This window comes from Pseudoalteromonas sp. CST2 (genome assembly GCF_028599385.1).
Lineage (GTDB): Bacteria > Pseudomonadota > Gammaproteobacteria > Enterobacterales > Alteromonadaceae > Pseudoalteromonas > Pseudoalteromonas atlantica.
The window spans coordinates 1-57,671 of the sequence record NZ_JAQREO010000008.1; the positions used below are offsets into that span (position 1 = coordinate 1).

At 40.7% G+C, this 57,671-nt stretch carries 46 protein-coding genes, 7 tRNA genes and 2 pseudogenes; 32 read left to right on the top strand and 23 right to left on the bottom strand.

Features of this window, described 5'->3' with window-relative positions:
* Positions 1–135 precede the first annotated feature (135 nt).
* From PSH41_RS11640 to PSH41_RS11655, 4 genes are all read left to right on the top strand, one after another.
* Positions 136–211: transfer RNA gene (locus PSH41_RS11640), tRNA-Glu, on the top strand.
* Positions 212–387: 176 nt separating this feature from the next.
* Positions 388–463: transfer RNA gene (locus tag PSH41_RS11645), tRNA-Glu, on the top strand.
* A gap of 174 nt (positions 464–637) precedes the next feature.
* Positions 638–713 (top strand) — tRNA-Glu (locus tag PSH41_RS11650).
* A 505-nt stretch (positions 714–1,218) separates the two neighbouring features.
* Positions 1,219–1,485, top strand: coding sequence for a DksA/TraR family C4-type zinc finger protein (locus PSH41_RS11655; protein WP_024034161.1), 267 nt, complete (start codon positions 1,219–1,221; stop codon positions 1,483–1,485).
* A 37-nt stretch (positions 1,486–1,522) separates the two neighbouring features.
* On the opposite strand, the gene gloA is transcribed toward PSH41_RS11655, so the two are convergent.
* Positions 1,523–1,921 carry a lactoylglutathione lyase gene (gene gloA / locus PSH41_RS11660; protein WP_273589143.1) on the bottom strand — a complete coding sequence of 133 codons (399 nt, stop codon included), beginning with the start codon at positions 1,919–1,921 and terminating at the stop codon, positions 1,523–1,525.
* 939 nt (positions 1,922–2,860) lie between these two features.
* On the opposite strand from gloA, the gene PSH41_RS11665 reads away from it, so the two are divergent.
* From PSH41_RS11665 to PSH41_RS11720, 12 genes are all read left to right on the top strand, one after another.
* Positions 2,861–3,739 carry an NAD(P)-dependent oxidoreductase gene (locus PSH41_RS11665; protein WP_024034160.1) on the top strand — a complete coding sequence of 293 codons (879 nt, stop codon included), beginning with the start codon at positions 2,861–2,863 and terminating at the stop codon, positions 3,737–3,739.
* A 146-nt stretch (positions 3,740–3,885) separates the two neighbouring features.
* The gene (locus PSH41_RS11670; RefSeq protein ID WP_273589142.1) at positions 3,886–6,144 is read left to right on the top strand and encodes a chondroitinase-B domain-containing protein; all 2,259 of its coding nucleotides are present in this window, start codon (positions 3,886–3,888) and stop codon (positions 6,142–6,144) included.
* Between the two features lie 2 nt (positions 6,145–6,146).
* Positions 6,147–8,366 carry a heparinase II/III domain-containing protein gene (locus PSH41_RS11675; RefSeq protein ID WP_443197745.1) on the top strand — a complete coding sequence of 740 codons (2,220 nt, stop codon included), beginning with the start codon at positions 6,147–6,149 and terminating at the stop codon, positions 8,364–8,366.
* Positions 8,367–8,371: 5 nt separating this feature from the next.
* Positions 8,372–8,716 (top strand): cupin domain-containing protein, encoded by a 345-nt coding sequence (locus tag PSH41_RS11680; RefSeq protein ID WP_004589273.1) that lies wholly within the window; start codon positions 8,372–8,374, stop codon positions 8,714–8,716.
* A gap of 3 nt (positions 8,717–8,719) precedes the next feature.
* A complete protein-coding gene (locus PSH41_RS11685) occupies positions 8,720–10,027 on the top strand; it encodes an MFS transporter (RefSeq protein ID WP_055020381.1) in 1,308 nt (435 codons plus the stop codon).
* Positions 10,028–10,085: 58 nt separating this feature from the next.
* The gene (locus tag PSH41_RS11690) at positions 10,086–11,018 is read left to right on the top strand and encodes a sugar kinase (protein WP_096739355.1); all 933 of its coding nucleotides are present in this window, start codon (positions 10,086–10,088) and stop codon (positions 11,016–11,018) included.
* A gap of 64 nt (positions 11,019–11,082) precedes the next feature.
* A complete protein-coding gene (eda, locus tag PSH41_RS11695) occupies positions 11,083–11,700 on the top strand; it encodes a bifunctional 4-hydroxy-2-oxoglutarate aldolase/2-dehydro-3-deoxy-phosphogluconate aldolase (protein WP_055020383.1) in 618 nt (205 codons plus the stop codon).
* 13 nt (positions 11,701–11,713) lie between these two features.
* Positions 11,714–12,796, top strand: a complete 1,083-nt coding sequence (fbaA, locus tag PSH41_RS11700) for a class II fructose-bisphosphate aldolase (RefSeq protein WP_024034154.1) — start codon at positions 11,714–11,716, stop codon at positions 12,794–12,796.
* Positions 12,793–13,755: a class 1 fructose-bisphosphatase gene (locus tag PSH41_RS11705; RefSeq protein WP_029772406.1), complete on the top strand. Its 963-nt coding sequence runs from the start codon at positions 12,793–12,795 to the stop codon at positions 13,753–13,755. Before fbaA ends, PSH41_RS11705 begins: the two co-directional genes overlap by 4 nt.
* A gap of 518 nt (positions 13,756–14,273) precedes the next feature.
* A complete protein-coding gene (locus PSH41_RS11710) occupies positions 14,274–17,009 on the top strand; it encodes a poly(beta-D-mannuronate) lyase (RefSeq protein ID WP_273589147.1) in 2,736 nt (911 codons plus the stop codon).
* A 78-nt stretch (positions 17,010–17,087) separates the two neighbouring features.
* Positions 17,088–20,135, top strand: a complete 3,048-nt coding sequence (locus tag PSH41_RS11715) for a TonB-dependent receptor (RefSeq protein ID WP_273589141.1) — start codon at positions 17,088–17,090, stop codon at positions 20,133–20,135.
* Positions 20,136–20,738: 603 nt separating this feature from the next.
* Complete coding sequence (locus PSH41_RS11720) at positions 20,739–23,696, top strand: TonB-dependent receptor (protein WP_055253067.1); 2,958 nt, start codon at positions 20,739–20,741, stop codon at positions 23,694–23,696.
* A 585-nt stretch (positions 23,697–24,281) separates the two neighbouring features.
* Here the strand turns inward: PSH41_RS11720 and PSH41_RS11725 are convergent.
* On the bottom strand, positions 24,282–24,914 hold the full coding sequence (locus PSH41_RS11725) for an alpha/beta fold hydrolase (protein ID WP_273589140.1): 633 nt from the start codon (positions 24,912–24,914) through the stop codon (positions 24,282–24,284).
* 35 nt (positions 24,915–24,949) lie between these two features.
* Complete coding sequence (locus PSH41_RS11730) at positions 24,950–25,900, bottom strand: SDR family oxidoreductase (RefSeq protein WP_248444025.1); 951 nt, start codon at positions 25,898–25,900, stop codon at positions 24,950–24,952.
* A gap of 209 nt (positions 25,901–26,109) precedes the next feature.
* On the opposite strand from PSH41_RS11730, the gene PSH41_RS11735 reads away from it, so the two are divergent.
* A complete protein-coding gene (locus PSH41_RS11735; protein ID WP_273589139.1) occupies positions 26,110–27,075 on the top strand; it encodes an AraC family transcriptional regulator in 966 nt (321 codons plus the stop codon).
* Between the two features lie 2 nt (positions 27,076–27,077).
* A complete protein-coding gene (locus PSH41_RS11740; RefSeq protein ID WP_024034145.1) occupies positions 27,078–27,443 on the top strand; it encodes a DUF4345 family protein in 366 nt (121 codons plus the stop codon).
* A gap of 87 nt (positions 27,444–27,530) precedes the next feature.
* Here the strand turns inward: PSH41_RS11740 and PSH41_RS11745 are convergent, their stop codons facing one another.
* Positions 27,531–28,034: a hypothetical protein gene (locus PSH41_RS11745; protein WP_273589138.1), complete on the bottom strand. Its 504-nt coding sequence runs from the start codon at positions 28,032–28,034 to the stop codon at positions 27,531–27,533.
* Positions 28,035–28,533: 499 nt separating this feature from the next.
* Between PSH41_RS11745 and PSH41_RS11750 the strand changes: the two genes are divergently transcribed.
* Together PSH41_RS11750 and PSH41_RS11755 are read left to right on the top strand one after the other, a co-directional pair.
* Positions 28,534–29,040, top strand: coding sequence for a sigma-70 family RNA polymerase sigma factor (locus PSH41_RS11750; RefSeq protein ID WP_096739362.1), 507 nt, complete (start codon positions 28,534–28,536; stop codon positions 29,038–29,040).
* A 1-nt stretch (position 29,041) separates the two neighbouring features.
* Positions 29,042–29,701, top strand: a complete 660-nt coding sequence (locus PSH41_RS11755; protein WP_096739363.1) for a hypothetical protein — start codon at positions 29,042–29,044, stop codon at positions 29,699–29,701.
* Positions 29,702–29,750: 49 nt separating this feature from the next.
* Here PSH41_RS11755 and PSH41_RS11760 read toward each other — a convergent pair.
* Positions 29,751–29,996, bottom strand: a pseudogene (locus tag PSH41_RS11760) (endonuclease III); the annotation flags it as partial.
* Positions 29,997–30,240: 244 nt separating this feature from the next.
* On the opposite strand from PSH41_RS11760, the gene PSH41_RS11765 reads away from it, so the two are divergent.
* Entirely contained in the window at positions 30,241–31,368 is a 1,128-nt protein-coding gene (locus tag PSH41_RS11765) for a helix-turn-helix domain-containing protein (protein ID WP_273589137.1), read from the top strand.
* 150 nt (positions 31,369–31,518) lie between these two features.
* Positions 31,519–32,601 (top strand): serine hydrolase domain-containing protein, encoded by a 1,083-nt coding sequence (locus tag PSH41_RS11770; protein WP_273589136.1) that lies wholly within the window; start codon positions 31,519–31,521, stop codon positions 32,599–32,601.
* 133 nt (positions 32,602–32,734) lie between these two features.
* Here PSH41_RS11770 and nth read toward each other — a convergent pair whose 3' ends face one another.
* From nth to PSH41_RS11830, 12 genes are all read right to left on the bottom strand, one after another.
* Complete coding sequence (gene nth, locus PSH41_RS11775; protein WP_273589135.1) at positions 32,735–33,367, bottom strand: endonuclease III; 633 nt, start codon at positions 33,365–33,367, stop codon at positions 32,735–32,737.
* A 44-nt stretch (positions 33,368–33,411) separates the two neighbouring features.
* Positions 33,412–34,110 carry an electron transport complex subunit E gene (locus PSH41_RS11780; RefSeq protein WP_004589483.1) on the bottom strand — a complete coding sequence of 233 codons (699 nt, stop codon included), beginning with the start codon at positions 34,108–34,110 and terminating at the stop codon, positions 33,412–33,414.
* Positions 34,107–34,745, bottom strand: coding sequence for an electron transport complex subunit RsxG (gene rsxG / locus PSH41_RS11785; protein WP_054983414.1), 639 nt, complete (start codon positions 34,743–34,745; stop codon positions 34,107–34,109). The genes PSH41_RS11780 and rsxG overlap by 4 nt, the downstream gene beginning before the upstream one ends.
* Positions 34,742–35,800 (bottom strand): electron transport complex subunit RsxD, encoded by a 1,059-nt coding sequence (gene rsxD / locus PSH41_RS11790; protein ID WP_154946024.1) that lies wholly within the window; start codon positions 35,798–35,800, stop codon positions 34,742–34,744. The genes rsxG and rsxD overlap by 4 nt, the downstream gene beginning before the upstream one ends.
* A complete protein-coding gene (gene rsxC / locus PSH41_RS11795; protein WP_273605097.1) occupies positions 35,797–38,349 on the bottom strand; it encodes an electron transport complex subunit RsxC in 2,553 nt (850 codons plus the stop codon). Before rsxC ends, rsxD begins: the two co-directional genes overlap by 4 nt.
* Positions 38,350–38,357: 8 nt before the next feature.
* Positions 38,358–38,912: an electron transport complex subunit RsxB gene (rsxB, locus tag PSH41_RS11800; protein ID WP_273589133.1), complete on the bottom strand. Its 555-nt coding sequence runs from the start codon at positions 38,910–38,912 to the stop codon at positions 38,358–38,360.
* Position 38,913: 1 nt separating this feature from the next.
* Positions 38,914–39,495 carry an electron transport complex subunit RsxA gene (gene rsxA / locus PSH41_RS11805; RefSeq protein WP_004589478.1) on the bottom strand — a complete coding sequence of 194 codons (582 nt, stop codon included), beginning with the start codon at positions 39,493–39,495 and terminating at the stop codon, positions 38,914–38,916.
* 218 nt (positions 39,496–39,713) lie between these two features.
* On the bottom strand, positions 39,714–41,657 hold the full coding sequence (locus PSH41_RS11810; protein ID WP_273589132.1) for an EAL domain-containing protein: 1,944 nt from the start codon (positions 41,655–41,657) through the stop codon (positions 39,714–39,716).
* 148 nt (positions 41,658–41,805) lie between these two features.
* Positions 41,806–41,882: transfer RNA gene (locus PSH41_RS11815), tRNA-Asn, on the bottom strand.
* A gap of 26 nt (positions 41,883–41,908) precedes the next feature.
* Positions 41,909–41,985, bottom strand: a tRNA-Asn gene (locus tag PSH41_RS11820).
* Positions 41,986–42,006: 21 nt separating this feature from the next.
* Positions 42,007–42,083, bottom strand: a tRNA-Asn gene (locus PSH41_RS11825).
* Between the two features lie 21 nt (positions 42,084–42,104).
* A tRNA-Asn gene (locus tag PSH41_RS11830) sits at positions 42,105–42,181 on the bottom strand.
* A 1,062-nt stretch (positions 42,182–43,243) separates the two neighbouring features.
* Between PSH41_RS11830 and PSH41_RS11835 the strand changes: the two genes are divergently transcribed.
* The 5 genes from PSH41_RS11835 (at position 43,244) to PSH41_RS11855 (ending at position 49,526) form a co-directional block, all read left to right on the top strand.
* Positions 43,244–44,614, top strand: coding sequence for an MATE family efflux transporter (locus PSH41_RS11835; protein WP_273589131.1), 1,371 nt, complete (start codon positions 43,244–43,246; stop codon positions 44,612–44,614).
* A 4-nt stretch (positions 44,615–44,618) separates the two neighbouring features.
* Complete coding sequence (gene uvrB, locus PSH41_RS11840) at positions 44,619–46,613, top strand: excinuclease ABC subunit UvrB (protein WP_248444042.1); 1,995 nt, start codon at positions 44,619–44,621, stop codon at positions 46,611–46,613.
* Positions 46,614–47,567 (top strand): class I SAM-dependent methyltransferase, encoded by a 954-nt coding sequence (locus tag PSH41_RS11845; RefSeq protein ID WP_064386656.1) that lies wholly within the window; start codon positions 46,614–46,616, stop codon positions 47,565–47,567. It begins immediately after the preceding gene.
* Between the two features lie 148 nt (positions 47,568–47,715).
* Complete coding sequence (locus PSH41_RS11850) at positions 47,716–48,387, top strand: tRNA (adenine(22)-N(1))-methyltransferase (protein WP_273589130.1); 672 nt, start codon at positions 47,716–47,718, stop codon at positions 48,385–48,387.
* A gap of 101 nt (positions 48,388–48,488) precedes the next feature.
* Entirely contained in the window at positions 48,489–49,526 is a 1,038-nt protein-coding gene (locus PSH41_RS11855; protein WP_273589129.1) for a hypothetical protein, read from the top strand.
* On the opposite strand, the gene PSH41_RS11860 is transcribed toward PSH41_RS11855, so the two are convergent.
* Positions 49,523–49,765 (bottom strand): hypothetical protein, encoded by a 243-nt coding sequence (locus PSH41_RS11860; RefSeq protein ID WP_024034198.1) that lies wholly within the window; start codon positions 49,763–49,765, stop codon positions 49,523–49,525. The genes PSH41_RS11855 and PSH41_RS11860 overlap by 4 nt on opposite strands.
* Before the next feature lie 344 nt (positions 49,766–50,109).
* Between PSH41_RS11860 and PSH41_RS11865 the strand changes: the two genes are divergently transcribed.
* Positions 50,110–50,559, top strand: coding sequence for a methyltransferase family protein (locus PSH41_RS11865; RefSeq protein ID WP_273589128.1), 450 nt, complete (start codon positions 50,110–50,112; stop codon positions 50,557–50,559).
* Positions 50,560–50,673: 114 nt separating this feature from the next.
* Here PSH41_RS11865 and queC read toward each other — a convergent pair whose 3' ends face one another.
* Positions 50,674–51,330: a 7-cyano-7-deazaguanine synthase QueC gene (gene queC / locus PSH41_RS11870; protein ID WP_004589469.1), complete on the bottom strand. Its 657-nt coding sequence runs from the start codon at positions 51,328–51,330 to the stop codon at positions 50,674–50,676.
* Between the two features lie 146 nt (positions 51,331–51,476).
* Between queC and queE the strand changes: the two genes are divergently transcribed.
* Positions 51,477–52,142, top strand: coding sequence for a 7-carboxy-7-deazaguanine synthase QueE (gene queE / locus PSH41_RS11875; protein WP_273589146.1), 666 nt, complete (start codon positions 51,477–51,479; stop codon positions 52,140–52,142).
* A gap of 262 nt (positions 52,143–52,404) precedes the next feature.
* Here queE and PSH41_RS11880 read toward each other — a convergent pair whose 3' ends face one another.
* Positions 52,405–52,959, bottom strand: coding sequence for a hypothetical protein (locus PSH41_RS11880; RefSeq protein WP_064386660.1), 555 nt, complete (start codon positions 52,957–52,959; stop codon positions 52,405–52,407).
* Positions 52,953–53,873 (bottom strand): hypothetical protein, encoded by a 921-nt coding sequence (locus PSH41_RS11885; protein WP_273589127.1) that lies wholly within the window; start codon positions 53,871–53,873, stop codon positions 52,953–52,955. Before PSH41_RS11885 ends, PSH41_RS11880 begins: the two co-directional genes overlap by 7 nt.
* Before the next feature lie 522 nt (positions 53,874–54,395).
* On the opposite strand from PSH41_RS11885, the pseudogene PSH41_RS11890 reads away from it, so the two are divergent.
* Positions 54,396–54,476 (top strand): annotated as a pseudogene (locus tag PSH41_RS11890) (twin-arginine translocation signal domain-containing protein); the annotation flags it as partial.
* 78 nt (positions 54,477–54,554) lie between these two features.
* Positions 54,555–55,052 carry a lactoylglutathione lyase family protein gene (locus PSH41_RS11895; protein WP_039972524.1) on the top strand — a complete coding sequence of 166 codons (498 nt, stop codon included), beginning with the start codon at positions 54,555–54,557 and terminating at the stop codon, positions 55,050–55,052.
* A 164-nt stretch (positions 55,053–55,216) separates the two neighbouring features.
* Here PSH41_RS11895 and bcp read toward each other — a convergent pair whose 3' ends face one another.
* Both bcp and PSH41_RS11905 read right to left on the bottom strand, forming a co-directional pair.
* On the bottom strand, positions 55,217–55,696 hold the full coding sequence (bcp, locus tag PSH41_RS11900; protein ID WP_029774548.1) for a thioredoxin-dependent thiol peroxidase: 480 nt from the start codon (positions 55,694–55,696) through the stop codon (positions 55,217–55,219).
* Positions 55,697–55,706: 10 nt separating this feature from the next.
* Positions 55,707–56,243: a glycine cleavage system protein R gene (locus PSH41_RS11905; RefSeq protein ID WP_029774547.1), complete on the bottom strand. Its 537-nt coding sequence runs from the start codon at positions 56,241–56,243 to the stop codon at positions 55,707–55,709.
* Positions 56,244–56,603: 360 nt separating this feature from the next.
* Between PSH41_RS11905 and bamC the strand changes: the two genes are divergently transcribed.
* A complete protein-coding gene (bamC, locus tag PSH41_RS11910; RefSeq protein WP_029772477.1) occupies positions 56,604–57,662 on the top strand; it encodes an outer membrane protein assembly factor BamC in 1,059 nt (352 codons plus the stop codon).
* The last annotated feature ends 9 nt before the right edge of the window (positions 57,663–57,671 follow it).

The following is a 57,671-nucleotide window of genomic DNA, read 5'->3' on the forward strand; positions in this document are numbered from 1 at the left end:
CGCCCTTTCACGGCGGTAACAGGGGTTCGAATCCCCTTGGGGACGCCACTTACTATTTATAGTAGGGTAGTGTTATTAATAAAACTCGTCTGAAACGAGTCAAACCATTCAGTTGTCCTAGTGACACTTTTTAGTGTCCCCATCGTCTAGAGGCCTAGGACACCGCCCTTTCACGGCGGTAACAGGGGTTCGAATCCCCTTGGGGACGCCACTTACTATTTATAGTAGGGTAGTGTTATTAATAAAACTCGCCTGAAACGAGTCAAACCATTCAGTTGTCCTAGTGACACAGAAAACGTTTTTGAGAAGATAATGCCATTCGCCTCGCAGGCTCGGTCTCATCTTACTTAGAAATAGCAAATCAGTGATTTGCAAAGCAATTTCTGCGTCCCCATCGTCTAGAGGCCTAGGACACCGCCCTTTCACGGCGGTAACAGGGGTTCGAATCCCCTTGGGGACGCCACTTACTATTTATAGTAGGGTAGTGTTATTAAAAACTCGCCTGAAACGAGTTAAACCATTCAGTTGTCCTAGTGACACAGAAAACGTTTTTAAGAAGATAGTGCCATTCGCCTCGCAGGCTCGGTCTCATCTTACTTAGAAATAGCAAATCAGTGATTTGCAAAGAAATTTCTGCGTCCCCATCGTCTAGAGGCCTAGGACACCGCCCTTTCACGGCGGTAACAGGGGTTCGAATCCCCTTGGGGACGCCACTTACTATTTTAGCTGATGTATAAAGCAGTGTGACACCGCACTCTCTATGCACGACGTTATCAAGAGTACTAATCTATTGAGACGCCACTTACTATTTTAGTAGTGTATAAAGCTATAACTTCCTCAGCGTTATCCAGCGCATTAATTTCTACCGTTTATCCGTTAAAATTTAAGTTTTACACTTTTAATTTTCTTCAATATCTAAAAACCTATCTATTTAATTAATAATCACCTACGTATAACTTCTTTGGCTTTCAAGACCGATCCGCAATAATAATTATTCATTTACAGTGATAAATATTTTGCTAGCTGCGTTAAAAATACATACTTATAACTGCATGTGTAGATAAAATGGATAGCACAACTAAATTACAAATTACTCTTAACCATATTTATTCATCCTTTAAATAGCTTACTCAATAAAGCCAGTACAAAATATTCAGCATTTATAAAGCGCTGTGCTGCTAGCCTTTTAGTTTAATTTCTCATTATTAGGAGTTAATTATGGCAAGTGGTTGGGCGCGTGATGGCGCAATTCAAGATCAAATCGATGCAAGTGTTAACGACGCAGTGCAATATGCAAGGCAAAATTTAATCTCAGGCGCGAGTGCTGAATTCTGTGATGAGTGTGATTGTGAAATACCACAGGCACGCAGGTTAGCGCTGCCAGGTGTTAGGCACTGTGTGGCGTGTCAAAGTGAGCTTGAGGCTAAAGGCAAAGGCGTTGCTGGCGTAAACCGCCGAGCAAGTAAAGATAGCCAACTAAGGTAAAGGTGCGACTAGGCACCTTTTTGATAAATTTTATTGCCTAGTGAGCTTTGTTCTTCTTTTTCTGAATAAGCTCAATTGAATAGCCATCAGGGTCTTTCACAAAAGCAATTTCTGTTGTGCCGCCTTTTACTGGCCCCGGTTCTCGACTGACGTTTCCACCAGCGGCCTTTATGTCGTAACATGCCTTGTATATATCGTCAAATTCAATAGCTATATGGCCATATGCATTACCAAGATCGTAGCTATTTTCATCCCAATTATAAGTAAGCTCTAACACAGTATTACTATCCTCTTCACCATACCCTACAAAAGCTAATGTATAACGATACTCTTCGTTGTCAGAACGGCGTAATTCTTTCATTCCTAAAATCTGTGTATAAAAAGAAAGTGACTTTTCTAAGTCGGCTACACGCAACATTGTGTGTAATAAACGCATTTAGGTTACCTCTGTGAGTTTAAATTTAAATAGGTGTGGAGCATAGCGTCTTTATGGAGTATCCATAACCGCATTGCAAAGGCCAGAGCCTGCCATATACCTAGGGGCTTATTTTACCTCAACTGTGAACAATAAGTTTATATTAACCAGCTATTTGCGCACTCATTGCGTCAAATTTACTTGCAATAAGCCTAGCTATTGCCGCGCAAGTGGCTTTGCCTTCACTGAAAACCTCGGCTTGTGAAATAAATTAAAATATCAGTACGATTTAATACGTAAGTAAACTTCTTAACCTGAGTTCGGGCAATTTAAGCTAAATGTGGACAAGGCTCGGCATTTACAACCACGCATTGCCATAATATTAGCACACTAAATTAGTGGTTTTACCAACAATGGGTTAGTGCACAATGTAATTATAGCCACGCTATTTATACGAGTTTATAAAGTTGTTGCACTTATTGGTCAACCTATTTTTTATTAAGCTCTAACCAAAGAAGGGAAAAGTGCGTTGAATTAATTTGATTTCCATACTACCTATAACTAATTGTTTATTATTGTTATTTTGTTAACTTAAAATAAATTGTAAATTACCTTGGTTTACAAGGTTAACTTATTGGTTGACAAGGTTGGTGTATGGTAATACAGTTTTTACATACCAATTGGTAAGCTGCTTGGTTTTAGCTTCTCCAAGGTATTAATAAATAATCAAAGCAATGCTAAGCATAACGAAATAAATACGTAACCGGTCAACAATATACAGCGTGTAATTATTCTGTTTTTATTCGCTCAAATGGTAATAACGCGGCGGGTTACCTATTCAAACGAACATGCTCAGGGTTACTTTAGCAAATTGAATTAAACGACACAGCGTACCTATTTATGGGGTAAATCATTACTCGTACTCATAAAAGCACGCGCCATCATATTTAGGAGTTATTCATGTCTAAACCAGTAATCGGTTTTATCGGCCTTGGCTTAATGGGCGGCAATATGGCCGAAAACTTACAGAACAAAGGCTATGAGCTTATTGTTATGGATTTAAACAAAGATGCGGTTGCTGCATGCGTTAGCAGAGGCGCAAAAACAGCAAGCACTGCAAAAGAGCTTGCACAAGGTGCAGACATAATTATGTTTTGTTTAACAACATCAGCAGTTGTTGAAAAAATTGTGTACGCAGAAGATGGCATTTTAGCGGGTATTAAAGAAGGCGCGGTATTAATTGATTTTGGTACATCAATTCCTTCATCTACTAAAAAAATTGGTGCTGATCTAGCCGCTAAAGGCGCAGGCATGATTGACGCACCACTAGGGCGTACTCCAGCCCATGCTAAAGACGGTCTATTAAATATTATGGCAGCAGGCGATATTGACACCTTCAATAAAGTTAAACCTGTACTTGAAGATCAAGGCGAAAACGTATTTCACCTAGGTGAGCTAGGCGCAGGACATACAACTAAGTTAATCAATAACTTTATGGGTATGACCACGGTATGTGCTATGTCACAAGCGTTTGCTGTAGCAGACAAAGCGGGTGTAGACCGCCAGCAACTATTTGACATTATGTCGACAGGTCCTTCTAGCTCTCCATTTATGCAATTTTGTAAAAACTACGCGGTAGACAATGTAAGCGACCTTGGTTTTTCAATTGCCAATGCAAACAAAGATTTAGGCTACTTCCTACAAATGGTTTCAGACCTTGGGACTGAATCAAAAATTGCTGAAGGGTCATCTGCTAACTTACAAGCGGCATTTGATGCAGGTATGGGGCAAGGCAACGTACCAGAAATTTTTGATTACTTTAAAACTCTAGAAAAGTAATACCAACAACATTGGGTGCTTTAACGTAGTTAAAGCACCAAAACACACACAACATCAATTGGCTAGATTTAACCTGCTTTGTGCAATGAGTGCAGCATTACTATTGATAAGGCATTACTTCCGGTCACACTGAAAAAGAGTTATCTATGCGTTTAATTAATATAATAAAGCTTAGCCTAGTTCTTATTGGGTGCACATCCACACAATTGGCAGCCAAAGATTATTTTGTAGACACTAAACAAGCTTTTCAAGAAATCTCTGACAAACTCGTTGCCGGCGATAAAATAACTCTCAAAGACGGTACGTGGTCTAATTTCGAAATTTTATTACAAGGCCAAGGAACCAAAAACGCCCCTATAAAGCTTACAGCGCAAACCAAGGGTAACGTTATTTTATCAGGGCAATCTAATTTAAGACTGGCGGGTTCGTATTTAGAAGTGTCAGGACTTGTATTTAAAAATGGTTATACGCCTAGCTCAGCCGTTATTGAATTTCGTAAAAATAAAGATGAGCTTGCTACTCACTCACGTGTAACACAAGTCGTTATCGATAACTACAATAACCCCGATAAACGAGAATCAGACTATTGGGTTGCTCTATATGGTAAACATAATCGTTTTGATCACAGCCACTTAGTAGGTAAACGTAACAAAGGCGTTACGGTTGCTGTAAGGCTTAATAGTGAGCAAAGCCAACAAAACCACCATCAAATTGATCATAACTTCTTTGGCTATCGTCCTACTTTTGGATCTAACGGCGGTGAAACACTGCGCATTGGTACTAGCCACTATTCATTAAGTGATTCATTTACCGTAGTTGAAAACAACTACTTTGAACGTACTAACGGCGAAGTAGAAATAATCTCGGTTAAATCAGGGAAAAACCAAATCCGCAATAATGTGTTTTTTGAATCTCGCGGCACACTAACGCTGCGCCATGGTAATGGCAATATTATAGAAGAGAACGTTTTTTTTGGTAACGGTGTGGATCACACAGGTGGCATTCGCATCATTAATAAAAACCAAACAGTAAAAAATAACTACTTAGAAGGTTTAACAGGCTACCGCTTTGGGAGTGGTTTTACGGTTATGAACGGCGTACCTAACTCACCAATAAATCGCTACCATCAGGTAGAAAACGCGACAATTGAAAACAATACCTATGTAAATGTGCGTCATATACAACTTGGCGCAGGTAGCGATAGCGAGCGTAGCGCTGCACCAATTAATAGCGTAATGAAAAATAACCTTATTATTAATCAAAATGGCGAGCAACCTTTTACAACCTTTGATGATGTAAGCGGTATTAAATTTAGCAAAAATGTAGCTAATACCCAGGTATTAAAAGAGTTAAATTACGGTGTTAAACAGCAAAATGTAACACTAACCAGAGCTAGTAACGGTTTACTGTATCCTGAATCAAGCAAAATTAGTGCAGGTGCTAAACGCGGTTTAAAGGTGCTAAAAAAGGCCGATACCGGCGTTAGCTGGTATCCAAAAACAGAGCAAGTTGTGGCATTTGATACGGGTAAAACTCACCAGGTTAAAGCAACTGCAGATGCCTTACTTAACGCAATCAATGCAGCCCAAACGGGTGATGTATTAGAGCTTGCAGATGGTCAATACGATGTATCTAAACTCGTTAAAATAACAAAAGTGCTTACCCTTAAGGCTAAACATACTGGCAAAGTTAAGCTGACCTACCAACGCTCCACCTTATTCGAAATTCATGACGGCGGTAGCTTAAAGCTAGATGGTTTAGTTATCTCGGGTGAAAACGCACCTGATGCCATTAATAATAGTGTGGTACGTACTAAAAAGTGGGGCATGGTTGATAACTACCGCTTTGAAATACACAACTCACAATTAACTAATCTTGATATTAATCACTCATTTCACTTTTTTGTAACGGGTAAAGGGGCGATGGCAGATGAAATCACGTTAGTAAATAACACCTTTAAAAATGTGACTGGCGATATTTTACGTCTCGATACCGAAATAGAAGACTTAGGTATTTATAACGCAGAGTATGTAACACTTAAAAGCAATACCTTTAATGAGGTAGCCGGTGGCGTCGTTAAGTTATACCGAGGTGGAAGTGATGAAAGCACCTTTGGTCCGCATTTATTAATGACCAATAACACCCTAACTAAAGTAGGTTTAGGTAAGCGCAACAAGGCGCAAGCGAGTGTGTATGCGCACGGTGTACAAGTCACAAATATTGCAAGCAACGTATTTGAAAAATCGGCACCGATTAAAATTGAGCACACGGTTGGTGAGCCAATAACAGCCATTACAGATAACACCTTTGATGCAACTCAAGCGCCAAGCGTAAAAGAGTTACGTGTAGCGGGCCCGCACACGGCAACGATTAAAAATAACAACGTTTTAAATAAGGTGAACTAACAATGATGAATTTAACCCCAAATAAGTCATTATTTAAAACGCTGGGTGTTACTGTAAGTGCCTTAGTTTTATCGATAAACGCCTACGCAGCGCATCCAAATTTGGTAATAACCAATGATGATGTAAAGCAAATGCGCCAAGCAATTAGCAACAATGAACAGGGTAAGTTTGCCACCGCATTTGCAGCGCTTAAAGCACAAGTAGATGAGCAAATTAAAAGCCCTATAACAGTGCCTGTACCAAAAGACGGTGGGGGAGGGTATACCCACGAACGACACAAAAAAAATTATCAGCTTATGTATAACGCCGGTGTTATTTATCAGCTAAGCCAAGATGATAAATACGCTCATTACGTACGTGATATGTTGCTTGAGTATGCCAAATTATACCCAACACTTGATGTACACCCTAAGCGCAAAGTTAAGTCGCAAAACCCAGGTAAACTATTTTGGCAAAGCCTTAATGAGGCCATGTGGCTTGTTTATACCATTCAAGCATACGATTTAGTGCATGATGCGTTAAGCGCCGCTAATATTAAAACCATTGAAAATGACTTACTGCGTCCAGTATCGTTATTTTTATCACAAGGCCAGCCATCAACCTTTAACAAGGTACATAACCATGGTACGTGGGCTACAGCCGGTGTAGGCATGGCAGGGTATGTGTTAGATGAATCTGAGTGGGTCGAAAAGTCTCTTTACGATTTAGATAAATCGGGCGAGGGTGGCTTTATTAAGCAGCTAGACATGCTGTTTTCGCCACAAGGCTATTATAACGAAGGTCCTTATTATCAACGCTTTGCACTACTTCCGTTTGTTACCTTTGCTAAAGCAATTGAAAACAACGAACCGCAGCGAGACATTTTTGAATATCGCGATGGCATATTACTTAAAGCCATTGATACTACTATTCAGCTAAGCTATAACGGTTTGTTTTTCCCGATAAACGATGCAATTAAAAGTAAAGGTATAGACACAATAGAGCTGGTACACGGTGTAACAGCCGCTTATGGTTTAACACACGATACTGGTTACTTAGATATAGCCAAAAAGCAAAATCAAATAATACTATCTGGCGATGGCCTAAAAGTGGCTCAAGCACTGGATAAAAATAAGCAAACCCCTTATGAATTTAAATCGGTAGCGTTTGGCGATGGTAACGATGGCGAGCAAGGGGCGTTGGTAGTAATGCGTACGCAAACTGGTGGCGACCAAGCACTTTTATTTAAACCTGCCGCACAGGGTTTAGGGCATGGACATTTTGATAAATTAACTTGGCAGTTTTACGATCATGGCAATGAAATTGTGTCTGATTATGGCGCTGCACGTTTTTTAAATGTTGAGGCTAAATACGGCGGCCGTTACCTACCAGAAAACGAAACTTACGCAAAACATACTGTGGCACACAATACGGTTGTGATTGATGAAACCTCGCATTTTAATGCAAATGTTAAAGTGGGTAATAACAATCATCCTACGCTTAATTTCTTTGAAACAAACCAATACGGAACGGTGTCAAGTGGGCAAATAAGCACCGCTTACAAAGGTGTTGAGCTTGAACGCACCTTAGCATTAATTAATTTACCTATGCTTGAAAGCACGCTTGCAGTTGATATTTTTAATGTGACTGCAGATACCTCCCATAAAATTGATTTACCACTGCATTACAAAGGCCAATTAATTGATACCAGCTTTGAGTTACTTGGTAACACCAAAAGCTTAGCTGCGCTGGGTGATAAAAATGGCTATCAACATTTATGGTTAAAAGCACAAGCGCAACCAGATGAAGGCCTAGCAAAGGTAACGTGGCTAAACGACAACGGCCGTTTTTATACACAAACTAGCCTAGTAAAAGGGGATGAGTCTTTCTTATTTACGCAAATAGGGGCAAACGATCCACACTTTAACCTTCGTAACGAAAATGGCTGCATTCGCCGTGTAGAAGGTAAAAAACAGCATAAATTTATTTCAGTACTTGAGCCTCACGGTGAATACAACCCAAGTAAAGAATATACCCTAGAGGCTGTTAGCCGCGTATCGTCACTTAAGTATGACGCGCAAGAGCACTTAGACCTAATTGAAGTTAAAGTAAAAAATAATACCTATTTGGTTGCTATCAACAAAGCCGATAAAGCAGCTAAACACACATTCACATATCAAAATAAAGCATTCACCTTAAATGGCCGCCTTGGCGTTTATGCGATGAAGAATAATCAGGAGTAAACAGGATGCAAAAGCAAAGTGCACACTTTTCATTTGGTAACGAAACCGAGATTGAAGATTTAGGTAATGGCTTAAAACGCCAAATGCTTGGCTATAACGAAGAGCTAATGGCCGTGAAAATTTGGTTCTCAGAAGGGGCAATTGGTTATAACCATGCACACAGGCACTCGCAAGTAACGTATGTGGTTGAGGGTGAGTTTCACTTTAACATTGATGGCGTAACTAAAATCTTAAAAGCGGGTGATAGCTGTTTTATTCCTCCTTTTGCTGATCACGGAGCAACGTGCCCAACTGGCGGTATACTGATTGATACCTTTAGCCCAGCTCGCGAAGACTTTCTTGAGGAATAACCTATGAAAATTCAAGGCTTACGCTGGTGGGTTATAGTGCTAATTGCACTTGCTACCATTATTAACTACATAGACCGTCAAGCGCTTAGCGTTTTATGGCCAGACATTGTGGAAGAAATGTTCCCTGATGAATCTGCGTTAGAGCGTAAACAAATTTACGCTAATATTTCTATAGTATTCGTATTTGCTTATGCATTTGGCCAAGCTATTTTTGGCAAAATTTTTGACTGGGTTGGCACGCGTTTAGGTTTTGTGCTTTCAATTGGTGTGTGGTCATTAGCCACTGTTGCCCATGCTTTTGCACAAGGGGTGCTTAGTTTAAGTATTTTCCGTGCAATTTTAGGTGTAGCCGAAGCTGGTAACTGGCCCGGTGCAGCTAAAGGTAATGCCGAGTGGTTTCCAACAAAAGAGCGTGCTTTAGCGCAAGGTATATTTAATTCTGGCGCAGCCATTGGTGGCATTATTGCTATCCCGCTTATTGCTTATTTAACCGTGTACTTTAGCTGGCAAATGGTGTTTGTATTTGTTGGTGCCTTAGGTTTTTTATGGTTAGTTCCTTGGATTATATTGGTAAAAGCGCCTCCAGGCTCTCACCCTTGGATAAGTGAAGAAGAGCGTGAGTACATTCTTACCGGACAAAGACGCGTTGATGATAACGGCGATGTAACAAGCGATGACGAAGAAGAATATAACCCGTCTACAGGCGAGTTACTCTCTCGTAAGCAAAGCTGGGGCGTAATTATAGCCTCTGCAGCTATCGACCCTATTTGGTGGTTATTTGTTTTTTGGATACCAATTTACTTAAACGAAGTGTATGGCATGGATGTTAAATCGATTGGTATTTATGGCTGGGTTCCGTATGTAGGCGCTATGTTTGGTGCTTGGTTTGGTGGCTTACTTGCCCAAAACCGCCTCAAAGCAGGCTGGAATACCGATAAAACGCGTAAGTTGACCATCACATTAGGGTGTTTAATTATGTTGCCGGCGCTGCTTGCAATGGCAAACCCAGGCGAGCCGGTAATTGCGGTACTTATTATGGCTGTTATTTTATTTGGTTTTCAAACCGCCATTGGTAACGTGCAAACCTTACCAAGCGACTTACTGGGTAAAAAAGCGGTAGGTACGTTGTCGGGCTTCTCTGGAATGGCCGCTAAATTAGGTGCTGTAGGCCTTACGTCATTGGTACCTATTTTAACAGCGGACGGTAATTATACACCGGCGTTTGTGATAGGCGCGTCTTTAGCGATTATTGCAATGGCAGCTGTATGGATTTTAATTCCAAAAATTGAACCATTGAAAAAGCCTAACTAATTTGTTGGCAATGGCTGTGTTTCTCACAGCCATTTACTACCTAAGGTAAGTGATAATAATGAAAAATATTTACTTTATTGGCGAGTGCATGATTGAGTTAAGAGCGACTGTTCCCTCTACATTGCATCAGTCATTTGCAGGTGACGTATACAATTCGGCAGTTTACTTAAAGCGTTGTTTCCCACAAATCACCACCTCAGTTATTACCGCTTTAGGGGAAGATAACTTAAGTAAAAAAATGCGTGAGCGTTTTGCAAGTGAGCAATTAAATACAGACTATGTATTTGCTCATAACAGTAAAGTCCCAGGTATGTATTACATAGAAACGGACGAGCAAGGTGAGCGCAGTTTTATTTACTGGCGTGATGATTCAGCAGCCAAAAAGGTGGTTGAATTTATCAGCCCTGAGCTCGTTAAGCAGCTGTCATCGGGTGATATGTTTTTCTTTTCGGGTATTTCTTTAGCCGTAATAGAAGAGCAAGCAAGAACGCAGTTTTGGGACATAGTAAAGCAACTTAAAGCCGCGGGTGTAAAAATAGTATTTGACCCAAATTACCGTGCGCGACTTTGGGATAACGTTGAGCAAACTAAAGCGCAATACCATAGTGCATTTAGCTTAGCCGATATTACGTTACCCGGCGTTGAAGACTTAGAAACGCTTTACAACGTGCAAAGTGTAGAAGCGGTAATTGATTATTTGGGTCCGTACAACATTAACGAAATTATAGTAAAAAACGGCCCCGATTCAGTCATTACAAAAGAGGCTAATACAGTGCAAAGCCACAGTATTACGCCGGTTAAAAACGTTGTTGATACAACCTCCGCAGGCGATGCCTTTAACGGCGTGTATTTAGGAGCGCGCTTAGATGGGCGCCCGATAAGTGAAGCGGTTAAGCTGGGCGCGCAGGCTGCCGGCGCTGTTATTCAGCAACCCGGTGCTATTGCACCAAAAGATGTTTTTCAACAAGCCATGGCCAAATCAGGTCTCTAACTGGCTAATTTACTCAATTTATAACACTAAGTAGCACGATTACTTAAAATAAGGGAAATAACGCATGACTCGCTTTTCTGAACTAATGGCAGGGCAAACTCTGCTACCTATAATTCAAGCAGACACGCCAGAGCAAGGTGTAAACATTGCTAAAGCAATGGCAGAGGCAGGCCTAACTTTGGTAGAAGTTGTTCTTAGAACAGATGCATCAATTGATGCGCTTAAAGCCATTAAAGAACAGGTTCCACAGCTAAAAGTGGGCGCAGGCACCGTTATTAACGAAACAATTTTAAAGCAAGCGCTAGAAGCAGGCTCAGATTTTATAGTTACTCCCGCTGTATCGCCTACACTATTAAGTGAGCTGGTTAAGTGTAACGTGCCAGTATTGCCAGGTGTATCAAATACCGGCGATATATTAATGGCGCTTGAGTATGGTTTTGAAGAGCAAAAACTCTTTCCTGCTTCACTTGCTGGTGGTGCGCCGTTTGTCTCTGCTGTCTCATCTGTATTTCGTGCAGTGAGCTTTTGCCCGACCGGCGGTGTAAGCGAAAAAAATAAAATGGATTACTTGTCGTTAAACAATGTATTTGCAGTAGGCGGTACCTGGGTTGCTAAAAAAGAATGGGTAGCGCAGGGTAATTGGCAAGCCATTACAGACTCTTGTATCGAGGCTTTAAAATAGCAAGGAGCAAAAAATGAATTATTTAGCCCCAACCATTGCACCAGGTGTTGTTGTTGGCGATGAAGTAAGCGAAGTGTATAAACACGCACGAACGCATCAGTATGCATTGCCTGCTGTAAACGTGGTGAGCACATCGTCAATTAATGCCACCTTAGAGGCCGCAAAAAAAATGAAGTCGCCGGTCATTATTCAACTATCTAATGGGGGAGCGCAGTTTTTTTGTGGTAAAGGTTTAGCACTAGAGGGCCAGCAATCTGCCGTTGTTGGGGCAATAAGTGCTGCACAGTATGTGCATAACGTGGCGAAGCACTATGGCGTTGCTGTAATGCTGCACACAGATCACGCAGCAAAAAAACTACTGCCCTGGATTGATGGTTTATTAGATGAAGGCGAAAAGTATTTTGCACAAACAGGTAAGCCGCTTTTTTCATCGCACATGATAGACCTGTCAGAAGAGCCACTGGAAGAAAATATAGAAATTTGTGAGCGTTATTTAGCGCGCATGGCAAAAATAGGCATGACACTTGAAATAGAGCTTGGGTGTACCGGCGGAGAAGAAGACGGGGTTGATAACTCACACCTAGACAGCTCTGCGCTTTACACTCAACCAGAAGATGTAGCCTACGCCTATGAGCGACTTAGTAAAATAAGCCCTAATTTTATCATTGCTGCCTCTTTTGGTAACGTCCACGGCGTATACAAGCCTGGCAATGTGGTATTAACACCTACCATATTACGCGACTCGCAAGCCTATGTAGCTGAAAAATTTAATTTAGAGCATAACGCTATTAATTTTGTATTTCACGGTGGGAGTGGCTCTGAGCACAGTAAAATTGCCGAGTCGCTCACCTACGGGGTGGTAAAAATGAACATTGATACCGACACCCAATGGGCGAGTTGGAACGGGGTATTAAACTACTACCAAGAAAAACAAGGCTACTTGCAAGGCCAAATTGGTAACCCTGATGGCGAAGATAAACCCAATAAAAAATACTATGATCCACGTGTGTGGTTACGTCAGTCGGAGCAGCATATGGTGGCTCGCCTGATCCAATGTTTTGACGACCTTAATTGTGTGAACAGGTATAGCGCATGAAAAGACTGAATAAAGTATTAAAGCAAGATGGGGTTGAAACCGACCTTATTATGTTAATTCGCACGCTATTAGCAACCACAAAAGAAATAGCGTTTAGAGTAAGCCAAGGTGAGCTTGCGGGTGTTTTAGGCTCTACCCTTAACGAAAATATCCAGGGCGAGGTGCAAAAAAAGTTAGATGTCATTGCCAATCAACTGTTAAAAGATACCTTAATTGATGATGATCTTGTAAAAACAGTGGCATCTGAAGAAGAAGATAATGCAGTAGGCGCCCACCCCGATGGTAAATATATTGTGGCATTTGACCCGCTTGATGGGTCATCAAACATTGATGTTAACGGGCAAATAGGCACTATTTTTACCATTTACCCTGCAAAAGCAGATGTGCCCTACGATAGTGATGAGCAATTTAATCAACCCGGTACTAATCAGGTTTGTGCAGGCTACGTGCTGTATGGGCCATCGTCGTTACTAGTAATGAGCACAGGCGGGCCAACCCGCTGTTATACACACGATTTAACCCACGGTGGCTTTTTGCTTACAAAACCAGAGCTTGCAGTGCCGAGTAAAAGCCGTGAGTTCTCGGTTAATATGGCAAATTACCGATACTGGGATGAAGCAACACAAGTTTACTTTGATAAATTACTGTATACATCAGAAGAATTTGCTAAAAGCTCAATTCGCTATAATGCAGCCATGGTTGGTGATGTGCACCGAATTTTATGCCGTGGCGGGGTATTTATGTACCCGCAAGATACGCGCGCGGGTAATGAAAACGGTAAAATACGCTTACTTTACGAAGCTAACCCACTGGCAATGCTCACTGAAAACGCAGGCGGTATAGCTACCTCTAAAGGCATGCGTATTTTAGATATTCAGCCCGATGAGCTGCATCAGCGTGTGCCTGTTATTTTAGGCTCTAGTGAACCTGTGACTTACTTTAATTCTACGGTTTATTAAACCTGACTAAGGCCTCAGTACAAAAGGGCGGTTATTGTCCCCTAACGCCTTTTAAATAAAACGTATGCCGCTGCTAACTAATAGTGAGTTAAACGCAGTGGCTACGATTTACACACCAAAAATCCATATCTATAGGCTATTACAGCTAAAGCTTTATGCCTGTATTTTCCACTCCTCCATTCTTTATGTCCTTATCGCGCTACGTATTAATTCAGAGTAATTCTTTCGGTAAAACCAATTGTTCATAAAGGTTGCTTGTTTATCTATTCGTGAAATTAATATTGGTAATAACGCTGCGTTATTAGGTATAGACGTAAGTTAACTTTCAGTTAATAAAATATGATGAATTTTGAACGAATATAGTGGTAAAAGTGTTTTTATTATGCTTATATTACCAAGTTGGTTAACAATGAGGCGTAAAAATAAAATAATTTGGTAATAACACACTGGGTATTTGGTAAATCACACATAACACCTGCTAAATACTAAACCACACAATTAAGGAGAATAGAGCCATGATGAAATTAAAACATTTTGCATTATGTGCTGTTGCAGCTGCCATTATAGGTTGTGACACGGATTCAAATAATAATAACAACACATTGGGCTCTATTGCTCTATCAGGCACAGCGTTAACGGGCGAAACATTGTCGACCAGCGTAAATGATGCCGATGGTATTTCTGGCGAAGTAAGCTACTACTGGTACGCCGACGGACAAGTTATAAGTGGCGCTAATGACGCAACTTTTACATTAACAGATGAGCAAATTGGTTTTGCAATTACAGCACAAGCACTTTATACAGATGACAGCGGTGTTAATGAGTCACATTTAAGTGAGCCCACCGATGAAGTGTCAGCTATACCTTTTGCGGCCACGGTAGAAATTAACGGTGATGCAATTATAGGCAATGAACTAAGTGCTAATGTAGCGGATGAAAATGGTTTTGATCCGGCGCTTGTAGCATATACATGGTTTGCAGATGATGTTGAAATTGCCGATGAAACCTTAGCAACCTACACTATTACCGAATCGCAACTAGGTAAAGTTATAACCGTAAATGCAGCATTTGAAGATAGCAGAGGCTTTGCAGAGTCAGCTACATCAACTGCCACAGCGCCAGTAGAGCGTGCAAATTCAGCAGGGTCGGTGGCTATTGTTGGCACACCTACGGTGGGTAATACACTTACAGCCGAAATAACAGATGAAGATGGCGCAAGCGGCACAATTACTTACCAATGGTTTGCTGATGAGGTTGCAATTAGTGGTGCCACGCAAAGCACTTACGTTGTAGATGAGTCATTATTAGGGCAATTTATTACCGTGCAGGTTACCTACACGGACGATCACGGTTTTACCGAAGACAACCTTTCTGAGGCAACCATTGCTGTTTCTGCAGAGGCTGTAGATGAAGCGGGTAGTATCACCATCTCAGGGGCTACGCCTTATTTAGTGACTAGCGAATTAACCGCTGAAATTAGCGATAACAACGGCGTAGATGAGCAAAACGTTACCTACACTTGGCTTGCTGATGGCGTAGCAATTGCCGATACCAACAGCAAAACATTTACGCCAACTAATCAAGCTGGCGCGATTATATCGGTCACTGCGAGTTATACCGATAATGATGGCTTTTCAAGCACAATTACCGGTGCCGCCGATACAGTAGTGTACACGCAAGTGATAAGCGATGCGGATGCGCTATTAGGTGCTATTAATGCAGGGCTTGGTGATGGCGATGTGCTTGGTTTAAATACCGGTGTATATGCCGATCTTGATGCCATTATGCTAACCAGCGCAGCAACACTTAAAGCTGTTGAAGGACAAAGCCCGGTAATTAGTGGCGAGCTTTGTATTCATGTAGCCAGTGGGGTTGATGGCGCGGGTATTGAAGGCCTTACATTTAAAAATATTGATACTAAATCGGGTGGCTTTTGTGAAACCGAAGAAGATGCCGTTATTTATTCTGAGGGTGACAACTTCACATTTACACAAAATACTATCGATGGTGAAGCAGAGACGTTAAATAATTCTACCTACCATTGGTTAATGCTTAAAGGTGACGCCGCAATGGTTGAGCGTAATACCTTTGCCAACCGCGATAAAGCAGAAAATGGTTCGGTGATAAAAATGTCTTCATCGAGCACTAACCACGTTATTCAATATAACCTTTTCACAGGTACCAGCAGCAACCCAAATTTTGGTAACTCTAGCCTGCACTTAATTAACGCAGGTAGTACAACAGGTACAGGCTCTGCTGATGATGCAAACTTTACTATTCAATATAACCGAGTAGAAAACTTTGTTACAGGCCGACGTTTAATGCGCGTACAAACCTCTGGCGCGACGATTAAAGGCAATACCATTTTAAATCCTAATGGCGGTATTTCGCTTGAAGATGGTGGATTTAATACGGTATCAGACAACATTATTATTCGTACCACTGATATTGCAAGTTCAAGCGATCGTCCTGCCGGCGTGCTAGTTACGCCTTTAGGCCACACTGTAAGCAATAACTACATCGCTGGTATTCGCTCAGGTAATAAAGAAGCCGGTGGTATTGTATTTACCGCTAACCCATTTTCACAAGCTGATGGCGGGGTGCCAAATGGAGGTAACCAAGCTGTGCTTGATGGCGCAGGCGACTTTACCCTTAATGTGACAAACAATACGGTACTTAACTCACAGCAACCATTTGTATTTAGTACAGAAATAGGTTCAAAGGCACCTGTTGGAGATTGTGATGAGCTTACCGCAGAAAATGCACCTGTACTGTATGGTTTAACTAAAAATGCGTTTGAAATTAACTTCAACGGTAATTTAAATGCTAATGGGGTGGGCGATCAAACTGATGAAGACACCATTGAAAGCAGCGCGCTTGTTTATGGTTTCTTTTACCCTAACGAGCTGTCGAGCGATCACTCTTTTGAATACGACTGTGACCTAATTAACCATACTGAATCACTGTTCTCTAACAGCTTTGGCTTTAGTGACAGTTATGAGTCGGGCGATGCGAGCGACCTATGGGTTGATATTAGAAACTTAAATGGCAATGGTGAATACGACACCGATGGCGCTATTGACCAAAACCCAGAAGCAAATGGTAAAGAAATCCCAGAGTTTGTCACTGCTACAAGTACGCTGCTTGAGACTGACTCAAATGGAGCACAAGCCTTAGCAGGTGCAAGAAACTTATACTACATCCAAAGCACTGATGTAGGTGCAGGCTCTACGTGGGTGGCACAAGATGAATAAGCCCACACTGCACATTATTAATACTTATAAAAATAGCAAACTACGCACAACACACACAATGATAAAGGAGAACGCGGCATGTCGTTAAAAATGGATCGAAGACGTCAACATTCTACAAACAGCTCTGTTTGTAATCATTTTGCACTTTCACCTGCTGCTAAGTTAATTAGAGCAAGTTTACTTGCAGGTATGGCAGGTTCATTGTCATTTAATGCTTTTGCTCAGCAAGAAGCCCAAGAAAAAGTGACTGAAGTAGAGCAAGATGTAGAAATCATCAGCGTTACAGGTACTCGTAGAACCATACAAGATCAAATTGCAATTAAGCGTGAGGCAACAACAGTTGTCGATGGTTTATCTGCAGAAGATATTGGTGATTTACCCGCGCTGTCAATTGGTGAAGCGCTTGAGTCGATTACCGGTGCCGCATCTCACCGTGAAAACGGGGGCGCTACCGAAATCACCATTCGTGGTTTAGGCCCATTTTTAAGCGCAACCCATATTAATGGCCGTGAAGCTACCAATGGTAGTGGTGACCGCTCGGTTAACTTTTCGCAGTTTCCATCAGAGCTTGTAAAAAAGGTCGCTATTTACAAAACCCAAGATGCTTCAATGATTGAAGGTGGCGTAGCCGGTGTGATTGCACTTGAAACGATTGCCCCGCTAGATTACGGCAAGCAACGCGTACAAGGCGAAGTTAAACTAAATTACAATCCAGATGAAAGTAATGTAGAAAACTCACTGCAAAGTGATACAGGCTATCGTGGTACGTTTAGTTATGTTGACCAATTTGAGTTTGCCGATGGCCAAGCAGTGGGTGTGTCTTTTGGTGTGCAGCGCCAAGATATTAGCCAACCAGAAGCAGAGTACAGAAGCTCAAGCCCATCGGGCTCTTCACTTTGGGCATGTTTAAATGACCCAACTAATACGAATGAAGGCTTTTACAGAAGCAGCGCAGGTGATTGTGAAGACCAAGTAAATGGCAGTAACAATCAAGGTTATCAAACAAACATCGACCCAGAAACAGGCAAAGCCGAAAGCGATGGCACTCCATACGCATGGACAGGTAGTAGCCGCAGCTATCGTCAAAATGAAACCTCAGATGAGCGTGATGCAGTATTTATTGCAATGCAATATCAGCCGTCGTCTGAGTGGGATGTTAACTTTGATGCACAAATCTCTGACAGAACACAAAGAGAAGCACGCCACGATTTAATTTTTTTACAAAAACGCGCAACACCTGGTTTAACAGGCCCAACGCTTGTTACTAACGATGTAGGCGGAATTTTACATTGGGAAGGTGAAGAACGTATTGAATCGGCAGGCGAGCAATTCTCACGTGAAGAAAACTACCAAGGTTATGGTATTAATATTGAGCATACGGTAACCGACCGCCTTACTGTAAATCTTGATTTAGCGTATTCAAAAACTGAGCGTGAAGAGCTACAAATTTCTAACCGTGGTAGAACCGCAGACCGTAATTTGTTTAGCTGGGATATGGGCGATGAAATTCCTCACTTCACGTTAACGGACTTTGATGTAACTGATATTTCTAACTTTACAGATAGCTTACGTACACGTTTAGACCGTGAAAATGTTCGCGAAAACGTAGTTAAATCGGCGCGTATTGATTTTGACTACGCGTTAGAGGGCGATATATTTACCAGTATTGAAGGGGGTATTAGAGCCTCAGAACTAAGCTTTATACAGTTTGGTGGTAGCCAAGGTAATGGAGCTCGTACTGAGTACACTATAGGCGATGACTCAGCATTAGAGATACTTCAAGGCTGTCAAATTGACTTCCCAGAATCTGATTTTTTATCTAGCGTATCGGATGGCAACTTAGTAACAAATGTAGATAGTAGCGGTAATGTAATAAGCTCTGGGACAGGTTCTTCGTGGGCGACCTACGATAACGTGTGTTTCTCTCAAGCTGTAGCGGCTACAGACACTGATTATACAGGTGAATTTGGTTACCCTGATGTTGAGTACGAAAATGCCGGTACCATAGATGTTACTGAAAAAACCACCTCAGTGTACTTAATGGCAAACTACGACACCGAAGTATTTGGTAAGTTTATTCGTGGTAACTTCGGCCTACGTATAGTTGATACTGATGTAACCTCGGTAGGCTTTAGAACAAATTACACTGTAGATGTAGATGAAACTACAGGCGCTGTAACCCTCGATGTAGGGGATTCACTAGAAAGAACCGAAAGCGGCGGTGGTTATACCAAATACTTACCAAGCTTTAACTTAGTAGTTGATTACAGTGAAGACATTTTACTGCGTGCGGGTATTTACCGTGGTATGTCACGTGCTGACCCATCTGATTTAGGCTATGATCGCGACTTTGTAACAGACGATCAATCTGTTGCGCTATCGCTTTCTGACTTATTAACCGTAGATGGTTCAGGTAACCCTGATACTCAACCATTAATGTCATGGAACTACGACTTAGCCTTTGAATGGTACCCTAATGAAGATTCTATTTTAGCGCTAAGCCTATACTACAAACAGTTCCAAGGTGGCTTCCAGCAACAAACTGTGATTGAAGACTATGTGGTTGGCGGTGAAACAGTATCACTACCAGTGACAAATTCAGTAACAACCGATAATGATAGCGATATACTGGGTTTAGAAGCATCGTTCTCGTACCGCTGGGATAATGGTATTGGTGTAAAATTTGGCTATAACTTTGCAGATACTGACTTTGAGTTTGAAGATAGCTTATATGGCGATACATACGTTACCGACCTAGATGGCAATACTACTCAATTAACTGCCGGTATTATTGAACCAGGTTCGGTGCCGGGCTTCTCAGAGCATGTATTTAGCAGCCAACTGTATTACCAAATTGGTGACTTTGATACGGCTATTATTTACAAATACCGTAGTGAATACTTCCAACCTTATACCAGTAATGGTACCCGCTTACGTTATGTTGATGCCGTAGGTGTATGGGAAATGCGCGCATCGTATAAAATTAACGAGCACTTTAGAGTTAAAGCTGAAGCCATTAACTTGTTCAGCGCACCTAAGTCACAAGACTTCTTTGTGGAAGATAACCTAGGTGAAGTAAACGATTACGGCCCACGTTTATTCTTAGGAATGAGCTTTAAGCTATAAGACAATAACCAGTGATCCCCACTTTAAAACCCAATTAGCGTATGCCGCTAATTGGGTTTTTTGTATATGCGTGTGGGCTATTAACCCTAAGCTTTTTGAATCGCGGCGTACTCTCTTAACTAAATCTTGGTTAAACCTTTTTACCTAAAGCGCAGCATTACTAAACTCAGTGTTAGTAACGCTGCGTTATTGGAAAGCGAATTAGTTAGTCAAAAGTCTACTATCTTTATCTTGGTTGACCAATTAACTCGGTAAAAGCGGCTAAATATAAAAATAGCGCGGTATATATAAAAAAAATATATCAGTCAGGTTGAGGAGGTTTTAATCTATTTTTGTGTGTTATTTAACCTTGATTTAGATTTAAAAGCACATTAAATACAAGTGGTTATATTATGGTCAGTAATAAAAGTATTTTTGTCATGCCGAATTGGCTTTTATTGGTAATGACTATTTTTGCTTTTTTTACAAAAAATGGTTTACCAATAGGTTGACCTTTGGTGCTTTTGCTGTAAATATTAAGTTAACCATTTAGATAAATGGTAAGGCGTTTAATAAAAAATATATAGCGAGTTACACATAGCACTGACACACACAGGAAAAACTATGAATCACAAGTTATCAAAAATTACGCTAGCAGTTATATCTGCCACAGCATTAAACCTTTCTATGTCCACACACGCACAGGAAGCCAAGCCAATTGCAGAAGATGATGTAGAGATCATCGAAGTATCTGGCATTCGTCAATCACTTACTAATGCACTTGCTGAAAAACGCTCTGCAGATAGCCTAGTTGAAATTATTCAGTCAGAAGATATTGGTAAATTACCCGATCAAAACCTCGCTGAAGTATTAGAAAACGTAACGGGTATTCAAATTACACGCCAAGCGGGTGTAGGCACAGGTGTACAAATTCGTGGTACCGATGCTAACCGTACCGAAATTAACGGTGTATCAACGGTGGGCTCAGGCTCTGGTCGAAGTGGTATTAGCTTTGAAGATGTATCAGCGTCAATTATTTCAAGTTTAGAGGTAATAAAGTCGCCTGAAGCGAAAACAATAGAGGGCTCTGTAGGCGGTACTATTAACCTTAAAACGATTCGCCCACTGCATTTAGGTGAGCAGCTAGCCACTATTAGAGTGCAAGGTGAGCACAGTAGCTTAAGCACTGATAGCGGTTTGCAACCACGTTTTTCGGGAACTTTTGCTGATAACTGGGAAGGTGATTACGGTAAATTTGGTGTGTTAGTGAGCGGCAGCTACGCAGAGCAAGATGTAACGGCGTTTCGCCCACGTGCAGATAGAGATAACATTATCACTGCAGATAGCGGTGTAGCCAGCGCTCAGTCTTTTGACTTTTTACCGATTCAATTTTTTGTACAAGATTACGATAACTACGAATACGAAACTAAAAACTTTGTAGGTACCATTGAATGGGCGCCTAACGACAACACAAAGTTTTATTTTGATGCTGTGGTTAACGATCAAGAACGTCGCCAAGAAAGCTCTCGTGTACAGGCTTCTGGTGTAAGTGCGCTTAATGATATTTCGGTTCCTGATGAATTTGAAACCGTAAACTTAGGCTCACTTGGCGGTACCAACCTTGGGTCTATTCAAGCGGCCTTACGCGGTGTCATTCCGGTTAATTTAGAAAACGATGATGACGATCCTAACCTTCGTTTTTCAAGTGATACAAACTCGCGTGTTACCGATAGTAATATTTTTAGACTCGGTGGCGAATGGCAAGGCGATAAGTGGTTTGTTAGTGCTGAAATTGCATCATCATCTTCAGATACAACTACGCCTAGCTTTAATACAACGCTTAACTTTATTAACCCTAATGTGCCATTAGATGCTGGTGGCGGTAATGATAATAGTGTGCCGTTTGAGTATGACTTATCAGGTGGCGCATTGGCATTTGGTATTGCAGAGGGGGCAGAGTACGCGCCAACGGTTGAACAACTACTAGACCCTGCAAATGTAGTGCTACGTGATGTAAATATTGGTCAAGATACCGTTGAAAACTCTGAAGATGCGTTCCGTATTGATTCAACCTATTACACAGACTCAATTGTAACCTCTATTGATTTTGGTTACCGCTACAGTAAATCACAAAGCAAACAAAACGAAATTACCTCAAGCATTGGTTTAAGAACCATGGCTGATAGCCCGTCGGGTGATTTATTTGCCGACTTATTAGTGGCAGGCCCAGATAACTTTAACGAAGCTGATGGCCGCTCGTTATACATAGGCGACTTTTTACTTATTGATCCAGAGCTTGTGGCGTCAGACCCTGATGCGGTACTTGCCACATTACAAGCAGCGATGACTGCGCACGGTTCAAGCAAAACATTAAATGCACCTACTTCAAGTTCTGCAGGTTTTTTTGATATAGAAGAAACCACCCATGCGCTATATGCACAAGCTAACTTTGAGTACGAAATGGTACGCGGTAATATTGGCGTACGTTACATTCAAACAGACGTAGAGTCTACGGGCAACTCAGTTACTCAAGATGGTAGTGGTAATGAACTGGTAACGCGTATTACCAATGAATCTGACTATGACTTTATTTTACCTCGTTTAAACCTTGTGGCTGATGTATCAGAAGATGTACTTGTGCGCTTTGGTGTAGGTAAAGATATTCGTCGCCCTGATTATAACGACCTATCAACGTCTATTACCTACAGCACAAGTCCAAATGACGAAGTTGAATTTGGTAACCCAGCACTGAAACCTGAAGAAGTACTGTCTTACGATTTATCGGCAGAGTGGTATTTTGCAGAGGCAAGTGTATTTAGCGTAGGTATTTTTCATAAAACACGTAAAGACTTACACGTAAATCAGTTAACCTCGCCAGTTGAAGACCCTGTAACAGGGTATCGCGACTTAACAGACCCATGTGAAGGTGGCGGTATATTTAACCCCATTGCAGATATAAACGTATTTGGCCCTGAGAATGGCCGTGGCGTATGTGTTGGTACAGAAACAAAAGTAAACGATAGTGGTGAAACTACCCAAAAAGGGATTGAGTTTGCCTTTCAATATGACCTATCAGGCTTTGAAAAAGACCTAGGGTGGGCATCTGGTTTTGGTGTGCTAGCTAACTATACAATTCAAGAGTTCTCAGGTGGTGAAACCGAAAATTCAGCAACCTCAAGAGCAAGTAATGTATTTGCAGCAACCACCGGTACGCCAGGTATTGAAGTAAGTGAAATTCAAGGCTTACTTAACCTTTCTGAAAACGCGTATAACTTTACGCTGTACTACGAAAAATTTGGCCTATCAGCACGTATGCGTTACACGTGGCGTGAAGGGTATCGTTCAAATGACTTTGGTAGTACGTCTAGCTTCCCTTGGGGTTTCCCAGTGGTACAAGAAGACCGTGGCCAGCTTAATGCAAGTATTAGCTATGATGTGAACGAGCAACTTAATATTGGCTTAGAGGCAGTAAATATTACTGAATCTGAAATTAGCCAATCATGTGTAAACGAAAGCGCACTATTGTGTTTCCAAGGTTTAACTGACCGTCGTATTACACTGGGTGCAAGTTACCGTTTTTAAAAAGTATGTTGAGAGTGTGTAGCCTTTGAACGGGCACTCAAAAGCAAGCCAGATGGCTTGCTTTTTTTTACCTAAAATTAGCTGCAGTTAGGTGGTTAATAAAGGACCGTGGTTCTTTGTGTTGGGGGTAAAAATGCACCTGTTTGCAAAAAATAAAGTGTGTGTTGTATTACTTGTTGGTTGTAGCGCATTCCCGTGTGGCTTACATCAAGGGTAATAAAATCACGCATATTAGTAGGGCGTGTTGGTATTTGATGGTTGAATTTGCAGCAGTGTGTTTGGTTTTTAGGCAAGGCAGAGCCTGTGAAGTGTGGTTATTCCCCATAAATAGGCGATAACGCTGCATAAATGCCAAACATGCGCTGCCCTTTGGGTTCTGCCTAGGGGCGATAAACTCTTTGTTGCCTACATGGATGTAGGTAAGGGGCGTGAGCAGGACGCGGAAGCTTTACTTGGTTCTTACTTATTCTTACAGGGATGTAAGTCATTAGAATAACGCAGGAGCAGTTATCGAGCCCACTAGGTTACAAACCTCGCGCCGCGATTTAATCGCCCCTAGATTGAACAAATTTCAATCCGCAAAAATCAACACGCCCTCAGTTTGGCTGATTCTACAGACACCAAGCCATCGTTTTTACTTTTAAAATAATGCTGTGTCAGGGGGGATGCTTTAGTACCGGCTATTACGCCTAAATTAATGTCCAGCTCATTTATGGTGTTGCCCAAACTCTTACTGCCTGTAATTAAAGATTGACTTACACCGCCGGCTATATGCATTAACCATGAACCATTTAAATGATTAGCTAATTCGCTGCCTTTGTTAGGCGTACCAATTAACACGACATTTCCAAGTGTATTACCATTAAATACCCCAGGGTTATTTTGCAAGTAGGCTCTAATAACTAGGCCACCTAGGGAGTGGCCTACAAAATGTACTTTACTCGCGTTAGCAATACAGGCATTAATTTGTGTGGTTGTTTGCGTAAATACAGCCTCAACACTTTGCCCTAAAGAGGCGTAATTTAGGCTGCATACTTTATAATGAGCACGTTTAAGCTGCTGGGCAAAATATGGCATTGCCCAATCGCTTCTGCCTAATCCATGGGCAAGTACTACCAGCTCATCATTAGGTTTATACTGCACAGGAGGATTATTGGTACTTTTACAGCCGGTTAGGAGAAGTAAAAGTATTAGGCCGATTACTAATGGTTTTTTCATTACTTTTACACCCTACACACGTTCGCTATTAGTAATTATATTGTCCATTTAAAAGCAGTGTGCTGCTCAGTAACCGCCCATAATTTGCTAAGTACAGGCTGATCTAAAGCAAACGGCTCAAGTTTGCATGTTCCTACGGGGCCGCTCCAATTCCATCTTCCTGATGGGCCATAATACGCACGTTGTTTTAGGTTATGCTCGGTGGCACACATAACCTCAGGGTATGCACCTTGCTCTGCCGATTGCGCTAAGCCCATTTTTACTATTAGTGACCAGGTAAATCGGGTTGCAAAGTTAACATTATCGCCAATAAGAGAGGTATTAGCTGCACCTGGGTGACACACAAACACCTGCACATTTTTATTGGCGGCGGCTATTTTATTTTGCAGCTCATAAGCAAACATCATTTGTGCAAGTTTACTGTGGCAGTAGGTCTTATTTGGGTGGTAGTTTTTATTCCAATTCATGTCATCAAATTGAATCGTTTTAAGCCCCATTTTGTAGCCTTCACTGGCCACTACAACAATACGCCCGCTAGATTGCTCTATTTTATTAAATAGCAAACCACACAGTAAAAAGTGCCCATAGTGGTTAACCCCTAACTGACTTTCAAAGCCGTCTTTAGTAAATTGCTGAGTCGCGACCTGCGCAATAGCACCGTTACAAATAAGTGCATCTATGTGTGGCACAGTTTGTAATACCTCGTTGGCTGCATGGCGTACTGATGCAAGCTCTGCTAGGTCCATTTTTATAAAGCTCACATCGGTACTATTGCCAAACTCCTGTTTTAACTTAGCAATAGCTTCATCTGATTTTAAAGGGTTACGATTGAGCATAACTACTTTTGCGCCTTTAGCGAGTAATAGTCGGGTTGCTTCAAAGCCTGCGCCTGTATTTGCTCCCGTTATTAGATAGCATTTACCAACTAAAGAACTGAGTTGGTCGGGAGTCCAGCCAGAAGGGCCAAATGGGTTAGTTGCGCTCATTAGTTAAATTCCTATCAATAGTTAAGTATAAATATGCAGTACAGGGCTATGCGCATTGTTCCACATTGCTTGTTAGGTAATATAACTCTCGCTACTAGGTGTAACTAGGCGATATCCTCTTTAAAATATGCCTATTTGCATCGCTGCATTGAGAATGTATATTTACGATGCTAGATTGGATCTATTCTATATTTAAAGGGTATGAGTGAATGAGCAAACACCACATTAAGCAACTTATACAAAACAACCTGTCTTTTAACGAGGTAAAAAGCGATAAAAATTATACCCAAGGGCTAATAGAAACGGGTATTAAAGGTGTTCAGTTGTTTAAAGTAACGCATGCTATGCGCTGTGCTCCTGCGGTATACGAGCCGTGTATTGTTGCTATAGTCAGTGGCGCTAAAGAAGCCATACTCGATGGTAAGCATTTTATATACGATGAAAATAATTATATGTGCTGCCCTATGTCTATGCCGGTAGAAGCGGGTACACCCACGGCTTCACCTGAGAACCCCTTGCTAGGCGTTATTGTATCGCTAGATACAAAAGTGATGACCGAATTATCTATTACCATGGCTGCACAAGGTGTAAAAAAACACGCATCAGGCCCCAAAACGCAAGGGCTTACACTCGCAGCATGGGATGACTCATTTACCGATTCATTACTACGATTGCTGCAACTTGTAGGCAACCCTGTAGATATTGCGGTTTTAGGTGAAGGGCGACTGCGAGAATTATATTACGCCATATTAAACGGACAGGCAGGTAGTAGTGTGCACCAAGCCTTTGGCGTAGGAAACGACATAGCACGCTCAATTGATTATTTGGCATCTCGATTAGATGAGAGCATAACCATAGACGATATGGCAGCAAAAATTGGCGTAAGTAGAGCAGTTTTGCATCGAAAATTTAAGGATGCGACCAGTATGTCGCCGATTCAATTTGTTAAATCTATGCGCTTAAATACCGCCGCGATGAAAATTGCAGCGGGTATGAACGTAAGTTCGGCGGCCATGTCGGTAGGCTATGTTAGCTCATCACAATTTAGCCGAGAATTTAAACGCATGTATGGGCAATCGCCAAAGCAGTGGAGCCAAGCAAAAGAGTTACCTCAGGAGCTTGTTGAGCAATCGATTGCTCAAACAGTTGATCAAACAACCAGCCTGAGGGATTGATCATGGATAATATAGTCATTTTTAGGGTTGTTGGTGCGGTATTAATTATTTTTGGCATAGTGTTAGCTGCCAACCCTGAGCTGATAAGCAATAAGCCAGTTCCTAATGATATTTTTAAGGCCGTAGAGCGCAGAATTTGGTGGGGGTTATTTATTGGTTTTGGCTTATTGCTGCAATTTCATCATCAGCTTGTACCTTGGCAAGCTAGCATAGCGGCAACACTGTCATCGTTACTCGTAGGACTATTAATTGCAAGGCTTATTGGCATTATGTTAGATGGCTCGGTAGCAAAACAGTGGCTAAATGTGGGTATTGAAATAGTGATATTGGCGCCTCTAATTTGGTGGTATTTAAAAGTACGCACTTAGTATCAGAGTTAAACCGCTATAAATCTTAGTATTGCCTTAGAGTGTAACGCTTAATACCTTTAAGGCATGATAAGCAAACAAAGGCGTTTACCCATGAGCCTTACTTTGAGTTAGCGCCATTTCTTCAGACCAAGGTACATAGAGTGCAGGAGTTAAGTTTTTATTATCGGCCAAAATTACTTTCGCGATTGGCCGTCCGAAATATTCAGCTGGCTCAAATGAGCAAATATCTTTTAGATTAATTGAAATATAACAATTTGCTTTTTTGATTAATAAAGCTGATTCATCCATACGTGCATGAACTGTTATTTGTAAGTTCATGTAAGGAACCATCGATACTATGTGTTCACCTAAGTGAAATCTTTCTCGCTCTATCTCATCTCCTACTGCTTTTAAATAGTTAATATATGCTTTCCAACGCTTTAAAATTAATAAGGTTAAAAATGAAATAAAACAAATTAGGCTTAAAAGAATCGAATGAAATACAGAAAATTGACCCAAATAATAAAATGCACCCGCCAGTATAAGTACAACAGCTAAATTTAATAATGACCACTTATTTGGCTGAAATTTTGAATGATTACTTTGCAAAATACATCCTTGAAGTTATGTGGTTTCTTACAGCGCTAACGCAGAAACCTCCTTAAATTATTATTCACTATTAATAGCAGATTGTATGTTTTTTTACCACCTTTAGCCTGAGTCATATTTGATAACCAGAGATACAATAATATTAACTATTGCTATATTAAAAAAATCTTTTAACTAGGAGTCCCCTTTTAATAGCAAAGCAGAAAAAAGAGCTAACACCTCGCTTTGCTCTTTTACTTAGCTTATTACTCCCTCAAATAATTATTTTTTAAATAGTTGTGATTATTTCAGCGATACTGCGAATAACTAGATAAGAAGGTTATGTGAGTACTATCGTGCAGCTAAAATGTTTATATAAATGTGTACAGGCTATGTTGCATTAGCCAAAGCGCCGCACTTTATTACTTCTAAAAACAGATGCATTAGCACTTAAACACAATAAAACTGCGATGAGCCAACTACGTGATGAGATTAATTTAGATGATGGATTTATGCGTAAATGAACACCAATAAAAAAGCACTGTTTGCTCAAACAATGGAGCAGCATAAAGGCATTATTTATAAAGTTGTTAACTCTTACTGTCAAAACCAACACGACAGGCAAGACCTAGCGCAAGAAATACTCACCACCATGTGGCTTGCTTATGATAATTACAACAAAGACTATAAGTTTTCTACGTGGATGTACCGAATAGCACTGAATGTGGCGATTTCCTATTACCGCAAAGACAGTAAACGAGAAGATAAAGCCAATGAAAGTGAGCAGTGCATTGTCCACATAGCCGACCTCTCAGCGCACAATGATAAAAGCGAAGAGGTTAAGCAGCTTTATGAATTTATAGCAAAGCTCGATAAGTTAAATAAAGCCATAGTATTGCTGTATTTAGAAGGCGAACCCCATCAAAGCATAGCGACGAGTTTAGGCATAAGTAAAACCAACGCCGCTACGCGAATTGGCCGCATTAAAGAAACACTAAAAAATCAATTTGAAAAACAGGGGGCTTAATATGAATTTAGATAACATTAAAAACACATGGCAGCAGCAAAATAGTGTTAACGAATCGGCCATTACAATAAACCAATCACTGCTGAGCGAAACAAAAGTGAATAAACAAATGAAAGAGCTTAATGCTATGAAGTGGGCACGTATTATTGAAAGCGCAGCCTTCTTTTTTATTATTGTTTTATTGGGGCAGTATATTGCAAATAACTTTAGTGTTTCAGCGCCTTCAATATCTGCGTTGATACTGAGTGTATTTTCCATTGCTGGCCTTGCAGGTAATATCGGCCAAATAGTGCATATTGCTAACGTTGATTATGCAAAGCCAATTAGCCAACTTCAAAAAGACGTTTACCGCCTTTGCTCACATAAATTACAACTAACTAAGTTGTTATTTATGTCTGCACCTTTTTATATGGCTTATGTTTTTATTGGCTTTGATGTGCTATTTGAAATTGACTTGTATGCTCACCTAGATCAACACATGGTTTGGTTTTACAGCGTGTCATCGCTTCTACTTTTAATAATTACAAGCTGCGTATTAGCTAAACTAAACTACACAAATATTAAAGCGTCTTGGGTTAAACGCACCATTGCATTTATTGTCGGTGAGCGTTTAGTAAATATGGCGCAATTTATAAATAATATAGACTCGACAGACAGCTAATTAATTAGCTGTCTAACTTTCAAAATACCCAAAATAGAGTTATTCGAGGTTATTCTGTTTTTTCTTTAAACTCACACAAGTCTTCAATAATACAGCTGCCGCATTTAGGCTTGCGTGCTACGCAGGTATAGCGTCCGTGTAGTATTAACCAGTGGTGTACGTCTACTTTAAATTCTTTAGGGACAACCTTTTCAAGCTTTTGCTCAACGGCGACTACATCTTTGCCCATCGCAAATTTGGTGCGGTTAGAAACACGAAAAATATGCGTGTCTACGGCAATGGTCGGCCAGCCAAATTATAAGTAAACTAGATGGTGTGTTCATTTTAGAGCGAAATTTCTTAAATAGTATGTTTTAGTATTAACTTTATAAGGCAAATTTGATTGTTTTCTAAAGTAGCAAACTTGTTAATTAAATTGAGTGAGCGCATAACCCTGCCTATTTTTACTCTCTATTTATAGCTCTGATATTACTTAGTTTGAAACATAGCCTGGTTGTCATTTATGATGTATGGTTCACCAACTAACTAAAATAACTAAAATGACCGAGAGTATTGCATTACTAGTTTTTTTCACTCACTTATTAGTTGCGGTATTTCTGCTCAATATTCATTCCGGTAATCAATTAAGTAATAGAATTTTAGCTGTGTTTTTATCCGTCACTGCATTTGATATCAGTAATTTTATTTTCACTAGTTTTTATGGTGAGCATTTAAATTTAGATATGTTTCGTGCTAACTTTTCGGTTCTGACAGCGCCAATACTTTATTTTTACGTAAAATCAATTGTTTATAGTGATTTAAAACTTAAAGCTAAGGACCTTCTGCATGCTATCCCGTTTATTATTGTATGTTTAATCTTTATCCCGCGCTTCCATCTTGGAGATGACATTGCAAAAATGGCCTTTTATAACAACCATGAACCCTTGTTTGAAGTGTTGTTTGTTCATGTAGTGCTCTACTTACAAATGTTCATTTATCTTGCATTGATTTTTAAGAAGTTAAACCGCTATAAATTGACTGTTTTAAATAACTATTCAGATATTGAAATACTCAATAAGCAGTGGCTAAACAATTTTATGATGGTTTTTTTAATTGATTTCACCATTGTTGTGGTGCGTAATATTATTAAATTTACCGAGCTACAAGGACTATTGAACTTATTAACTACTCTAATGATGGTAGTCACACTATTTTTTGTTTGTTGGATATTATGGCAAGCACTTCATAACCCTTCCATATTTCAAGGTATTAGCTCAAAGGTTAAATCATTTGAACCAAAAAAACCTCCACAGAACCCAAGTGACGTTGTTGATGTTAATGAAGCACAAAGAGTGTTATCCACAATTAAGTGCCATATGTCGCTAAATAAACCTTACCTGAATCCATCACTAAACATTGAAACGTTGGCAAAGCAATTAAATATACCGGCCTTAAAAATTTCAATCGTACTCAATCACCACCTTGGGCAACACTTTTTCGATTTCATAAATAGTTATCGAGTTAATGAAGCTGCTAATATCCTTTCTTTAAAAAGCAATAAACAAAAAGCGATTTTAGAGATATTGTTAGAAGTTGGTTTTAATTCAAAATCGTCTTTTAACACTGCTTTTAAAAAGCATTTTGCAGTGACTCCATCCCAATATAGGAAAGAACGCTTAAACGATTAAATTTATCTCTTCTAGCGCAACCCTTTAAATATAAGACGTTCGACTTTTATAGTCGGTCGAAATCAATCTTGAACCTTACTAATATCCCTATTATCAAATCAAAACTGCTTTGATAAAAAACATTAATGCGAATCAAATAATAGGTGTTTTATGTATAAAAAAATTACGTTAGCTTTCATTTTATTTCTTACTTTTTTTGGGCAGGTGCAAGCTAAAAATAGCGATATAATCTCCAATAAAGACATTTCAAACATTATAACAATGCACGCTAATCAACTCTTGCAGGACTCTCGTTTTGTTTCTACATCTATAGGGGTCGTTACGGAAACGGATTCAGTTATTTTACATTTTGGTGAACTCACAAGGCATAAAAAAAACACCCCGACAGATAACACAATTTATGAAATAGGGTCTGTAAGTAAAACCATGACAGGGTTGATTACCGCTTATGCTGTGAAAGATGGAAAGCTATCTTTGAACGATAACATCAATAAGTATATTAATAATAAACTAGACAAATTAAGTACTGAAAAAAATCCTGTGACCGTTCGACAGCTTTTGACTCATAGTTCAGGATTACCAAGAGGTTATGTAGATTTAGGTTTAAGGGCTGAAACATTATCCAAAACATCGTTTTTAAAGGCATTAAATAATGTAAACCCTTCAGAAAACAAAGGTAAATACCATTACTCAAGCGCGGGAATAGAGCTTTTATCATATATCTTAGAAACTGTTTACCAAATGCCATTTGATAATTTATTACAGCAAGTATTGTCAACAGAAGCTAATATGAAAGATACGAAAGTGAACCTTGCTCAAGAACAGCTTAAGGACGTTGCATATGGTTATAATGAGAAAGGGGAGGTAGCAAAAGCCCATCTTACTCCTGAAATACTATGGGGGGGCAGTGGTTATATAAAAACTACTATGTCAGATATTGTAAAATATATGAAGTTGCAACTAAAAGAAGAAAATAAAGCCATTAAAGAATCACATAGAAGGCTGTTTCATGTAGGTGGTACTGATCATATCGCTTATTCATGGATTGCTGCAGAGGATGAAAACTTAGGATGTTATTACATTCACCATGGTGGATTGGAAGGCACACAAAATTGGATGATTATTTTTCCAGATCGTAATATCGCTGTATCGATTGTGACCAACAGTAGTTTTCCTGAGGCAGCTGGGCTGATGAGAAAAACTGGAATGGCTATTATAAAAAATTTGAAATAGTTATTTAATCAACTGGCATTTCTAAATGGTTAAAGCGCAACTTTTAGAACTAAATAGTCCACCTTACTGTGCAGTTTGAAGTTTTGATTCTATGTCAAAACTTCACATGTGAATTTCACGAACAGCAGAAGAACTATTCAGTCTTGTCTTTAAACTCACACAAGTCTTCAATAATACAGCTGCCGCATTTAGGCTTGCGTGCTACGCAGGTGTAGCGTCCGTGTAGTATTAACCAGTGGTGTACGTCTACTTTAAATTCTTTAGGGACAACCTTTTCAAGTTTTTGCTCAACGGCGACTACATCTTTGCCCATAGCAAATTTGGTGCGGTTTGAAACACGAAAAATATGCGTGTCTACGGCAATGGTCGGCCAGCCGAAAGCTGTGTTGAGTACTACATTTGCGGTTTTTCGGCCAACACCGGGTAGGGCTTCTAGAGCTTCGCGGCTCTCGGGAACAATGCCGTTATGTTGATCAACCAATATTTGGCACATTTTGTACACGTTTGCGGCTTTTGAATTAAATAAGCCAATGGTTTTTATATAATCGCGAAGCGCATCGTGGCCAATATCTAAAATGGCTTGTGGTGTATTAGCAACCGGAAATAATTTACGGGTGGCTTTATTTACCCCTACATCGGTGGCTTGTGCAGAGAGCGTAACAGCTACTAGTAGCTCAAATGGGCTTGAGTATTCAAGCTCGGTTTCTGGATGCGGGTTTTGCTCGCGCAAGCGCGAGAGTATTTGGTGACGTTTTTCTTTATTCATGCAACTTAAAACGCATTAGCTAATAGCGTTAATGCGTTTTCCCCTTAAGTTAAGCTAGTAACACGTGCGCGTGGGCCTTTTTCGGCTTCTGGCGGCGTTACTTGTTTTGATTTTATTTGTGCGTCAATAACATTTTTTGCTGCTATTAGCAGCCCAAGCCCTAAAAAGGCGCCGGGTGGTAAAATAGCGAGTAAAAACTGGCTATCGAAACTAAATATTTCCAAGCGTAGGCTTTGTGCCCATGGCCCTAGGAGCAAATCGGCCCCATCAAATAATGTACCTTGGCCTATCAGTTCGCGCATTGCACCGAGTACTAACAGTACGGCCATAAAGCCTAAGCCCATCATTAGGCCGTCGAATGCAGACAGGTGAACAGGGTTTTTAGAGGCATATGCCTCTGCACGGCCAATAATGGCGCAGTTAGTTACTATTAGTGGAATAAATATGCCTAATGATTGATACAAGCCAAAGGTGTACGCATTCATAAGTAGCTGAACTATGGTCACAAAGCCTGCAATAATCATTACAAATACCGGAATACGAATGTCTTTAGGCACCCAATTACGCACAACTGAAACAGTAATATTAGAGCCTACTAAAACTAATAAAGTGGCTAACCCTAGGCCAAGAGCGTTGGTTACAGTTGATGTTACAGCTAAAAGCGGGCATAAACCGAGTAGCTGCACTAGCGCGGGGTTATTAGCCCATACGCCTTCTTTGTATAAGGTTTTTAACTCACTCATTGTGTTACCTCTTGGCAAGCATTAGGCTGTTTAAAAATGGCGTCAAAGTTAGTTTTTGCAAATAATACGGCATTTTTTACCGAGCCTACCACGGCGCGAGGGGTAATTGTTGCACCGGTAAATTGGTCAAACTGGCCGCCATCCTTTTTTACCGCCCAACGGGCATCGTCTTCACTTTGAACCGTTAAATCGTTAAATGTAGTGATCCATAGCGACTTTTTAACTTCTACTTTGTCGCCTAAGCCGGGCGTTTCTTCGTGCTTAGTAGTGCGAACGCCGGCAATGGTGCCATCAGCAAGTACGGCGGTTAATAAGTTAATATCGCCACTGTAACCACTAGGTGTAACGTGTCTTATTACAAGTGCAACAGGTTGCTGATTTTTATAAGCGCGGTAAATAACTTGCTCGGGGTAAGGACCAAGTTGTTCGTCGCTCATAATTACGCAATTTGTATTGAGCTGATTATCGTAGCTGCTTGGGTTTAATACCTCTTGTAATTGTGAGGTTAGTTGCAAGCGTTCTTGCTCGGCAATTTTATCGGCGGTAAAGGCATCAATTGAGGCAACTAAGCCTGTTGTTATCAGTGCAAAGGCTGTTAATATCGCGCCATTTTTAGCCATTGATGAAATAATCATTTTACTGCTCCGTGGCCATAAGTGCGTGGTTGGGTGTAGTAATCAATCAGCGGTACAGCAATATTAATTAATAATACACTAAAGGCTACCGCATCAGGGAAGCCACCAAAGGTGCGAATTAAATACACCAACAAGCCAATTAACGCGCCATAAATTAAGCGCCCTTTATTGGTGGTTGCAGCCGAAACAGGATCGGTGGCGATAAAAAATGCGCCCATCATGGTTGCGCCACTTAATAAGTGAAATACCATACCCGGCTCGGTACCCGGTGCGGCAATATAGCCAATGGCACTGCACAGCGCTAGTGAGCCTATAAAGCTTACTGGAATATGCCAGTTTATAATTTTAGCTTTTAAAAGGTATAAACCACCGGCTAAAAAGCCTAGGTTAACCCATAGCCAACCAAGCCCAGCCCATTGAGAAAAAATCGGTTTTTGCATACTTTCGCTTACGGTTAGACCATGTGCTACATCGGTTTTAACTGTATCAAGCGGGGTGGCCATGGTGAGGCCATCAACGCCGGCACGGACTTGATCAACACTAAAGCCCAGAGCGGTAAAATCGGTAAATATAAGGCGTAATTGGTCAATAAAGCCAATTGGGGCGTTAAGTAAATCGGTAACGGGTAACCAAGCGGTCATTTGCACCGGAAACGAGACTAAAAGTAGTACGTATGCGGCCATAGCTGGGTTAAATAAGTTAAAGCCAAGCCCACCATAAAGTTGCTTTACAATCACAATGGCAAATAAACAGCCAATAATAATGACCCACCAAGGCGCCAGCGGCGGAATACTCAGTGCTAACAGCACACCAGTAAGCCAAGCACTACCATCACTCAATGCAGGCCAAACAGGGCGTTTACGCATTAACATAATGGCTGCTTCAAATACGCTTACAGCAACAAGTGCCAGTATTAACTGAATAAGTACGCCAGTCCCAAAAAATACCACTTGCGCTATTAGCCCAGGAATACACGCAGCAATTACGGTTAGCATTAATCGCGTTAACGACTTATGGCTATGGTTGTGCGGCGAACTGGCCATGGTTAATTTCATGACTGATCATTTCCTTCTTTTTGTAACTTTTTAGCTTTGGCGCGCGCTATTGCGGCGGCCACGGCGGCTTTTTTCTTCTCTGCAGCAGTTTGCTCAGAGGCCGTTTGCTCAGAGTCTGAACCGCTGCTGGTTTGTGGCTCATTGCTGTGTTCAGGTGCGCTGTGTTCACTTGCTGCTGATTGCTCTGCTTCTTTAGCGGCTTTTTTAGCTTTAGCGCGGGCAATAGCAGCAGCTACGGCCGCTTTTTTGTCATCAGCAGGAGAGTGTGTTTGTGAGTTTTCAGGCTCAACTTCACCTGTTTGCTCAGCAGCACTTGGTTCATCTGATTGCTGGGCTTGCGCAGCCGCTTTAGCGGCTTTTTTAGCTTTAGCACGCGCAATAGCAGCAGCTACCGCTGCTTTTTTATCATCAGCGGGCGGGGCGGCTTCATCGTTTTGTGGCTCTGCACTTTGCTCAGCTTGCGCCGCTTTTTTTGCTTTAGCACGCGCAATAGCAGCAGCTACCGCTGCTTTTTTGTCATCAGCTGGGGCGGGCGCTTCATCGCTTTGTGGCTCTGCACTTTGCTCAGCTTGCGCCGCTTTTTTAGCTTTAGCGCGAGCAATAGCAGCAGCTACCGCAGCTTTTTTATCATCAGCTGGGGCGGTTGCTTCATCGTTTTGTGGCTCAGCGCTTTGCTCAGCTTGCGCCGCTTTTTTAGCTTTAGCACGGGCAATAGCAGCAGCTACCGCAGCTTTTTTGTCATCAGCTGGGGCGGGCGCTTCATCGCTTTGTAGCTCAGGGCTTTGCTCAGCTTGCGCCGCTTTTTTCGCTTTGGCGCGGGCAATAGCAGCAGCTACGGCTGACTTTTTATCATCAGGTGTTGGTGATGACTCGCCCTCGGCAGCTTTTTGTTCTTTATATTTACGTGCTTTTTCTTTACGTAGTGCACGCTCTTTAGCTACTTCACTGTTATCTGGCTCTAGCTCTTCACCTTGCTGTTTTTTTGCTTTGGCGCGGGCAATTGCAGCGGCTACAGCTGATTTTTCATCGCCATCTGATGATTTGCTCTTAACGCGGGCAAGGGCATCCGCTACTTTTTGCTTTTCATCTGATGTTTTTGCCGCTGGTTTACGTTTATGGCGGTTTTGGCGTTCTTGTTGCTCGCGCTCTAGGCGTTCTTTACGGGCGTCAAAGCGCTCTTTTGCTCTATCGGCTTTAATTTTTTCGGCTTGTTGCTCTTTTATTTCAACTTTTGCTACGCGGTAATACTGCACCAGTGGAATTTCGCTCGGGCATACATACGCACACGCGCCACATTCAATACAATCAAATAAGTTGTGCTCTTGTAATTTGTCGTATTCTTTTGATTTTGCAAACCATTGTAATTGCTGTGGTAATAACGAAGCAGGGCAGGCATCTGCACAGGCACTACACCGTATACAGGCTTTTTCAGGGCCAGGCTCTGCCAGCTCTTTATGATCGGGGGCTAAAATACAGTTGGTGGTTTTAATTACCCCAATACGCACAGTCGGTAAGGTAAAGCCCATCATCGGCCCCCCCATTACAACGCGCTGCTGGGGTACGGGTGAAAAACCTTGGCAATCAAGCAGGTGCTTAACTTCGGTGCCTAATAATGCCCATACATTACCTGCATTATGAATGGTGTTACCTGTTACTGTAACAACGCGCTCTATAAGCGGTTTACCTTCGTACACCGCTTGTTGCACAGCAAACAAAGTTCCTGTGTTGTGCACTAAAATACCAATATCGGCAGGAATACCGCCACTGGGTACTTCACGGTTTGTAAGTAATTTAATTAATTGTTTTTCGCCGCCCGATGGATAAACAGTAGGCACCGTTTGAATAACAATATTGGCGTTGTGCTCTGCGGCACTTTTCATAGCCGCTATGGCTTCGGGCTTATTATCTTCAATGCCAACAATACACAGTGTCGGGTTTAAAATTTGTTGCATTAGCTCAATGCCTTGCACTACTTGCTTGGCATGTTCACGCATTAACACATCGTCGGCTGTTATGTATGGTTCACACTCAACAGCATTAACAATTAAAAACTCAATAGGTTGTTTTATATCGGCTTTTACATACGTAGGAAAGCCTGCTCCACCCATACCACTTATACCTGCTTGATGAATTATATCGACTAATTCATCGTGGCTAAGCTCACTTGGGTTAGGTGTTGGGGTTAGTTCGCACCATTGATCTTTGCCATCAGGCTCAATAATAATACTTAGCTCAGGTAAAGCCGATGGATGCGCCGAAGGCATAGAGGCAATATCTGTTATGGTGCCAGAGCTGGGCGCATGTACAGGCACAGACCAATTCGCAACGGGCACGGTAAGTGCTTGCCCTTTTAATACCTGTTGGCCTTTTTCTACAATTAATTTACCGTTAGCACCAATGTGCTGTTTAATTGGTACAACTAACTTATCAGGTAGAGGAAGCCTAGCAATACGCGCACTGTTAGAGAGTGTTTTTTGTTGTGGTGGATGCACGCCGCCCGGGAATGCCCAAACAGTGCCTTTTTTAATTTGTTCAAGTAACTTTTCCACTCAAACCTCTAATCTATTTGCGTGACAGGAATAGCATCAAGTTGCCATTTCCAGTTTTGTTTTGTTTCGGCTACAGGCTGCATATCAATGCAATCTACAGGGCAGGGCTCTACACATAAATCGCAGCCAGTACATTCTTCTATTAGTACAGTGTGCATTTGGCGTGTAGCACCGACAATGGCATCCACAGGGCATGCCTGAATACACTTAGTACAGCCTATGCACTCGTCTTCGCGAATATAGGCCACTGTTTTTATCGGCTCTGCTTGTTCGCCACCGGCAAGCGGTTTAGGCTCTACGCCCATTAAATCGGCCAGCTTTTTAACCGTTGCTTCACCGCCTGGTGGGCATTTATTAATTTCATCCCCGTTGGCAATTGCCTCAGCGTAGGGACGACAGCCCGGATAGCCACATTGGCCACACTGGGTTTGCGGTAAAATGGTATCTATTTGCTCTACAATTGGGTCGCCTTCTACACGAAAGCGAATAGCTGCAAAGCCTAAAATAAGTCCAAAAACAAGCGCTAGCGAGCCAAGCGCTATCAAGGCATACATTAAGGTCATATTAAAACTTCACTAATCCGGTAAAACCCATAAACGCCATCGACATTAAGCCGGCGGTGATCATGGCTATTGAGGCGCCTTTAAACGGGGTAGGAACATCTGCAGCAGCAAGGCGTTCGCGCAGCGCTGCAAATAATACAAGTACTAATGAAAAGCCAACGGCTGCGCCAAAACCATACACGGCCGATTGTAAAAAGGTGTGATCTTCTTTTATATTAAGAAGCGCAACACCTAATACCGCACAGTTAGTGGTGATCAGCGGTAAAAATATACCCAGTAAACGGTATAAAGTCGGGCTAGTTTTACGCACAACCATTTCAGTAAATTGCACCACAACGGCAATCACTAAAATAAAGCTCATGGTGCGTAAAAATTCGATATCTAGCGGCGCTAAAATATATTGATTAACTAAATAGCTTGTAACAGAGGCAAGAGTAAGCACAAACGTGGTTGCTAAAGACATACCAATAGCGGTATCAAGCTTGCCTGATACACCCATAAATGGACATAAGCCTAAAAATTGTACTAATACAAAGTTATTAACTAGAACGGTTCCAATCAATAACAAGACATATTCTGTCATGTGTGCCTCGCGCTATTAAAATCCTGTGTATTATCCTTTTTTCTGCCCCGATAAACAACATATGCGAGTCGTTATCAGTTAAATAAACACAGTAAAATAATTAAGCGATCACAAAGCTGTAAAATTTATGTGATTTTAAAGTAAGCGAAAAATTAAACAGTTACACGCAAAAAAGAGCACATGTGCTCTTTTTTACTTTAATTAAGGGTAGGTAGGTGCTAAATATCTTTAGGTTTTTCTATGTAATAACCTTGTACGCCGTCTAGGCAAAGCGTTTCTACTATGTGTTTTTCTTCTTGGCTTTCAACGCCCTCAGCAAACACACTCACACCAATGCGGTGGGCTAAATCAACCATTAGGCGCATAAAGTATTGATTGTTTTTATCATCTTCTAGGCCGCGGGTGTAACTTGCATCCATTTTAATAAAGTCTGGTTTTAAATCACGGAAAAACTTAAACGATGTTAGTCCTACACCAAAGCGTTCAACCGTTACGCGGGCACCTACGCGATGCACCATATCAATAAAGCGTTTACTGGCTTTAATATTTTGCTGTAGGCCAAACTCACTTACTTCAAATACTAATTTAGAGGCTATATGCGTATCTTTTAATAAGCGGCGCTCTAACCAAATAACAAATTGATCGTTATGTGCACTTGAGGCGGTTACATTTAGGCCAAAAAACTTTTCAGAGAGGTTACGGCTTTTAATTTTTTCAAGTGATGAGTCAATAATTAAGCGGTCAATTTCTAAGGCCATATCGAGTTTTTCAGCCATGGCTAAAAACGAGGCCGTAGGAAGCACTTGGTTATCTTCGGTTTTAAAGCGCACTTGTATCTCTGCATACGCCTTAATACTTTTACCCAGCGGCATAATATTTTGCATTACTAAGTGAACGCGTTTTGATTCAATCACTTCGTTAATCACTTTACGCCAGTTTTGGTTACCAAACCCTGCACTTACATTATTAACTAAATCGGTTTCGCGCTGCACATGCCATGCATTTACTTGCTTAGATTGCGCCATGCTCATTGCGTTATCGACAACCGATAATAGCTCACCCAGCGGTTTGCCTTTTTCGTAGCCCACAATACCTGTGTTAGCCACAGAGCTGAGCTCTTGATTTTGTTGGTATTGAGTAAAGCGCGATTGCAGGTTTTCACCAAAACGCTCTGCTTCTTTAAGTGGGGTATTAGGAAGTACAATGGCAAAGTCTGAGCTATTTAGCCTAAATACTTGGCTGCCGGTGTAAGTGCCGCTTATATGCTTAATTATATCCGCCACACCTTTAACGTAGTCATCACCTTTTTGGTAGCCACGGCTTTGATTTATAGTTTGCAGCTCACTACAGCGTACAAGCGCTAACGATCCAAACGTACTGCGCTCACTGTTTTCGATGTGTTTTTCGTAATATTCAACAAACATATTACGGTTACCTAATTCGGTAATTACATCTTTATAGGCTTCTTGTTTGATACTTAGGGCAGCGTTTTGAATATCATCATTTTTATTTTTTAAAAAATGCGAAAGGCGATTAAAGCTCGGGACTAAATCTTTACCAAGCTTTTTCATTTTACTGGCATCAAGTGCGGTGTCTAAGTCGTCGCCAATTTGATTTTGGTTAATGTAAATGTCTATTACATCGGCAACGGTCATGCTGATATTTTTATTTAAGCTATGAAAAATAGACTTCATTAATATGATAGGAATAATCACTAAAAAAGCAGAAATAAATATAACTATAAATAACGAGGTTTGTAGCTGCTGCGCTAAACGTTCAATGTTGAGGGTAAATTCTACTTTTATATCTGCAGCGTCGTTAACGGCAAACTGTGGGCGAACCGAATTAAAGCTAGATTGAATAAATTCAGCAAACATGGGTAGCTGGGTAGGGGAGTTAACTGAAAATACCTCAGCCCCTTGGTAGTCTCTTAGTATAAAGCTTGAAAACGTTTTACCATCGCCAATCGCTTTTTTTATACTTTCAGGCGAAAGCTCATCACTTGTTAAGCTGTTAATGTAACGTGTTACGCTGGTTTGCGCTGAAGTTTGTGCTTCACTTACTGCATTATTAAAGCTTACAGATATGAAGTAGCTTCCAGCCGCAACACATACAAGCCAAGACAGGATTTGTATAAAAATAAGTTTTTTAAAGCCAGCCATGTTATCAATCTTTTAATAGTTCAAAAGGAAAGGAATCAGGTCCTTGATCATTCAACTAATAGCAACACATTAGAATAGATATTATGTTTTAGTTATAAAGCAGAAGAGTAGTGGAAAATTACTGAAATGTCTATGAAATTCTTATGATTGGCTCCCCCTCCCCGACTCGAACGGGGGACCTGCGGATTAACAGTCCGTCGCTCTAACCAACTGAGCTAAGGGGGAACAAATAGAGATGTAATTTTATGATTTGGCTCCCCCTCCCCGACTCGAACGGGGGACCTGCGGATTAACAGTCCGTCGCTCTAACCAACTGAGCTAAGGGGGAACTACATCATAAACATAAACTTGGCTCCCCCTCCCCGACTCGAACGGGGGACCTGCGGATTAACAGTCCGTCGCTCTAACCAACTGAGCTAAGGGGGAATCGTTTATGATTGAAAAACTTGGCTCCCCCTCCCCGACTCGAACGGGGGACCTGCGGATTAACAGTCCGTCGCTCTAACCAACTGAGCTAAGGGGGAAGCGTCATGCCTTTCAACGGGGCGAAATATTAATGATGGAGCCGCAAAGTGTCAACATATAAAAGTCATAAATTTAAAAAAGAAGTTTATTCGTTGTTTTTATGTTCGATCTGAGCATTTTATAACTCTATTTATGCAAAACACGGCGGTAAATCTCTATTTAGACTCACACCAATGTGAAAAAAACAGCGCCCATAAAATAGCCATTGTTTAATTTATGTGTAAAAAATGCCGCTGAGACAAAATTTATCGCGGCAAATCAGTAAATTTGTATTTAACCTGGTTGTCATAAAACCGAGTATAAATTTAGCTAGCAGATCTTTTTAAAAAATCCAGCAGGGTAGTTTTTTCGTATTACCGTATTTAAGAGGGGTTAAACTAATAAAGCCGTGGTTGGAAACTTTATTTTAAAAAGCTGTACAAAAACAAAACAATCAATAAGTTGCTAAAAATTTGCGTAAACTAATTAAGTCACTTATAGCTGTATTAGGCACAAAGATTTGGCTTAGCTTAATTTTTTGTTTGCAAGCATTGATAAGTTTTTAACTTTAACTTTGAGCAAAGGTTGGACCTGAGCTGAATTTTAGCCAGCGCGCAAGCCTTTATAAATGCGGGCTCAGCTGAGTTATCCACGGTTTCTGTGGATAACTCTGTTTATGAAACTTTAAGAACACTGTCCCGACCAGAGTTTTAGGGCGCTACAACGATTTCAAGCTTTTAAAACGATTTTTTTATTACTATAAAAAACATAGGGTTATAAATGCATGCCGAATTACCATGCAACGATGAGTAAATTAATTCGTTACGATAAAGATTAATACCGCGCTGTGTAAAAATTCAGCGAATTTGCAGGGTTAAATGTTAAAAAAGTAATAAAAATGTTCACTTATTGTTTTTTGGCGCTCTAAGGGCGTATTTGTGCACAAATGCTTAAAAATTCAACTTTAGCTATTTTTTTAATTGTTGCTTTATTATTAGTATGAAATCCATTGATAAATCCGTGGCTTGAATTGCTATGATGCTTTAAAATGGCTCGCTCAGTAAAAGAGGCTTATTTATTCCATGCGCGAAACTTCACATTCTCAATCACGCCCAGATTTACTTAACGATCCCATCTTGCCTACATTGAAAAAAATGACCATCCCGATGATATTTGGCATGGTCACGCTAATGATGTTCAATATAGTCGATACATTTTTTATCAGTATGTTGGGCACAGAGCCCCTTGCGGCGGTAAGCTTTACGTTTCCGGTAACCTTTACGGTAATAAGCCTAGCCATAGGTTTAGGTATTGGCACATCAGCGGTGATAGCGAAAGCCTTAGGCAGTAATAAAATAGAAGAGGCGCGTTTTGATGCCAGTGTGTCGCTTATTGTGGCGCTACTATTAGTTATTTTACTTTCGTTTGTTGGATATTTACTAATCGACCCAATATTCACTTTATTAGGGGCCGGACAATTAGTGCTGCCACTTATTCATGAGTATATGAATATTTGGTTTATTGGCAGCGTATTTTTAATTACCCCCATGATAGGTAATTCGGTATTACGAGCCAGTGGCGATACTAAAACACCCAGCATAGTAATGGGTGGGGCAGGGCTTATTAATGCCATACTCGATCCTATTTTAATATTTGGCTGGGGCCCAGTACCGGCACTAGGCATTCAAGGTGCCGCTATTGCCAGTGTTATTGCCTGGGGCGTAGCGGTTATTATTATTTTATATGTGCTGGGCGTTAAAAAGCGGCTATTAAGCTTAAAAGCCGGTAATCAAACTGCGGCAAGTGCAATTAAAAAAGTACTTAAAATAGGTTTACCCGCAGCGGGGGCTAACATGCTTACCCCAGTAGCAATGGCTGTGATGACCGCACTCGTTGCCAATCATGGGCCCGAAGCGGTTGCCGCTTTTGGTGTGGGCAGCCGTATTGAATCAATTGCCAGTATTTTAGTGCTGGCCTTATCGATGACATTGCCTCCTTTTGTTAGCCAAAACTTTGGGGCGGGTAAATTAGGCCGCGTAAAAGAGGCGTACATTGGTACGCTTAAATTTGTGATGATATGGCAATTTGCTATTTATATTTTACTCATTGCGCTGTCAGGGGTAATAAGCCAATTATTTGGTAAAGAACAAGCTGTAATCGATGTTATTAAGCTCTTTATATACACCATACCGCTAAGTTATGGTTTCCAAGGGGTGATCATTTTATCAAATTCATCGTTTAATGCTTTACACAAACCTATGAATGCATTGTTTTTAAGTATTATTCGTTTGTTTGTTTTTTACCTGCCTTTTGCTTATGTAGGCAGTATGCTAGGTGGCTTGATTGGTTTATTTATTGGCGCTGCAATCGGTAATGTATTCACAGGGTTAGTCGCGTACAAATGGTTTGTAAATGAGCTAGATGCAATATGCAGTAACACGGTAACGGAGTAAATGAATGAGTGATCACTTTGAGCTAAAGTCACAATTTAAACCCGCGGGCGATCAACCCACAGCGATTAAACAGCTTGAAGAAGGCTTAGAAGCCGGGCTTGCGCATCAAACCTTACTCGGTGCCACAGGTACAGGTAAAACATTTACCATGGCCAATATTATTAGCGATTTAAATCGCCCAACAATAATAATGGCGCATAATAAAACACTAGCCGCGCAGTTGTATGGAGAAATGAAAGAGTTTTTTCCTAATAATGCAGTTGAGTATTTTGTATCTTACTACGATTACTACCAGCCAGAAGCCTACGTGGTTGCCAGCGATACGTTCATAGAAAAAGACGCCTCTATTAATGAGCACATAGAGCAAATGCGTTTAAGTGCTACTAAGGCATTGCTTGAGCGCCGCGATACCATAATAGTGGCTTCTGTGTCGGCTATTTATGGTTTGGGCGACCCCGACTCATACATGAAAATGATGCTGCTTTTAAAAGTAGGCGAACAGGTCGACCAACGCGATATGCTGCGCCGTTTAGCTGAGCTGCAATATACCCGTAACGACATTGACTTTAGCCGTGGTACTTACCGTGTACGTGGCGAAGTTGTTGATATATTTCCTGCCGAGTCAGACACCTATGCAGTACGCGTAGAAATGTTTGATGACGAAATAGAGCGCCTTAGTATTTTTGATCCCCTTACAGGTGCGGTAGAAAAGCACATAGTTCGTGCCACTATTTACCCTAAAACGCACTACGTAACGCCTCGCGAAAAAATTCTTGATGCCATAGAAAAAATAAAAGCTGAGCTTAAAGAACGCAGAGCGCAATTATTAAGTGCCAATAAATTAGTAGAAGAGCAGCGCATAGCGCAGCGAACGCAATACGACATAGAAATGATGACCGAGCTTGGTTATTGCTCGGGCATAGAAAACTACAGCCGTTATTTGTCGGGGCGTACACCGGGCGATCCACCACCCACATTACTCGATTATCTTCCTGATGATGCATTAATGATCATCGATGAATCGCACGTAACCGTATCGCAAATTGGTGCCATGTATAAAGGCGATAGAAGCCGTAAAGAAAACCTAGTTGAATATGGCTTTAGAATGCCATCGGCGATGGATAACCGCCCATTGCGCTTTGAAGAATTTGAAGCCATAGCACCGCAAACTATTTATGTATCGGCAACGCCGGGTGATTTTGAATTAGAGCGCAGCGCAGGCGAAGTAGCAGAGCAAGTTATACGCCCAACGGGCCTGTTAGACCCAGAAATAGAAATACGCCCTGTAGGCACTCAAGTAGATGATTTACTCTCAGAAATTTATAAATGTGTAGAAAAAGGTGAGCGAGTATTGGTAACTACACTTACCAAGCGCATGTCGGAAGATTTAACCGATTACTTAAGCGAGCACAACGTAAAAGTACGTTACCTGCACTCAGACATAGACACAGTAGAACGCGTTGAAATAATTCGTGATTTACGCGCCGGTGTGTTTGATGTGTTAGTGGGTATTAACTTATTACGAGAAGGCCTAGATATGCCAGAAGTGGCGCTAGTTGCCATTTTAGATGCCGATAAAGAAGGCTTTTTACGCTCAGCACGTTCGCTTATTCAAACCATTGGCCGTGCTGCTCGCCACCTCGACGGGCGCGCCATTTTATATGCCGATAAAGTCACTAAATCGATGGAAAAAGCGATTAGCGAAACACAGCGCCGCCGCGAAATACAACACGCCTTTAATATAGAGCACGGCATTGAGCCGCAAGCCTTGGTTAAAAAGATCACCGATATTATGGATGTGGGCGAAGAAGCAGCACCACAAGATAACCTTAAGCTGGTACGTAAAGAGTCTAAAAAAATACTCAGTGCGAAAGAAATTGCCTCACAAATTAAACAGCTTGAAAGCAAAATGCATGCTTATGCCAGCGACCTTGAATTTGAAAAAGCCGCGTCTGTACGCGACGAAATACACGAACTACAACAACAGTTGATTAACTAAATGACACCCGATTTTTCGCCCCTAATAAGCGCGCTTGAAGATGCGCCATTACTACAAAACGAACTATGCCGCGTATTTCATGGCCGCGGCCATAGCGTGGCATCGCTAAGCCATATTAATTTAGACTTTTATCCGCCGAGCTTGTTTTTAATTTCGTACGATGAAATTGACGAAGCCACGTTAAATACACTGACCAGTACCCTTTGGGCGTGGGCGCAGCAGCATCACCCTGAATTAATATCTGCATTGGTGTATCAACAGCGCGCGGGTGTACAAAGCAGTAATCGTTTAGTGCATGGTAATCTTCCCTCGCCACATGTGGTAAAAGAAAACGGCATTGGTTTTTTAGTGGATTTAACAAGCCGCCAAAACACCGGAATATTCCCCGATATGCGAAGTGGCCGTGAGTTTGTCTCTGCCAATAGTAAACATGCAAAAGTACTTAATTTGTTTTCATACACGTGTGGTTTTTCACTTGCGGCAATGCAAGGCGGGGCTGATCACGTTATGAACATGGATATGAGCAAAGGCGTACTTAAAGTAGGTAAGCAAAACCACCAACTTAATGGTTTCGAGCGCGGAGTGAGTTTTTTACCGCACGATATTTTAAAGTCGTTTGGTAAATTAAAAAAAGCAGCGCCGTTTGATTTAATTATTGTAGACCCGCCAAGCTTTCAAAAGGGCAGCTTTATTCTAACTAAAGATTATCAAAAGGTGCTGCGCAGATTGCCCGAACTACTGTGCGATACCACACAGCTTTTATTATGCGCTAATAGCCCAGAGCTTAGCGAAGATGCGTTTAAAGCTTTAATAAACGAGCACACTCAAGGAGCAATAGAATTTGTTGAGCGCCTTGCACCAACGGCCCGTTTTGTAGAAGTAGACAGCAATAAAAGCTTAAAAGCGTTAGTGTATAAAACGGCGCATACTGCAACTTATACCAATTCGCAATAATACTTAATCATTTTAAGGGGCTAAACGTGTCGCTATCTGTGTTAAAAAACTCTCATTTAGGACAACTAAATAGCGAATTTTTTGCCTAGCTATCAACACGTTTTTCCAGCCTCAAAATAGATCACTTAATTAAGCTAATTGGTATTAAATGAAACTGAGTAAGCGTTTAAACGCAATTAATGCGTTAATTACTAACCCCGTTGATGTTATTTGGGATTGCTGCTGCGATCATGGTTACTTAGGCATAGCACTATTAAAGCGCCGCGCCGCAAAACAGGTTAATTTTGTCGATGTGGTAGATAAAATAATGGCCGAGCTGAGCGAGCACCTTACAAATATTAGCCAAACACTGCCAAGTGGTGCGCAATATAAAGTACATTGCCAAGATGTAAGAGAAATAAAGCTTGTTCCAAATGCGTTAAATACTGTGGTTATTGCAGGTGTTGGCGGCGAGCTGTTACTAAAACTTGTTACTGGCATTATTAAAAACAATTGCGCTGCATCTGTAGTAAGCACCCGCTTTATAGTTTGCCCTATACACCATACTTATCATTTGCGCAGTGGTTTAGCCAAATTAGGCTTTGGCCTTGAAAGCGAGCAATTAATCACTGAAAACAACCGCTATTATGAGCTTATAGAGGTAAGTCAACGTAGCACGGCGTTGCTCACATTTACCGGTAACAGCATGTGGGATTTAAAGGATGCATCGCACAAGCAATACCTTAAACAGTTACTCACTCATTATAATAAAATGCTTAATAAAGATGAGCTTTATTATCAAAAAGTTATAACAGATTATAAAAAACTCAGCGACGCTTAAAAATGGCTTATTTAGCGCTGATAGTGTGATCTAATGCAAGGCGCAAAAACGTAACATCAACATAGATTATATCGCCTTGCGCGAGTTTATTTGGTTTATGTATGTCAGATAAAAAAAGTCGCATTGAGCCGCTGCTCAGTGCAGAGCAAAAATGGCAAAACAGTTACGAGCAGCCAATTTCGTATGCTCCATTAGTGCAACTTGCAAACAACAGCTGGATAGTTCCACAGCACTTTTTACGCTATAAACACACCTTACAAAGCGTTAATCAAGTACTAGAAAATATCAATTTTTCAGCGCACTTTAGAGTGCTTGCTGCACAAAAAGATCAGCAACTTTATTTACAAGTTGCCGTACTCAGTCCCGATAATTACAAAACCAGTAGTTACGCGGGTGAGGGCACAGCAAAAAAATTACTGTTTGGCAGGCGCTGGATAGTAGAGGAAAACTTACCAACCTCCGAGCTTATTCAAACAGCGTTTTTAGCGCTTAAAATAGCGCGAGAGCACGAAGTAAGGGAGCTGTTTCAACTTACTCACAGCAATAATACCACCAGCACGCCATTTAATAATCATCATGATTTACCGGTGATGGCACAAAATGCAGAGCTTGTTATTGCACACGCGCCGCAGGGCAATGAGGAGCGTCATACTATTGAGCAGTTATTAAAACGGGTAGTATTTGCAGGTGCTAAGGTATCGCTAAGTGCTATGCAGCAAATAAGCTCGCAGCAGTGGTTATACACCTTAAAATTACACTGCAATACTTGCCAGCTTACTGAATTTAATAATAAAATCTTTGCATTTTTAACCAGTGATAGCAGCGCAAATAGCTTTTTACATGGCCTTATTAATGCCCTGGTTGATATTAGTAATGAGTATGTGAGTGAGCAATTTAAATACCAAGGGTTTGCCCGATTTAGTAAACACAATTGCGTAGAAAAAATTGGTGCACTTAGTGTGGCAATGCGCTCGCCAAAAGTGTTGGGGCTGTGCTCGCTTGGCAAGCAACATGCAAATAAGCTTAATTTTGAAATTGATAGTTCGCGTGCGCCACAAGGTTGCGGCCAAGCTATAGATGGGTTTTTAGCTGCCCACGGTATAGAGCAGCCAGAAAATGCACATTTATATCGTTTTTAAAGGCGGTTAATTTCTTCTTTTGTGGTGTAGCTTGAGTCTGTCACTATGGCCTCAAGCGTTTGCACGCGCTCTTTTAAAGCAACCACTTGAGCACTTACCTCGGCCAGTTGTTTATTTGCATCTTGGTTGCTATCTTGCATTTTGTGTTTAAATTCAAGGTGCTTTTTGTACATATCGTAAATAACTCCAGAGCCAACCGATATAAGCACAATAAGTACTATCATTGTAGTGCCTGACATAACCACTTCCTTTTTATAGTTTTAACTGTTGCATAAAGTATAACCATATTTAGCAGCGGTTAAACCTGACAATTGTAACTTTATTTGTCGATTGCAGCGTGGAGTTGTGTTCATCATTGATACACCTGCGTTATTGTTTAATAACTAATGGCATAATTAATAAGTCTATTTGAGATTAAACTGTGTGACTTTAAAGCCAACATTTTTATTGTGTTGCTTTAATCTGCAGTTTTAACGCGCTCTATGCCAGCGTTAACTTTGTATTTAATTGTGTATTAATGCAAACGGGTATAGTGTTTACAGACTTATAGGTCCTTATTTTATAATCAATACAGTGAGTTGCTATGTTAAATAATAAAATACCTCCGGTTATTGTCGTGCTCGTTTTTGCAGGCATTATGGCGTTAATAGCGCATTACAGTGTGATTGATTTTACTGCGTTTATTGCCTACTTAGCAGCAAGCTTAGTCATTATAGGGTGCGCATTTTGTATAGCCGGAGTGGTAAGCTTTAAACTTGCACGCACCACAGTTAATCCAAATAAGCCTGAGCAAGCATCAAAGTTGGTAACCAGTGGTGTATATAAAATTTCACGTAATCCTATGTATGTAGGCTTTGCGTTTATTTTAGCTGGCTGGGGTATTTGGCTTAGTTCGCTGTGGGCACTTTTATGTGTTGCTGGGTTTATTGCTTATTTAACGTTTTTCCAAATAATTCCTGAGGAGCGGGCGCTTAGCAAATTATTCGGCCAAGAATTTATAGAGTATAAAAACAAAGTAAAACGCTGGCTTTAACTTTAAGCAATAACAAAAAAGGCTATCGAAATGATAGCCTTTTTGCGTTCAGCGCTAATAAATTAACCGTGCTTTCACTGAAAACCCCGTAACTAGCGCGTCAGCTAAATAGTGTTACTCGTACTCGATTGGATCAGTGACGTTATTAAGCGAAAATGCCTCTAAACGTTCTTGGCAGGCGCCACATTTACCACAGGCTTTTTCGCGTCCGTTATAACAAGTCCATGTTTGGCTGTAGTCTAAGCCCATTTTTATGCCATCGGTTAAAATATCAATTTTGGTGTTATTTAGGTACGGGCTAAAAATTTCTACAGCGTCGTAATTAGCAATACGACATACATCATCCATTTTTTGCACAAATTCAGGACGGCAATCAGGGTAAATAGCATGATCCCCCGAATGCGCGCCATAATATACTTTGCTCGCTTTTAAAGACACAGCGTAACCAACCGCAAGCGAAAGCAAAATCATATTACGATTAGGCACTATGGTGCTTTTCATGCTTTCTTCTTCGTAATGACCTTCTGGTACATCAATATCATCAGTCAGTGATGAGCCACCAATAAGCTGGTTAATAGCTGATATATCTACAATTTTATGTGGAACGTTGAGTTTTTCACACACGTTTGCAGCCACTTCAAGCTCTTTAACATGACGCTGACCATAGTCAAATGAAAGGGCATAAACATCATGGCCTTGTTGTAAGGCTTTATTTAATACGGTAAACGAATCCATACCGCCGGAATAAATAACAACTACTTTTTGCGTCATATCTGGATTGCTCTTTAGTTTTAATAGAGGTTTATATCAGGGCGCGATATACTACACGGCCGCAGCTTAAATAACAATTTTTTGGGCAGCGCTTTTTCGTCTTTTATAGTAGCAATTTTGCAGCTAGGCAGTAAGTGAGATCTCTTTTGTACAAAATTAATGAAGTGTTTGAAACCATCCAAGGTGAAGCAAGTTTTACCGGCACACCCTCAATATTTTTGCGTTTGCAAGGCTGCCCAGTGGGCTGCGCATGGTGTGATACTAAACAAACTTGGGAAGTCGATAACGTGTACAAAGTATCGCTTGATGAAACGGTAGAAAAAAAAGCCGATTCAGATCATTGGGCCGATGCCAGCGCCGAGCAAGTACTTGAGCTATTTAAATCACGTGGCTATACAGCCAAGCATGTTGTAATTACCGGCGGCGAGCCGTGCATGTACGATTTAAACCCAGTGTGTAAGCTATTGCACGATAATGGCTTTACAACACAAATAGAAACCAGCGGCACCTTTGAAATACTCGCCCCTGAGCAAACCTGGGTTACCGTATCGCCTAAAATTAACATGCGCGGCGGATACGAAGTACTTACCAGCGCCATGAAGCGCGCCAACGAAATAAAGCACCCAGTAGCGATGCAAAAGCACGTAGAAGAGCTTGAAGCGCTATTTGCCAAAACAGGTGTTAACCCGAAGCTTGTATACTTACAGCCAATAAGCCAAAAAGTGTCAGCCACCAAATTAGCCATCGACACCTGTATTGGCAAAAACTGGCGCTTATCAGTGCAGGTACATAAGTATTTAGGGATTAGCTAAAGCGCAAGAGCAGCTGTAAGTGCTTAGCTGTAAGCGATAAGCTGCTCGGCGTTAAGTTATATTACGTAGATACAAGGTTGGGTTGAGTGAAACGAAACCCAACACCATAACTCCATTACTCACTCTTTATATAAACCACCACACCAGCTTATTTAAACACGTAGGTCGGATAAGCGAAGCGCCATCCGACACAAAAAATTGAATACCGTAAAAATAAATTGGTTTCTGCTAAAAGCTCAGCAAGGGTAGCAACGCTTTTAATTTAATCTTTCTTTAGATATTCAGCTACCTCAAGCACTTGCTCATGAGTGCCTGTAGGTAAAAGTTTGTCTACATTGTAGTCGTAGCATAAATACTCTTCTTTACTCCAAACTGAAGACGTTTTGCTTCCAACTAAAAGCTTACTACCACTCGCGCATTGGGTATAACCATTAGCGCGAGCTGCAATTTGCCAAGTTACATAATTCGCAACAAGCGTTACTATTGAAACCACTAGCATTACACCAACAGCTTGTCCCAATTTCATTTTTACTTTTTCATAAATAGGCTTTTTAAATAACTTCGATAAAATATCAAAAACACCGATAAATGACCCCAGCCATAAAACTATACTGCCTGGAATCATTAAAATATCAGCGGTAGACGAAACAATTATTGGATAAATACTATATGGGTATAAAATCCCTTGTATTATTTCGCTAAAAAGATAAGAAATCATTAGCCAAGTAATACCAACACTTAATAGAATTGTAAACACAACAGCAAATATAAAAGTAGGATCTAAACTATTTAATCGTAACTTAAATGAATCTACCATGGGTTAACTAGCTCACTTAAAAAGCTGCTGAGATCTTTTCTTGCTTTGATCTTTATAGATTTCAGGAATGAGTTTACCGTGGCTATATAAACCCTATGAATTTCTTCTCCAGTAGTTTTCATTAACTGTCTTTCTTTATACTCTAGATATTTTATGAATGATTTGGTTATTTTAAGCCTTTCATCAATTGAATTTAGTCCCATACTTACAATAACCCCTATAATAATCCCCGAACCAATAGCTACAACAGCTACTGTTCCACTAGCAAGTGCTATACCTGCCAAAATACCAGCCAGTGCCCCTATAACAGCTTTAACGATATCAGTACTCGTTGTTGCCAACCAGTTTGTCCAACGATAATCCTCTTCAAAAAGCCAATTTATGCTATTCAGAGTCACAGAAAAAAATACTGAAATATAAAAACCGCTTTTAGCTCCTTGTTTCAAAGCCTCTTTACCTACACCAACGTTTACTACTTGTGTATTATTAGCAAGATACCTTGTTCCTCTAAGAATCGTCCTAACTTTGTGATTACCTTTAAAAACGATATATTTCTTTCCATTGCGAGTAATGGGCTCGTATTTACCAAAGATGTTTCCTGAACGCTTAAAGTCGTTATATATAGCTAAAAATGAAGGTGTGTCTTTTATTGCAGAGCCAAATGTAGCAGCATTTGCTAACGATATTTGAGCAAGAGACAAGCCTGTAACTTCTGAAAGATACTGTTCAATTTCCGCTTGAGATTTTCCACGCGCAGATTGAACTGCCACCCAGAGTTTTAAAAACTCTTCGTGGGTAAGTACAAAAATATCTGTTTGGTATTTATTAAAGTCACTCTCTAGATTCGAACGCAGTTTATCTTTGTTGATACTTGGATGATTTTGAGGTTGATAATTCAGAAATGGACCTGGCATGCATTTTTATCCTTTAAGTAATTAATTTAATCCTTTAATTTAGTACCCATTATAAAAGATGCATTGTCTAAAACAACCCCAATGTATAATAATAGTCAAAATTTACCATCCACATGAAATACAATAGCCACATCAACAATGCTCAATAGATAAGTGTCTGTTTAATAATATATTATTAAACACTAAAGTTGTTCATGTGACCATTTCCAAAAGTTTAGGAACTTAGTTGATAGTTACTAAAATAATTCAAGTGATGAGTAACTCATATGGTACTTTTTAAAGTAAGTAATTTATTTCTTTTGATATAAATATTTTAATCCCTTTTTATATTGCTCTTGAATACCAAGCCTATGATAAGCCGCTCAACTATAGTGGCTAGGCTTATTAAAAACTCATACCATCATCACAAAACGTAATCATTAATATCATATTTGATAATTTTTTGTCCTTACTATATTCATTTATCATGGCAAATTAATTCCTTTAATTACATTTAACGCCTTTGCCGTTAAGGAACATGCCATGAGTAAAAAAGAGCTAAATCGAAGAGACTTTATGAAGTTATCGGCTGCTGGGTTGGGTGCTGCCGCGTTGCCTATGCTGTTTACAAGTCTAAATGCTAATGCCAACCTGCAAGCAGCTGATAAAGGCGAGCAAGCAAATGGCTTAGCCGATTCGCCAATGCCTTATCCGCGCACGTTTTCGCATATTGGTGTGTCAGTGCCAAGCCTAGAAAAAGCCGTTAAGTTTTATACTGAGGTGCTGGGCTGGTATTTAATTATGAAACCCACACAAATAACAGAAGATAAATCACCGATTGGTGAGATGTGTACTGATGTATTTGGTGCTGGGTGGGGCAGTTTTAAAATAGCCCATTTATCAACAGGAGATAGGGTGGGGGTTGAGCTATTTGAGTTTAAAAATCAGCAAAACCCAAAAAATAATTTTGAGTATTGGAAAACGGGAATATTTCATTTATGCGTACAAGACCCTGATGTAGAAGGACTCGCTGATAAAATAGTGGCTGCGGGCGGTAAAAAGCGTATGAAAGCGCCGCGCTATTATTACCCAGGGGAAAAACCATACCGCATGATTTACATGGAAGACCCGTTTGGCAATATTTTAGAAATTTATAGCCACAGTTACGAGCTTATATATTCAAGTGGCGCTTATGGTTAATTAACTATGTAACGAGTCACTGTACTTCACTGTACTTCACTGTACTTCATTGAATAAACGCTAATAAAAAAGCGTAGCCCTAGAGCAACGCTTTTGTATATTTTTTACAGCTTACAGCTTACAGCTAACAGCTAACAGCTTACAGCTAACAGCTAACAGCTAACTTATTCCGCCGCTAAGTAATCCAACACCACTTGATGGTGATCTTTGGTTTTAAACTTATCAAATAAGTGTTTAATTTTACCGTCTTGGCCTACTAAAAAGGTTAAGCGGTGAATACCATCGTACTCTTTACCCATAAATTTTTTGTAGCCCCATACGCCAAATGCTTCAGCAATGGCGTGATCTTCATCGGCGAGTAAATCAAAGTTAAGCTCTTTTTTAGTTTCAAAGTTTTTAAGGCGCTTAATAGGGTCTGGGCTAATACCTACAACGCGGGTGTTAAATTGAGCAAGCTGCGCTTGTTGATCACGTAAGTTTTCGGCTTGAACCGTACAACCCGGTGTAGAAGCTTTAGGGTAAAAGTACACCAGTACTTGTTGCTCTTTTAACAGCTCACTTAAGGTGACTGTTTCGTCGTTTTGATTTTGTAAGCTAAATTCTGGTGCTGTATCACCGGCTTGTAATGGGCTAATTTTGTTCATGCTGTGCTCCTTAGCGAATACGTTTAAAAATATAATCTACGTTAAGACTGTGCGAAAGGTTTTCAAAGGTCACTTTAAATTGGTCTATATCAACCTCTACTGGGATATTAAACTCAATTTCGCAGCGCATTTTAGTGTCGGTTTCTTCATCGTAGGTGTCTGACTTTAATGAGCAGATACTAATGTGGTGATCGGCAAAAAAACGCGTTACTTTACTCAGTGTACCTGGGGTGTCTATCCCTGTGTATTCAAGGGTATAGCCTGCGCAAAATTCACTTTCGGTGTGGCGAGTGGTGCTGCGCTTCATCATGGTGAGTAGGCCTAGCTCCATGCCTTTAGTAGGCAAGGTGTGCTCTATGCGGCTAATGGCCGACATATCGCCGCTTAGCAGCATGGTAAAGGTAAATTCGCTGCCTAAAATGGCTATTCGGCTATCTATAATGTTGCAATGACAATCACTTACAAGCTGTGTAAGTTCACTTACAATTCCCGGTCTATCTTCGCCAATAGCGGTTAAAACAATTTGATGATTTGAAAATGCAGTCATGAAGTTTAATACCTACGTTTTTTGAAATATAACAACCGAGTTGGTATAGCCCGCTGCGCATACACTACGTTGCACGGCGGCGAAGTTTAACACAAAAAGCGCCCTAAACTACATAGGCGCTTAATTAAAGGCGCTTTAAAGCGTTGTGTTCCTTGTTTTTACTGGCACAGGAAAGTACCATAGCTAAAATTTGTCTTTTTGTTGTGATTGATTTTATAACACTTAGGTGTGAACTTTATTGCAATTAGACAGCCAAATAATAAATGTAAAGTTAATGTTGATTTTACACTGAACCAAATTCGGTATTACCCACTCATATACGTGTAAAACAATTAAAGGGTATGCTAAGGAGAAATATCTGTGCAGTATTGGATCCCAAAAGCACTTGCAGTGAGTGTATTGGTAAGTTTATCAGGGTGTAATGTTTTTATTAATGAAGCGCACAACGAACGCAATTATCGTACGCATGAAGGTGTTAAAACCCCGCCATCGTTATCTCAACCAGCGCAAGATCCGGTTTATAAAATGGATGTGGGCCAATACGATAACAACCCTGAGGCAACAAACTATCGTCCACCAGCACAGGTTTTAACTGTTGCTAAAGGTAGCTGGGTAGAAGAGGGCGATAAACAAGCGCGTATTTACTTTGATAAAAACGATGGCATTGTTGATTTAGATGAATTTGTTTGGGACTCAATTAAAGCGGTTATTGCCGAAAATAATGCAACAACCACAAAAGAAGATAAGCTACTTGGTATTATCGAAACCGACTGGTACTCAATAATTAAAGCTGAAGAGAGCTGGTTATGGGGCGATGAGGTAAGCGAAAACCAAGAGCGCTTTAGATTCACAATTGAAGAAAAATCGCATCAGCGTACTGCTTCGTTACGCGCTGAACTTATTGACTTTAAAGGTGATGATACGTTAACCGATTTACTTAAGCAGCAATTAGAAGTACGCGCGCTTAACCAAGTTGTGGCTGAATTTGATTATCGCTACCGTCAGTTAGAAGTAGAAAACCGCAAGCGCCAAGGTATTATTTCTTTAGAAATGGGCTTTGATAACAAAGGCAATGCTGCACTTGTTACTGAGCAATCATACGATGCAGTATTCGACCGCTTCTCGGGCTTTTTAGAACGCCTATCGTTTACTATCGTTGAGATTAAAACCGATACCGGCTTAATAACTGCCGACTACAACAAGCCAGAAAGCAGTGTATGGGATTCTATTTGGGGCGACGAAGTTGCGCAGCTTCCAATTGAAGAAGGCCAATACCAAATTTTAGTGAGCAAAACTAAAGAAGGTGGTACAAGCTTAACCTGGATGGATGACAAAGGCGAAACACTCGAACCTGGCACCATGAATGGTTTACAACAAGCGTTAGAAGCAGCACTTATTCAGCGCGGCATCAAAATTTAATAATTAATA

Excerpts from the sequence above, each read along its gene's own strand:
- PSH41_RS11860 (WP_024034198.1), bottom strand. The coding sequence starts at position 49,765 with ATGTCAGGCACTACAATGATAGTACTTATTGTGCTTATATCGGTTGGC.
- PSH41_RS11675 (WP_443197745.1), top strand. The coding sequence starts at position 6,147 with ATGATGAATTTAACCCCAAATAAGTCATTATTTAAAACGCTGGGTGTT.
- PSH41_RS11665 (WP_024034160.1), top strand. The coding sequence starts at position 2,861 with ATGTCTAAACCAGTAATCGGTTTTATCGGCCTTGGCTTAATGGGCGGC.
- rsxA (WP_004589478.1), bottom strand. The coding sequence starts at position 39,495 with ATGACAGAATATGTCTTGTTATTGATTGGAACCGTTCTAGTTAATAAC.
- PSH41_RS11895 (WP_039972524.1), top strand. The coding sequence starts at position 54,555 with ATGCCTTATCCGCGCACGTTTTCGCATATTGGTGTGTCAGTGCCAAGC.
- PSH41_RS11865 (WP_273589128.1), top strand. The coding sequence starts at position 50,110 with ATGTTAAATAATAAAATACCTCCGGTTATTGTCGTGCTCGTTTTTGCA.
- fbaA (WP_024034154.1), top strand. The coding sequence starts at position 11,714 with ATGAATTATTTAGCCCCAACCATTGCACCAGGTGTTGTTGTTGGCGAT.
- PSH41_RS11770 (WP_273589136.1), top strand. The coding sequence starts at position 31,519 with ATGTATAAAAAAATTACGTTAGCTTTCATTTTATTTCTTACTTTTTTT.
- PSH41_RS11705 (WP_029772406.1), top strand. The coding sequence starts at position 12,793 with ATGAAAAGACTGAATAAAGTATTAAAGCAAGATGGGGTTGAAACCGAC.
- PSH41_RS11655 (WP_024034161.1), top strand. The coding sequence starts at position 1,219 with ATGGCAAGTGGTTGGGCGCGTGATGGCGCAATTCAAGATCAAATCGAT.
- PSH41_RS11740 (WP_024034145.1), top strand. The coding sequence starts at position 27,078 with ATGGATAATATAGTCATTTTTAGGGTTGTTGGTGCGGTATTAATTATT.
- PSH41_RS11845 (WP_064386656.1), top strand. The coding sequence starts at position 46,614 with ATGACACCCGATTTTTCGCCCCTAATAAGCGCGCTTGAAGATGCGCCA.
- PSH41_RS11715 (WP_273589141.1), top strand. The coding sequence starts at position 17,088 with ATGTCGTTAAAAATGGATCGAAGACGTCAACATTCTACAAACAGCTCT.
- nth (WP_273589135.1), bottom strand. The coding sequence starts at position 33,367 with ATGAATAAAGAAAAACGTCACCAAATACTCTCGCGCTTGCGCGAGCAA.
- PSH41_RS11850 (WP_273589130.1), top strand. The coding sequence starts at position 47,716 with ATGAAACTGAGTAAGCGTTTAAACGCAATTAATGCGTTAATTACTAAC.
- PSH41_RS11730 (WP_248444025.1), bottom strand. The coding sequence starts at position 25,900 with ATGAGCGCAACTAACCCATTTGGCCCTTCTGGCTGGACTCCCGACCAA.
- uvrB (WP_248444042.1), top strand. The coding sequence starts at position 44,619 with ATGAGTGATCACTTTGAGCTAAAGTCACAATTTAAACCCGCGGGCGAT.
- PSH41_RS11670 (WP_273589142.1), top strand. The coding sequence starts at position 3,886 with ATGCGTTTAATTAATATAATAAAGCTTAGCCTAGTTCTTATTGGGTGC.
- PSH41_RS11690 (WP_096739355.1), top strand. The coding sequence starts at position 10,086 with ATGAAAAATATTTACTTTATTGGCGAGTGCATGATTGAGTTAAGAGCG.
- queC (WP_004589469.1), bottom strand. The coding sequence starts at position 51,330 with ATGACGCAAAAAGTAGTTGTTATTTATTCCGGCGGTATGGATTCGTTT.
- PSH41_RS11685 (WP_055020381.1), top strand. The coding sequence starts at position 8,720 with ATGAAAATTCAAGGCTTACGCTGGTGGGTTATAGTGCTAATTGCACTT.
- PSH41_RS11680 (WP_004589273.1), top strand. The coding sequence starts at position 8,372 with ATGCAAAAGCAAAGTGCACACTTTTCATTTGGTAACGAAACCGAGATT.
- eda (WP_055020383.1), top strand. The coding sequence starts at position 11,083 with ATGACTCGCTTTTCTGAACTAATGGCAGGGCAAACTCTGCTACCTATA.
- PSH41_RS11710 (WP_273589147.1), top strand. The coding sequence starts at position 14,274 with ATGAAATTAAAACATTTTGCATTATGTGCTGTTGCAGCTGCCATTATA.
- rsxB (WP_273589133.1), bottom strand. The coding sequence starts at position 38,912 with ATGACCTTAATGTATGCCTTGATAGCGCTTGGCTCGCTAGCGCTTGTT.
- PSH41_RS11810 (WP_273589132.1), bottom strand. The coding sequence starts at position 41,657 with ATGGCTGGCTTTAAAAAACTTATTTTTATACAAATCCTGTCTTGGCTT.
- PSH41_RS11725 (WP_273589140.1), bottom strand. The coding sequence starts at position 24,914 with ATGAAAAAACCATTAGTAATCGGCCTAATACTTTTACTTCTCCTAACC.
- PSH41_RS11765 (WP_273589137.1), top strand. The coding sequence starts at position 30,241 with ATGACCGAGAGTATTGCATTACTAGTTTTTTTCACTCACTTATTAGTT.
- PSH41_RS11880 (WP_064386660.1), bottom strand. The coding sequence starts at position 52,959 with ATGGTAGATTCATTTAAGTTACGATTAAATAGTTTAGATCCTACTTTT.
- PSH41_RS11835 (WP_273589131.1), top strand. The coding sequence starts at position 43,244 with ATGCGCGAAACTTCACATTCTCAATCACGCCCAGATTTACTTAACGAT.
- PSH41_RS11735 (WP_273589139.1), top strand. The coding sequence starts at position 26,110 with ATGAGCAAACACCACATTAAGCAACTTATACAAAACAACCTGTCTTTT.
- PSH41_RS11720 (WP_055253067.1), top strand. The coding sequence starts at position 20,739 with ATGAATCACAAGTTATCAAAAATTACGCTAGCAGTTATATCTGCCACA.
- PSH41_RS11885 (WP_273589127.1), bottom strand. The coding sequence starts at position 53,873 with ATGCCAGGTCCATTTCTGAATTATCAACCTCAAAATCATCCAAGTATC.
- PSH41_RS11905 (WP_029774547.1), bottom strand. The coding sequence starts at position 56,243 with ATGACTGCATTTTCAAATCATCAAATTGTTTTAACCGCTATTGGCGAA.
- gloA (WP_273589143.1), bottom strand. The coding sequence starts at position 1,921 with ATGCGTTTATTACACACAATGTTGCGTGTAGCCGACTTAGAAAAGTCA.
- rsxG (WP_054983414.1), bottom strand. The coding sequence starts at position 34,745 with ATGATTATTTCATCAATGGCTAAAAATGGCGCGATATTAACAGCCTTT.
- PSH41_RS11750 (WP_096739362.1), top strand. The coding sequence starts at position 28,534 with ATGAACACCAATAAAAAAGCACTGTTTGCTCAAACAATGGAGCAGCAT.
- PSH41_RS11755 (WP_096739363.1), top strand. The coding sequence starts at position 29,042 with ATGAATTTAGATAACATTAAAAACACATGGCAGCAGCAAAATAGTGTT.
- bcp (WP_029774548.1), bottom strand. The coding sequence starts at position 55,696 with ATGAACAAAATTAGCCCATTACAAGCCGGTGATACAGCACCAGAATTT.
- rsxD (WP_154946024.1), bottom strand. The coding sequence starts at position 35,800 with ATGAAATTAACCATGGCCAGTTCGCCGCACAACCATAGCCATAAGTCG.
- PSH41_RS11855 (WP_273589129.1), top strand. The coding sequence starts at position 48,489 with ATGTCAGATAAAAAAAGTCGCATTGAGCCGCTGCTCAGTGCAGAGCAA.
- PSH41_RS11780 (WP_004589483.1), bottom strand. The coding sequence starts at position 34,110 with ATGAGTGAGTTAAAAACCTTATACAAAGAAGGCGTATGGGCTAATAAC.